At 70.3% G+C, this 57,671-nt stretch carries 46 protein-coding genes and 1 pseudogene (1 of these 47 running past the window's edge); 26 read left to right on the plus strand and 21 right to left on the minus strand.

Translation table 11 applies throughout. The annotated features are described in order from the left end of the window. Positions 1–248 precede the first annotated feature (248 nt). Positions 249–1,031, minus strand: coding sequence for a hypothetical protein (locus TU31_RS22560; protein WP_042157689.1), 783 nt, complete (start codon positions 1,029–1,031; stop codon positions 249–251). Positions 1,032–1,120: 89 nt separating this feature from the next. Here TU31_RS22560 and TU31_RS22565 point away from each other — a divergent pair, with 89 nt between their 5' ends. Next, positions 1,121–1,567 (plus strand): hypothetical protein, encoded by a 447-nt coding sequence (locus tag TU31_RS22565; protein WP_245698634.1) that lies wholly within the window; start codon positions 1,121–1,123, stop codon positions 1,565–1,567. Positions 1,568–1,669: 102 nt separating this feature from the next. Next, a complete protein-coding gene (locus TU31_RS22570; RefSeq protein WP_042157693.1) occupies positions 1,670–2,563 on the plus strand; it encodes an oxygenase MpaB family protein in 894 nt (297 codons plus the stop codon). A 24-nt stretch (positions 2,564–2,587) separates the two neighbouring features. Here the strand turns inward: TU31_RS22570 and TU31_RS22575 are convergent, their stop codons facing one another. Beyond that, a complete protein-coding gene (locus TU31_RS22575; RefSeq protein WP_042157694.1) occupies positions 2,588–3,199 on the minus strand; it encodes a class I SAM-dependent methyltransferase in 612 nt (203 codons plus the stop codon). 428 nt (positions 3,200–3,627) lie between these two features. Here TU31_RS22575 and TU31_RS22580 point away from each other — a divergent pair, with 428 nt between their 5' ends. Beyond that, on the plus strand, positions 3,628–4,242 hold the full coding sequence (locus TU31_RS22580) for a GTP-binding protein (protein WP_042157696.1): 615 nt from the start codon (positions 3,628–3,630) through the stop codon (positions 4,240–4,242). Positions 4,243–4,290: 48 nt separating this feature from the next. On the opposite strand, the gene TU31_RS22585 is transcribed toward TU31_RS22580, so the two are convergent. Next, entirely contained in the window at positions 4,291–4,719 is a 429-nt protein-coding gene (locus TU31_RS22585) for a PPOX class F420-dependent oxidoreductase (RefSeq protein ID WP_042158817.1), read from the minus strand. 169 nt (positions 4,720–4,888) lie between these two features. On the opposite strand from TU31_RS22585, the gene TU31_RS22590 reads away from it, so the two are divergent. Both TU31_RS22590 and TU31_RS22595 read left to right on the plus strand, forming a co-directional pair. Further along, positions 4,889–5,296, plus strand: coding sequence for a roadblock/LC7 domain-containing protein (locus TU31_RS22590; RefSeq protein ID WP_042157698.1), 408 nt, complete (start codon positions 4,889–4,891; stop codon positions 5,294–5,296). A 79-nt stretch (positions 5,297–5,375) separates the two neighbouring features. Then, the gene (locus tag TU31_RS22595) at positions 5,376–6,272 is read left to right on the plus strand and encodes a DUF6397 family protein (RefSeq protein ID WP_245698635.1); all 897 of its coding nucleotides are present in this window, start codon (positions 5,376–5,378) and stop codon (positions 6,270–6,272) included. Here TU31_RS22595 and TU31_RS22600 read toward each other — a convergent pair. Both TU31_RS22600 and TU31_RS22605 read right to left on the minus strand, forming a co-directional pair. Beyond that, positions 6,203–7,072 (minus strand): acyl-CoA thioesterase, encoded by an 870-nt coding sequence (locus tag TU31_RS22600; protein ID WP_042157702.1) that lies wholly within the window; start codon positions 7,070–7,072, stop codon positions 6,203–6,205. The two genes, TU31_RS22595 and TU31_RS22600, sit on opposite strands and share 70 nt — an antisense overlap. 52 nt (positions 7,073–7,124) lie before the next feature. Continuing rightward, a complete protein-coding gene (locus TU31_RS22605) occupies positions 7,125–9,638 on the minus strand; it encodes a DEAD/DEAH box helicase (RefSeq protein ID WP_042158818.1) in 2,514 nt (837 codons plus the stop codon). 1,546 nt (positions 9,639–11,184) lie between these two features. Here TU31_RS22605 and TU31_RS22610 point away from each other — a divergent pair. From TU31_RS22610 to TU31_RS38740, 4 genes are all read left to right on the plus strand, one after another. Next, positions 11,185–11,976, plus strand: a complete 792-nt coding sequence (locus TU31_RS22610; RefSeq protein ID WP_042157704.1) for a metal-dependent hydrolase — start codon at positions 11,185–11,187, stop codon at positions 11,974–11,976. Positions 11,977–12,406: 430 nt separating this feature from the next. Continuing rightward, positions 12,407–13,639, plus strand: coding sequence for a GNAT family N-acetyltransferase (locus TU31_RS22615; RefSeq protein WP_042157706.1), 1,233 nt, complete (start codon positions 12,407–12,409; stop codon positions 13,637–13,639). Between the two features lie 753 nt (positions 13,640–14,392). Beyond that, entirely contained in the window at positions 14,393–16,543 is a 2,151-nt protein-coding gene (gene helR, locus TU31_RS22620) for an RNA polymerase recycling motor ATPase HelR (RefSeq protein WP_042157708.1), read from the plus strand. A 139-nt stretch (positions 16,544–16,682) separates the two neighbouring features. Beyond that, positions 16,683–17,564, plus strand: coding sequence for a hypothetical protein (locus TU31_RS38740; RefSeq protein ID WP_042157711.1), 882 nt, complete (start codon positions 16,683–16,685; stop codon positions 17,562–17,564). A 99-nt stretch (positions 17,565–17,663) separates the two neighbouring features. On the opposite strand, the gene TU31_RS22630 is transcribed toward TU31_RS38740, so the two are convergent. Together TU31_RS22630 and TU31_RS22635 are read right to left on the minus strand one after the other, a co-directional pair. Beyond that, positions 17,664–19,445 (minus strand): ABC transporter ATP-binding protein, encoded by a 1,782-nt coding sequence (locus tag TU31_RS22630; protein WP_042157713.1) that lies wholly within the window; start codon positions 19,443–19,445, stop codon positions 17,664–17,666. Next, positions 19,442–21,241: an ABC transporter transmembrane domain-containing protein gene (locus TU31_RS22635; protein WP_042157716.1), complete on the minus strand. Its 1,800-nt coding sequence runs from the start codon at positions 21,239–21,241 to the stop codon at positions 19,442–19,444. Before TU31_RS22635 ends, TU31_RS22630 begins: the two co-directional genes overlap by 4 nt. Before the next feature lie 262 nt (positions 21,242–21,503). On the opposite strand from TU31_RS22635, the gene TU31_RS22640 reads away from it, so the two are divergent. Next, positions 21,504–22,259 (plus strand): lipoprotein, encoded by a 756-nt coding sequence (locus tag TU31_RS22640; protein ID WP_042157719.1) that lies wholly within the window; start codon positions 21,504–21,506, stop codon positions 22,257–22,259. Between the two features lie 126 nt (positions 22,260–22,385). Here the strand turns inward: TU31_RS22640 and TU31_RS22645 are convergent, their stop codons facing one another. Then, a complete protein-coding gene (locus TU31_RS22645; protein ID WP_042157721.1) occupies positions 22,386–23,804 on the minus strand; it encodes a Gfo/Idh/MocA family protein in 1,419 nt (472 codons plus the stop codon). 331 nt (positions 23,805–24,135) lie between these two features. On the opposite strand from TU31_RS22645, the gene TU31_RS22650 reads away from it, so the two are divergent. After that, the gene (locus tag TU31_RS22650; protein WP_042157723.1) at positions 24,136–25,506 is read left to right on the plus strand and encodes an alpha-amylase; all 1,371 of its coding nucleotides are present in this window, start codon (positions 24,136–24,138) and stop codon (positions 25,504–25,506) included. Positions 25,507–25,578: 72 nt separating this feature from the next. Here the strand turns inward: TU31_RS22650 and TU31_RS22655 are convergent, their stop codons facing one another. Both TU31_RS22655 and TU31_RS22660 read right to left on the minus strand, forming a co-directional pair. Then, on the minus strand, positions 25,579–28,509 hold the full coding sequence (locus TU31_RS22655) for an FAD-binding and (Fe-S)-binding domain-containing protein (RefSeq protein ID WP_042157725.1): 2,931 nt from the start codon (positions 28,507–28,509) through the stop codon (positions 25,579–25,581). 70 nt (positions 28,510–28,579) lie between these two features. Next, positions 28,580–29,038 carry a MarR family winged helix-turn-helix transcriptional regulator gene (locus TU31_RS22660; protein WP_042157728.1) on the minus strand — a complete coding sequence of 153 codons (459 nt, stop codon included), beginning with the start codon at positions 29,036–29,038 and terminating at the stop codon, positions 28,580–28,582. A gap of 124 nt (positions 29,039–29,162) precedes the next feature. On the opposite strand from TU31_RS22660, the gene TU31_RS22665 reads away from it, so the two are divergent. Next, entirely contained in the window at positions 29,163–30,980 is a 1,818-nt protein-coding gene (locus TU31_RS22665; RefSeq protein WP_042157730.1) for an ABC transporter ATP-binding protein, read from the plus strand. A 183-nt stretch (positions 30,981–31,163) separates the two neighbouring features. Here the strand turns inward: TU31_RS22665 and TU31_RS22670 are convergent, their stop codons facing one another. Then, positions 31,164–31,742 carry a winged helix-turn-helix domain-containing protein gene (locus TU31_RS22670; RefSeq protein WP_042157733.1) on the minus strand — a complete coding sequence of 193 codons (579 nt, stop codon included), beginning with the start codon at positions 31,740–31,742 and terminating at the stop codon, positions 31,164–31,166. A gap of 113 nt (positions 31,743–31,855) precedes the next feature. On the opposite strand from TU31_RS22670, the gene def reads away from it, so the two are divergent. Together def and TU31_RS22680 are read left to right on the plus strand one after the other, a co-directional pair. After that, positions 31,856–32,518, plus strand: coding sequence for a peptide deformylase (gene def, locus TU31_RS22675; RefSeq protein WP_042157735.1), 663 nt, complete (start codon positions 31,856–31,858; stop codon positions 32,516–32,518). A 23-nt stretch (positions 32,519–32,541) separates the two neighbouring features. Then, a pseudogene (locus TU31_RS22680) lies at positions 32,542–33,015 on the plus strand (aldehyde dehydrogenase family protein); the annotation flags it as partial. 13 nt (positions 33,016–33,028) lie between these two features. On the opposite strand, the gene TU31_RS22685 reads toward TU31_RS22680, so the two are convergent. Further along, on the minus strand, positions 33,029–33,856 hold the full coding sequence (locus tag TU31_RS22685) for an SDR family NAD(P)-dependent oxidoreductase (protein WP_042157738.1): 828 nt from the start codon (positions 33,854–33,856) through the stop codon (positions 33,029–33,031). A gap of 113 nt (positions 33,857–33,969) precedes the next feature. On the opposite strand from TU31_RS22685, the gene TU31_RS22690 reads away from it, so the two are divergent. Beyond that, positions 33,970–34,671: a bleomycin resistance protein gene (locus TU31_RS22690; RefSeq protein WP_042157740.1), complete on the plus strand. Its 702-nt coding sequence runs from the start codon at positions 33,970–33,972 to the stop codon at positions 34,669–34,671. Between the two features lie 156 nt (positions 34,672–34,827). Beyond that, positions 34,828–35,412: an NUDIX hydrolase gene (locus tag TU31_RS37015; RefSeq protein WP_042157742.1), complete on the plus strand. Its 585-nt coding sequence runs from the start codon at positions 34,828–34,830 to the stop codon at positions 35,410–35,412. Here TU31_RS37015 and TU31_RS22700 read toward each other — a convergent pair. Further along, entirely contained in the window at positions 35,306–36,136 is an 831-nt protein-coding gene (locus TU31_RS22700; protein WP_052719012.1) for a hypothetical protein, read from the minus strand. The genes TU31_RS37015 and TU31_RS22700 overlap by 107 nt on opposite strands. 89 nt (positions 36,137–36,225) lie before the next feature. Continuing rightward, positions 36,226–37,674, minus strand: coding sequence for a hypothetical protein (locus TU31_RS39200; protein ID WP_245698636.1), 1,449 nt, complete (start codon positions 37,672–37,674; stop codon positions 36,226–36,228). A gap of 337 nt (positions 37,675–38,011) precedes the next feature. On the opposite strand from TU31_RS39200, the gene TU31_RS22710 reads away from it, so the two are divergent. From TU31_RS22710 to TU31_RS22735, 6 genes are all read left to right on the plus strand, one after another. Then, positions 38,012–39,352, plus strand: coding sequence for an MFS transporter (locus TU31_RS22710; protein WP_042157744.1), 1,341 nt, complete (start codon positions 38,012–38,014; stop codon positions 39,350–39,352). Positions 39,353–40,029: 677 nt separating this feature from the next. Continuing rightward, positions 40,030–40,794 (plus strand): MHYT domain-containing protein, encoded by a 765-nt coding sequence (locus TU31_RS22715; protein ID WP_042157746.1) that lies wholly within the window; start codon positions 40,030–40,032, stop codon positions 40,792–40,794. A 168-nt stretch (positions 40,795–40,962) separates the two neighbouring features. After that, entirely contained in the window at positions 40,963–43,377 is a 2,415-nt protein-coding gene (locus TU31_RS22720; RefSeq protein ID WP_042157747.1) for a sensor histidine kinase, read from the plus strand. Further along, complete coding sequence (locus TU31_RS22725; RefSeq protein WP_042157750.1) at positions 43,374–43,781, plus strand: roadblock/LC7 domain-containing protein; 408 nt, start codon at positions 43,374–43,376, stop codon at positions 43,779–43,781. Before TU31_RS22720 ends, TU31_RS22725 begins: the two co-directional genes overlap by 4 nt. 10 nt (positions 43,782–43,791) lie before the next feature. Then, positions 43,792–44,166 carry a DUF742 domain-containing protein gene (locus TU31_RS22730; protein WP_042157753.1) on the plus strand — a complete coding sequence of 125 codons (375 nt, stop codon included), beginning with the start codon at positions 43,792–43,794 and terminating at the stop codon, positions 44,164–44,166. Beyond that, positions 44,147–44,749 carry a GTP-binding protein gene (locus TU31_RS22735; RefSeq protein ID WP_042157755.1) on the plus strand — a complete coding sequence of 201 codons (603 nt, stop codon included), beginning with the start codon at positions 44,147–44,149 and terminating at the stop codon, positions 44,747–44,749. Before TU31_RS22730 ends, TU31_RS22735 begins: the two co-directional genes overlap by 20 nt. Here the strand turns inward: TU31_RS22735 and TU31_RS22740 are convergent. The 6 genes from TU31_RS22740 to TU31_RS40635 form a co-directional block, all read right to left on the minus strand. Then, a complete protein-coding gene (locus TU31_RS22740; RefSeq protein WP_042157756.1) occupies positions 44,701–45,858 on the minus strand; it encodes an NAD(P)-binding domain-containing protein in 1,158 nt (385 codons plus the stop codon). The two genes, TU31_RS22735 and TU31_RS22740, sit on opposite strands and share 49 nt — an antisense overlap. Positions 45,859–46,094: 236 nt before the next feature. After that, positions 46,095–47,300 (minus strand): LLM class flavin-dependent oxidoreductase, encoded by a 1,206-nt coding sequence (locus TU31_RS22745; protein ID WP_042157758.1) that lies wholly within the window; start codon positions 47,298–47,300, stop codon positions 46,095–46,097. Between the two features lies 1 nt (position 47,301). Then, a complete protein-coding gene (locus tag TU31_RS22750; protein ID WP_042157760.1) occupies positions 47,302–48,345 on the minus strand; it encodes an ABC transporter substrate-binding protein in 1,044 nt (347 codons plus the stop codon). A gap of 91 nt (positions 48,346–48,436) precedes the next feature. Continuing rightward, positions 48,437–49,270: an ABC transporter ATP-binding protein gene (locus TU31_RS22755; protein WP_042157762.1), complete on the minus strand. Its 834-nt coding sequence runs from the start codon at positions 49,268–49,270 to the stop codon at positions 48,437–48,439. Next, the gene (locus tag TU31_RS22760) at positions 49,243–50,184 is read right to left on the minus strand and encodes an ABC transporter permease (RefSeq protein WP_245698638.1); all 942 of its coding nucleotides are present in this window, start codon (positions 50,182–50,184) and stop codon (positions 49,243–49,245) included. The genes TU31_RS22755 and TU31_RS22760 overlap by 28 nt, the downstream gene beginning before the upstream one ends. Before the next feature lie 372 nt (positions 50,185–50,556). After that, positions 50,557–50,655: a putative leader peptide gene (locus TU31_RS40635; RefSeq protein ID WP_370682753.1), complete on the minus strand. Its 99-nt coding sequence runs from the start codon at positions 50,653–50,655 to the stop codon at positions 50,557–50,559. A gap of 145 nt (positions 50,656–50,800) precedes the next feature. On the opposite strand from TU31_RS40635, the gene TU31_RS22765 reads away from it, so the two are divergent. Together TU31_RS22765 and TU31_RS22770 are read left to right on the plus strand one after the other, a co-directional pair. Continuing rightward, complete coding sequence (locus tag TU31_RS22765) at positions 50,801–51,223, plus strand: YjbQ family protein (protein ID WP_042157764.1); 423 nt, start codon at positions 50,801–50,803, stop codon at positions 51,221–51,223. Between the two features lie 132 nt (positions 51,224–51,355). Continuing rightward, positions 51,356–51,712: a hypothetical protein gene (locus TU31_RS22770; protein ID WP_042157766.1), complete on the plus strand. Its 357-nt coding sequence runs from the start codon at positions 51,356–51,358 to the stop codon at positions 51,710–51,712. A gap of 137 nt (positions 51,713–51,849) precedes the next feature. On the opposite strand, the gene TU31_RS22775 is transcribed toward TU31_RS22770, so the two are convergent. Then, on the minus strand, positions 51,850–54,486 hold the full coding sequence (locus TU31_RS22775) for an NACHT domain-containing protein (RefSeq protein WP_042157768.1): 2,637 nt from the start codon (positions 54,484–54,486) through the stop codon (positions 51,850–51,852). Between the two features lie 691 nt (positions 54,487–55,177). On the opposite strand from TU31_RS22775, the gene TU31_RS22780 reads away from it, so the two are divergent. After that, positions 55,178–57,247, plus strand: coding sequence for an FAD-dependent oxidoreductase (locus tag TU31_RS22780; RefSeq protein WP_042157770.1), 2,070 nt, complete (start codon positions 55,178–55,180; stop codon positions 57,245–57,247). Between the two features lie 338 nt (positions 57,248–57,585). After that, a protein-coding gene (locus TU31_RS22785; RefSeq protein ID WP_245698640.1) for a DUF6193 family natural product biosynthesis protein crosses the window boundary here: on the plus strand, positions 57,586–57,671 show its start. The gene runs 292 nt beyond the window's last position; 86 of the gene's 378 nt are visible here — the first part of the coding sequence; its start codon is at positions 57,586–57,588; the stop codon falls past the right edge of the window.

Consider the following 57,671-nt stretch of genomic DNA (forward strand, 5'->3'; position numbering starts at 1 on the left):
AAACACCGGGGTGCTCAATCCCACGTAGCCGCGTCGCCCGCGCCGAGGACGGGTCCCGGTGCGTCCCCTCCGACCCCCGCGGCAACCACAGACCCCGCAACGGCACCAGCCACAACACAGCCACACCGAACGACGTACGGCGCCCCCTCAGGGGCGCGGGGAACGGCGCGCCCAGCCACAACCCACCCGCAGACAAACAACGCCGCACCCGCACCCAAACATCGCCCCAAGCGGAGGGCACCGACTTTTCAAACAGGCCGCGCCGCCAACTCGTCAAGCGACGCCAACAGCCCCGGCAGCTCGGGCCCCCGCCCCACCGGATGCACCTCCCCCGGTTCGTCGTCCAGCAGCACGAACGCAATGTCATCGGTACGGGCAACCATGCTCCACCCAGGCCCGTCCACCCGCAGCGTCCGCGCCTCCCCCGCCGCGAACGACGACCGCACCCGCCCGGGCGGCGGCGGCTCGTTCACATAGCCGCGCGCCTCCTTCAACACCCGCCGCACTCCCTCGTGCGCCTCATCCCCCGGCTCGGCAAAGCTGACGTCGCCCTCCACCTGCTCACGCCACGCCGCCCATTGCATGGCGATCTCGTCCGCGCCGAGCCGCCGTTGCGCGGGCCCCCACTCCTCGGCGTCCGGAGGGGTGAGCGGCGCAGGGTCGCCCTCCTGCGGCTCGGGATCGTGCGGCTTCGGCACACCGGGTGCCGCCACGGCGAGCGCGAGCGGCCAGCCGGGCAGCGCCCCGACGATGCTGTTCTCGCCGGGCGAGAGGTCGTACTCCATGCCGCAGTCCCAGGCCGCGATCGCGCAGGCGACGAGTGACACATCCTCCGTCACCACGGTCCAGCGCCCGCCGTCACCGTCCTGACCGAGGACCAGTCCGTAGCCCTCCGCGTACGGTTCGAGCCCTAGGCCCGCGCACACCTCGGGGTAGTCGTCGCCGAGCACGCTCGGGAACTGCGCGGGCGTCAGCAGCACCGCCGTCAGCACGAACAACTGATCGTTGTCGGCGCTCTCGGTCGTGGGCACGCGGGCCTCCCCATCGGGTCCATTGCGGAGTACGTCGGCGCACCCTAATTGGCTTGGTACGGGCTTGTCACCAGCCGTACGCTGCGCGGATGTGTTTTTACAGCCGCCGGATGCACTTCGTGTGCCTGGTCTGCCGGGCCGCGTGGAAGAAGACGCCGGCCTCGGGGGGACCGGGCCGCTGCCCGCAGTGCCGTGGTGAGCTGATCAACGCGGGCGCGGACCTGGCGGTGCCCAAGCGGCGCGACATGGCCGGGTGGCGCGCGCTGGAGGCCGTGCTGCGCGCGGGGCTGACCTTTCATGGCGGGTGCTGCGGTACGGGACCGGGCTACCGACCGCGGACACCACGCGAGGTCAAGGACCGGCTGGCGCTCGCCGGCCGTACCGGTATGCCGGTCAGGGCGGCGCTGGCCGTAGTGGATGCCACGCTCACCGACCGCTACGGTGCCGACGCCCGTACCCCGGGGCGCGGCACCCGCAGCGCCCGGCGGCCGGCCGGTGTGCCGAAGCGCTCACGGGAGACCGCCCGGCGCGGCTGATTCCGGCCACCGTGGGGCGTGATCTGGCCCCCGGCCGCACCGTTCAAGTGCCGCCCACGCCCGTAAAATTGGCGCTTCGGCCAATGAAGGGACGGTTGTCAGGTGCGGCGCTACGACTGGTTGAGGGAGATCCGGCGGCTCGACCCGGAGCGCGACTTCCTGCGGATCTACCGCATCATCGCGACCCATGAATTCCCCTGGGACCTCACCCGGGCCCTGGAGCTGGCGCTCTACCGCACCTATGCCGTGCCGAGCATCGGCCGGCTGCTCGCCGAGACGGCGGAGCTGACGGACCGCACCCAGAAGCGCTATGACGACACCGCCCTCCTCCTGGACGCCGTCGTCGAGCACGGCTTCGACAGCGAGGACGGCCGGACGGCGATCCGGCGCATCAACCAGATGCACCGCAGCTATGACATCAGCAACGAGGACATGCGCTATGTCCTGTGCACCTTCGTGGTGGTGCCCAAGCGCTGGCTGGACGAGTACGGCTGGCGGCGGCTGACCGCACCCGAGCGGCATGCCATGGCCACCTACTACCGCACCCTCGGCCGCCACATGGGCATCACCGAACTCCCGCGGACCTACGAGGACTTCGAGCAGTGCCTCGACGCCTACGAGGAGGCGCACTTCGGCTGGGACGAAGGCGCGCGACGGGTCTCGGACGCGACCTTGGACCTGATGGCGGGGTGGTACGGCCCGCTCGCCCCGGTGGTGCGCGGTGCCAGCATGGCCCTCCTGGACGATTCACTTCTGGATGCCTTCCGGTACGAGCGGCCCAAGCCGGCGGTCCAGAAGGCGGTACGCACCGCCCTGAAGCTGCGCGCCAAGGCCGTACGACTGCTGCCGCCCCGCCGCACCCCGCACTACGCCCGCCAGAATCCCGAGATCAAGGGCTATCCCAACGGCTTCCGGGTGGCCGAGCTCGGCACCTTCCCCACCTCCCGCCCCACTGGCACCTGCCCGGTTCCGCACGGGGAGGGCCCGGCGTCCTGAGACACCGGTCCGGCCGGGCGGGCGTCAGCCCCGGCGGACCGCCAGCGCCAGGTAGCGGGAGTCCTCGTCCTCGTACCGGATGAGGTCCCAGCCGCAGCCGGCGAGGAGGGGCCGCAGATTCGGCTCGGCCCGCAGATCGTCGGGCGTGATCGGGCGGCCCTTGCGCGCGGCGAGGGCGGCCCGCCCGATGGGGTGGAAGAGGGCCAGCCGGCCACCGGGGCGTACGGTCCTGGCGAGTTCGGTGAGGCCGCCCGCCGAGTCCGGCAGATGCGACAGCAGCCCCGCGGCAAAGACGGCGTCCAGCGCGGCGTCGGGCAGCGGCAGCCGGGCCACGTCCGCGAGCAGCAGCCCCGCGTCCCGGTCGCGCCCGGCCCGTACGGCGGCCTCCAGCATCTCGGGCGTGAGATCGGCGCCCAGCACCGTTCCGCGCGGTCCCACGGCCGCCCGGAGTGCGGGCAGCGCACGTCCGGTACCGCAGCCGGCGTCCAGGACCCGTTCGCCTTCCTGGAGGCCCAGTTCGGCGACGCCGGCCGCATAGGCGGGGCCGTCGTCGGGGAACTTCGTGTCCCAGGTGGCGGCGCGGGACGCGAAGAACGCACGGACCTCCTGCGGACGGTCGGCGTGGTGGTCGGTCATCGGGCTCCTCCGGGAGTGCGATGGGCGGCGAGGACGGCGAGGGCGGCGCTGCCGTGGCACTCGACGGCACCCGGCGAGACGTGCGTCACGGGGCGGTGGTCCGCGCCGCTCCGGTGCCTGCTGCCGCCTCATGAGCTCATGATCCCGCACGGCCCGGCCGGTCACCGGGCGGACGCCGCTGCGGACGGACCGGACTCCGGCGGCGGATGCCGCTCCTCGGCTCAACTATCACGAATCCGGAGGTTGATGGGCTTCTTGATCGGATGACGTGACGGCTTTGGCAATTCCGAGAAAATCCCTGTCAGCGGGCGGTACGGTCCTCGCCATGGATTTCCGGCGGCCCTCTGCCGCCGAAGGCTCCCCCCGTCGAGCCATGGATCCGCACACCCCGTGACACGCAGGACCCTGCATCCTGGAGGAGACGGCCGATGAACGCCGCACAAGGGGTCCCGGAGGGCGCAGCCCCGGGCCTCGACGCCGAGTTGACCCTGAAGATCTTAGTCGCGGGCGGCTTCGGCGTGGGCAAGACAACACTGGTGGGCTCGGTCAGTGAGATCCACCCGCTGCGTACGGAGGAACGGCTCAGCGAGGCGGGTGAGACGGTCGACGACACCGGGGGAGTGGACCTCAAGGGCACCACCACCGTGGCGATGGACTTCGGCCGCATCACCATTCGGCAGGGCCTGTCGCTCTATCTCTTCGGCACCCCGGGGCAGGACCGCTTCTGGTTCCTGTGGGACGACCTGTCGGAGGGCGCCCTGGGCGCCGTCGTCCTGGCCGACACCCGGCGGCTCCAGGACTGCTTCCCGGCGGTCGACTACTTCGAGCGTCGCGCGATCCCGTTCCTGGTAGCCGTCAACTGCTTTGCGGAGTCCCGGTCCTACGGCGCCGACGAGGTGGCCCGCGCGCTGGATCTGGACCGTGGCACCCCCGTCGTGCTCTGCGACGCGAGGGACCGCGACTCTGGCAAGGAGGTGCTGGTACGGCTCGTCGAGCACGCGGGGCGGCGGCACTCCGGCAGGGTGCTGGATTCGGTGGGATGACCGCGGCGGCAGGTGGCGCGGCGCGGACGGGCCACGCCACCTGCGCCCTCAGTCCGCCACGGCAGCCAGGGCGATGACCTTGTCGATCCTGACCCGCACCACCAGCTCGCCCGGCACGCCGTTGCGGGCGCCGTACTCTTCCGCCCGCTCCTCGCCCATGTAGCGGGCCGCGATCCTGGCCGCCCAGTGACGGACCTCCGCCAGATCGCTGCTGATCTCCGCCGTCCCATGCACCACCACGAAGGAAAACGGTGGCCGGTCGTCGTCGACGCACAGTGCCATCCTGCCGTCGCGGGCGAGGTTGCGGCCCTTGACCGTCTCCTCCCCGGTGTTGAACACCAGCTCGTCACCGTCCATGAGGAACCACACCGGCGCGATGTGCGGGCCGCCGTCGTCCCGTACGGTCGCCAGCTTGCCGGTCCGGGTCCCCTCGGAAAGGAACCTCTGCCACTCGTCCTTCGTCATCTTGTGTGCCATGCCGACATCCTCGGCCATGCGGCACGAACCGGTCTCCCCTGGCACGCCGGCCCGAGGGGCGGCTTGCCGAGACGGCCGAGGTGGGACAGGCTGGCACGACGGCCTTCGAACGGACCACGGGCCGCGGTCCGGCCACGAGTGCGGGCACAGACACGGGGAGGAAGCAGCAATGGCATTGAGCAGCGGACTCGACTGGCTGCTGGACGACCTGACCAAACGGGTGGAGAAGGTACGGCATGTGCTGGTGCTCTCCAACGACGGCTTGGTGACCGGGGCCAGTGAAGGACTCCAGCGCGACGACGCCGAGCATCTCGCGGCGGTCGCCTCGGGGCTGCACAGCCTCGCGAAAGGTTCTGCGCTCCACTTCGGCATCGGGCGGGTGCGCCAGACCATGGTTGAGTTCGACGACGGCTTGCTGTTCGTGACGGCGGCGGGCGACGGCAGCTGCCTGTGCGTGCTGGCCGGGGCCGACGCCGATTTGGGCCAGGTCGCCTACGAAATGACGCTGCTGGTCAATCGTGTCGGCGAGCATCTGGGCGTCGCGGCCCGCCAGCCGGAAAGTTATCCACAGGTCTGAGGCGGGGGTTGACCCGCTGTCATCGCCTGCGGCTACAGTCGTCACTGTCAGTGATCGACCGAGTTGCGGGGGAAACGACATGACAGTGATGTGCGACGGGCAGCAGACGCTCACGATGGGACGAGCGGCCCGTGAACTGGAGCTGAGGAACGGCGAGTTCGAGCTCGCCACCCAGCTCGGAAAGGTGCGGACGGTCCCGGCCGGGCCCGACGGCCGGCCGGGAGCCACCGGATCGCTCGGCCGCCGCCGGGTCCCGGCGGAGGAAATCACCCGCCTCCAGGCCGAGCCCGGCTTCCCGGACGCGCTCCGCGAACGGATCCGCACGGTCAGCACGAACGAGGCCGCCGCGCTGATGGGCATCGGCCCCGGACGGGTCCTGCGGCTGACCCGGGCCGGCTGCTTCGGCCCCGTCAGGTTCTATGTGAACCGCTTCGGCGCGGTGGTCTGGCTCTATCTCGCGGCCGAGGTCTCCGACTTCGCCGACCGCGAACCCGACCTGATGCGGGGCAACACCCCTGCGGCGATGCGGGTGATGCTCGACAGCGGACAGGACTGGCGGGCCCGCCAGTGGCGCAGCCGACGGGTCGCCCAGCTCATGGGCCAGACCGATGACCCCTGGGAAGCGGCCGCGGTGATCGCCGCCGTGCTGCCCCCGGAGGAACTCGCCTCGGTGGCCGAGGACCCGCGGGAGCGGGCCCTGCTGCGCCGGCTCAGGCCCGTTCTGGCATCCGTGATCACGGTGACCCCGGCCGCCCGGGAGTCCTACGAGCGCGTGCTGACGGCGGACGACTTCGACGAGGTGATGTGGTACCGCGTCAACCTCTCCCGAGAACTCGAAACGGCCCGCAGGGAAGCCCCGGGACACCTGCGGACACCCGCCGCCGCGACCTCCGCCGCCCGCCCCGGTCAGCCGCCGAGTTTCCTGAACAACCCCTCTTGGACGACCGATACCAACAGCCTGCCCTCCCGGTCGTAGATCCGCCCGCGGGCCAGGCCCCGGCCGCCGGTGGCGATCGGCGACTCCTGGTCGTAGAGGAACCACTCGTCCGCGCGGAACGGACGGTGAAACCACATCGCGTGGTCGAGCGAGGCCATGTCGAACCCCCGCGGTCCCCAGAGCGGTTCGATGGGGATGCGGACCGCGTCCAGCAGCGTCATATCGCTGGCGTAGGTCAGCGCGCAGGTGTGGACGAGCGGATCGTCGCCCAGCGGCCCGACCGCACGCATCCACACCGCGCTGCGTGCTTCCGCACCCTCGATCTCGTCCGGCGTCCAGCGCAGCCGGTCGACATACCGGATCTCGAACGGCATCCGGCGCGCCATCCGCTCCAGCCCCTCGGGCAGATCGCGCAGGCGCTCGCGGACCTCGTCCGCGACCGTCGGCAGTTCCTCCGGGTCGGGCACCGCCCGACGCATCGGCAACTGATGATCGAAGCCGGGCTCCGGCTTGTGAAAGGAGGCGGTCAGATTGAAGATCGTGCGTCCCTGCTGGACGGCGACGACCCGTCGGGTGGTGAAGGACCGCCCGTCCCGGACCCGCTCGACCTGGTACACGATCGGCACCCCTGGCCGGCCGGGCCGCAGAAAGTACGCATGGAGGGAGTGCACCGGGCGGTCCCCTTCCGTGGTCCGCCCGGCCGCCACCAACGCCTGGCCCGCGACCTGTCCGCCGAAGACCCGCTGTAGCGATTCCTGGGGACTGCGGCCCCGGAAGATGTTCACCTCGATCTGCTCGAGATCCAGCAGATCGACCAGCCTGTCGGCAGGATTGGTCATGACCGGTGGCCCTCCGTCATATCCTCCGGTGGCTTCGGCCGAAGCCACCGCATCACAACTGACCCACGTCCGTGACCCGCACGACCGCGCGCCCCTCCTCGTCGGAGGCGGCCAGATCCACCTCCGCGGAGATGCCCCAGTCGTGATCACCATTCGGGTCGGCGAAAGTCTGCCGCACCTTCCACAGCCCGTGCGCGGCATCCTCTTCAATCTGAAGCAGCTTCGGGCCGCGCGCATCCGGGCCGGTGCCCAGCTCGTCGTATTCATCCCAGTAGGCGTCCATCGCCTCGCCCCAGGCGTCCACGTCCCAGCCGGAATCGGCATCCATCTCGCCGAGCTCCTCGACCTTGTCCAGCGCCGCCAGCTCAACCCGCCGGAACATCGCATTGCGCACCAGCACACGGAATGCCCGCGCGTTGGACGTGACCGGTCGGACCTGATCCGCCCGCTCCGCGGCCTGCTCCGCCGTCTCCACCTCCGGATTGGCGAGCTGCTCCCACTCGTCCAGCAGACTGGAGTCGACCTGCCGCACCATCTCGCCCAGCCAGGCGATGATGTCCTCGAAGTCCTCGGACTTCAGATCGTCCGGCACGGTGTGATCCAGCGCCTTGTACGCACTCGCCAGGTAGCGCAGCACGATCCCCTCGGTGCGCGCCAGCTCGTAGAAGGACGTGAACTCCGTGAAGGTCATGGCGCGTTCGTACATATCGCGGATGACCGACTTCGGCGACAGCGGGTGGTCGCCGACCCACGGGTGACTCTTGCGGTAGAGGCCGTAGGCGTGGAAGAGCAGCTCTTCCAGCGGCTTGGGGTACTCGACGTCCATGAGCCGTTCCATGCGCTCTTCGTACTCGACGCCATCGGCCTTCATCTGGGCGACCGCCTCGCCCCGGGCCTTGTTCTGCTGCGCGGCCAGGATCTGCCGCGGATCGTCCAGCGTGGACTCCACCACGGAGACCATGTCCAGTGCGTACGACGGCGACTCGGGGTCCAGCAGGTCGAACGCGGCCAGGGCGAACGTCGACAGCGGCTGGTTGAGGGCGAAGTCCTGCTGAAGGTCCACGGTCAGCCGGACGATCCGGCCCTCCGCGTCCGGCTCCGCCAGCCGTTCCACGATCCCGCCGTCCACCAGCGAGCGGTAGATTGCGATGGCCCGCCGGATATGCCGGAGCTGGTTCCTGCGCGGCTCATGGTTGTCCTCGAGGAGCTTGCGCATCGCTTCGAAGGCATTGCCCGGCCGGGCGATCACGGACAGCAGCATCGTGTGCGTCACCCGGAAACGGGAGTTCAGCGGCTCGGGGTCGGAAGCAATCAACTTCTCGAAGGTGTTCTCACCCCAGTTGACGAAGCCCTCCGGCGCCTTCTTGCGCACCACCTTCCGGCGCTTCTTGGGGTCGTCGCCGGCCTTCGCCAGCGCCTTCTCGTTCTCCACGACATGCTCGGGAGCCTGCCCGACCACAAAGCCCGCGGTGTCGAAGCCCGCCCGGCCGGCGCGGCCGGCGATCTGATGGAACTCCCGCGCCCGCAGCGTCCGCACCCGCGAGCCGTCGTACTTCGTCAGCGCGGTGAACAACACCGTACGGATCGGCACATTGACGCCCACGCCGAGCGTGTCCGTACCGCAGATGACCTTCAGCAGACCCGCCTGCGCCAGCTTCTCGACGAGCCGGCGGTACTTCGGCAGCATGCCGGCGTGGTGCACGCCGATGCCATGGCGGACATACCGCGACAGGTTCCGGCCGAACTTCGTGGTGAACCGGAAGTTCCCGATGAGCTGAGCGATCTCGTCCTTCTCGGCACGCGTACACATATTGATGCTCATCAGGGCCTGCGCCCGCTCCACGGCGGCGGCCTGAGTGAAGTGCACGATGTAGACGGGAGACTGGCGAGTCTCCAGCAGTTCGGTCAGCGTCTCCGTCAGCGCCGTCGTGCGGTACTCGTACGACAGCGGCACCGGCCGCGTGGCCGAGCGCACCACCGACGTCGGCTTCCCCGTGCGCCGGGTCAGATCCTCCTCGAAGCGCGACATGTCGCCGAGCGTCGCCGACATCAGGATGAACTGCGCCTGCGGCAGTTCGAGCAGCGGAATCTGCCAGGCCCAGCCGCGGTCCGGCTCGGCATAGAAGTGGAACTCGTCCATCACGACCTGGCCGATGTCGGCGTCCTTGCCGTCCCGCAGCGCTATCGAGGCGAGCACCTCGGCGGTGCAGCAGATGACCGGTGCGTCGGCGTTGACCGATGCGTCACCGGTGAGCATGCCGACGTTCTCGGTGCCGAACAGCTTGCACAGATCGAAGAACTTCTCCGAGACCAGCGCCTTGATGGGCGCGGTGTAGAAGGTGACCTGATCATTGGCGAGAGCGGTGAAGTGTGCGCCGGCCGCCACCAGACTCTTACCGGAGCCGGTGGGGGTGGACAGGATGAGGTTCGCTCCGGAGACCACCTCGATCAGCGCCTCCTCCTGGGCAGGGTAGAGCGAGATGCCCTGCTGCTCGGCCCAGCCCGAAAAGGCTTCGAAGAGGGCATCGGGGTCGGCGTCGTTCGGCAGATGATCGATGAGGGTCACGCCCCCATACTGCCTGTCTTCGGCCCAGATCAGGGAACCGGCGGCCAAAGGGGAGCCCAGCCAAAGATCGACAACGCCGCACATGGGACGCCCTGCGGCCCGGCCCTTCCCTCGAAGGCCGCAGACGCAGCCCTGAGAGCTACCACGATATCTGGTCTGACCTGCGGAAACGTGGGCCGCCGCGCCCCGGGGCGGTCTCCCCTCGCCGGGGTGAGCGAACCTGCGGCGCCGAGTGAAGCAAGGACGCGACGACCTCTTGATGCTCCGAGTGGACTCGGCATCGAGGGAGGCTTCCATGCAAGGTCTTTACAACCCGTACACGACTACGAACGCACTGTCGCGGCCAAGGCGCCCTGGCGCACCAGCGCGCTCGGCGCGTGTCGGAGATCACCCGAGGTCGGCGGTGCAGAGGCGGGGGGCCCGTTCCGTGGCGGGGGTGCGGGGGTGGGTGTGGCGCGATCGGGGTGGCGCGGGAGCGGGGCATCGTGGGGGCGGGGCGTCGGGAGGCCGCGCGAATAGGAGGTGTGCGCGAATAGGAGGTGTGCGCGATAGGAGGGGCGCGCGACAGGAGGTGCCCGCGATCGGGAGGTCGTGGGGCGGGGAGGTCGTGGGGCCGGGGCGTCGTAGATCGAGGTGGCGCGGGAGCGGGGCGTCGTGGGATGGGGGCGTTGCCTGGTCGTGAGCGTGAGCGTGAAGCTAGCTGGGGCGGTGGTGGTGGCGGGAGGGGGAGGGGGGAAGCCCCCAGGAGAGCCCGCCCTCATCCCGCCTCACCCACCCCCTGTCCCAGGCCCCACGGTCGTCCTGTCGCCGGCTGCGCACCCTCCACGCCGCACCCCCGAATCCCGCCCCTCCCAACCCCGCTCCCCAATCCCGCCTACACCTCAACCCTCATCCCCCGCCGTCCATCGCCCTCTCTTCCTGCCGTCCTTCGCCCTCCCTCCCCGGCGCGCGCTCGCCCACTTGGTTCTGCGGCCTTGCTCGCCCTTCTTGGGCACTCGCCAACGTCCGCTCGTCCCCGTCGTACCCGCCTTTGCTCGACCCTCTCGGCCCACCCTCCCTACCTTCACCTCCACATCCACCTCCGCTCGCCCCTTCAGCCAGGGGCCTTGCTCGCTCCTCTCGGCTCAGGCGCCTCGGTCTGCCTCGGCCCCGCCCTTGCTCGCCCGCGCGGCTCGGCCCCACCTCACCTCCACCCCACCCCGTTGCTCCCCTGCTCGCCTCTTCGCCCCCCACTTCGGCTCCGCTCCCCTTATTCCTCGTCCTCGCCCCAGCAACGCGCTGTAGCCATCCCCCATGCACGGGAACTGACGTGGCGTTAGGACTGCGTCATCGATAACCAGTGCTCCCCAGGCACTCCACGCCTCTGCCCAACAGCAGCGGGTTGGCCCGGCCTGGCAGGAAGGAGTTGGCTTACCCGCTCCTCGGGCGGAGATCATCTGGCGCTACGCTGAGTCGCCGACCGGGCGTCAGTGGCGCGGCTCAGCAGTGTGGGAGCGACGTGCCGCGCAGGTGGACATGCGCGAGAGAACAAGGGGTGGGAGTAACCATGATGGGACCGGCGCACTCGCTGTCCGGGGCCGCGGCCTGGCTGGGGGTGGGAGCGGCGGCGGCTGCCGCAGGACATCCGATGCCCTGGCCGGTGCTCGTGTGTGGGGCTCTGATCTGTGCCGGAGCGGCGCTTGCCCCCGACCTCGACCACAAATCCGCGACCATCTCCCGGGCTTTCGGGCCGCTGTCGCGGATGTTGTGCGAGGTGGTCGACGCCATCTCGCACGCTGTCTACAAGGCGACAAAGATGCGCGGCGACTCGAACCGCAATGGCGGTCACCGCACGCTCACACACACCTGGGTGTGGGCCGTGCTGGTCGGCGGCGGGATGTCGCTGCTGGCGATGCAGGGCGGACGCTGGGCGGTACTGGGCATCCTGTTCGTCCATATGGTGCTCGCCATCGAGGGGTTGCTGTGGCGGGCGGCACGGGTCTCCAGCGACGTACTGGTGTGGCTGCTGGGTGCGGCCTCGGCGTGGATCCTGGCCGGCGTTCTCGACCAGCCGGGCAATGGTGCGAGCTGGCTGTTCACCGAGCCGGGGCAGCAGTACCTCTGGCTGGGTCTGCCGGTCGTCCTCGGTGCGCTGGTCCATGACATCGGCGATGCCCTGACCGTTTCCGGCTGCCCCATCCTGTGGCCCATCCCGATAGGCCGTAAGCGCTGGTACCCCGTCGGCCCGCCCAAGGGCATGCGCTTCAAGGCCGGCAGCTGGGTGGAGTTGAAGGTGCTGATGCCGCTGTTCATGGTGCTCGGCGGCCTCGGTGGTCTGGGCGCGCTCGGCTATATCTGACCCGTCGTGCTCGGCCCGCTGTGTTGCCATCTGCTGAGTATCAGATGCCCCGGCGGGCCGCCGCCCTCCTCCGACGTACGCAGGGCAGCGGCACGTCACCGATGCGGTGGTGTCGCTCAGGGCGGCTGGCGTGATGAACGTGGACCGGTTCGATGGCCGTGTCCAGGACGGAGCCTGGGGCGGTAGTTGACCACTGCCAGTCACAGCCTGACGCCTTCGCTCCCGCGCGGGGAGCACCGCCGCCGAGCCCACCGCCGCCGAGCCCGACCATCGCAACCCCCCCCGGGGCCGGGCCGGGACTGGACTGGGCCGTCCTGCGACCGGCCGCGGGCCCGGCCGTAATTCGCTTGCCCCGGCCACGCATCAACGCTGCACTGTGGCGGGGCACCACGAGTCGTGGTGCCGGTATCCCGGGGAGGCAGCGGCAGCAATGGAGATCCGTTCCACGACCGACGAGGATCTCGACGTCTTCGTTGACACACTCCATGCCGCGTTCGGGCGCTTCCCGGAAACCCCGGCCGAGGGCGGCGGCGGGGTCTGGTGGTCGGCGCTCGAAATGGACCGCAACCTGCTCTCCATGACGGCGGACGGGCGGCCCGTCGGCACCGCCGGTGCCTACTCCTTCACGCTCACCCTGCCCGGTGAGACCCTTGTCCCGGCCGCCGGGGTGACCGCCGTCGGCGTCCTGCCCACGCACCGACGCCAAGGCGTGCTCAGCGCGATGATGCGGCATCAGCTCGCCGAGCTGAGGGCCCGCGGGGAGTTCCTCTCCGTACTGCTGGCCTCCGAGGCCCCGATCTACGGCAGGTTCGGCTACGGACCGGCGACCTACACGCAGCGGCTGACGGTGCCGCGCCACCAGGCCGCTTTCGCCCTCCCCAGAGCGCACGGAACGGCCGGTGCTCCAGCGAGCGGATCGGACACGGGCTCGGTCGAGCTGCTGCGGCGTGCCGAGTGCGGCGAGATCCTGGAAGAGGTCTACGACCGGTACCGCCGCACACAGCCCGGCGCGCTGTCCCGGCCGCACCGCTGGTGGGCCTTGGGCGCGGGGCAGCCCCCGCTCTCTCCGGCGCCGCGCTATATCGCCGTCCACCGAGATGCCGACGGCGTCCCGGACGGGTACGCCAGCTACTCGGTCGAGTCCGGCACCCTGACGGTCGACGAGACCATCACCACCGACGACGCCGTCTTCACGGCCCTGGCCCGGTTCGTGCTCGAACACGACCTGGTCACTCAGGTCGTGTTCAAGCATTTCCCGCCCGAGCACCCGCTGCGCTGGCAGCTCGCGGACTTCCGCGCCGGCGAGGTGAGCGACGACACCGACTGGCTCTGGGTGCGGCTGCTGGACGTCCCGCGTGCGCTGACCGCACGAGGCTGGTTCATGGACGGCGAGCTCGTCCTGGACGTCGACGACCCATTCCTTGGCGAACACGGCCGCTACCTGCTGACCGTCCGGGACGGCAAGGCCGACTGCGTCCCGACGGACGGGGAGCCCGACCTGTCCCTGGACGTGAGCGACCTGGGCGCGGTCTACCTCGGCGGCACCGCCCCGAGCACGCTCATACGCGCCGGACACATCCGGGCCCACCGCCCGGGCACGGCCACCCTCGCCGATGCCCTCTTCCGCGCCGACCGTTCCCCGCACTGCCTGCACTGGTTCTGACCGCGCGCTCGCCGACCTGTACAACTCTCGTGATGTTGCCTTTCGGGAGCGCCTTGTTGTCGAGGCGCTCCCGGCTACACCTACGTCAATCGCCCGGCCGTGACGGGAAGGGGGAGCACCCACATCGATACAGCGTTCATGGGTCTCACCTCCTCGGGCGGTGTCACGGTCAACTGCGAGCTACCAGCCCGGCCTTCATCCCTCCGACGCTTTTCCCGCCCCGGATCACCCTGATCACAAGGCCTGATAGGCCGGGAGAAGGAGAGCACGGAGGAGGAAAAAGAAAAGGAAAGGAGATCCCCGCTCCTTTCCACTCTCAAGATATAGCGCACTGGGGGGCTTGCGGCAAGGCCCCCGTTGTGCCGCAGAATCACCGGCCTGAACCGGAATGCAGGAAAATGGGGGATGCGAAATGCATGTGGTGCGTGTGGTGTTCTCCACGTATGGGTCGCGCGGGGACGTTGAACCGTTGGCGGGGAGACCCTGGCGACCTGAATCGCTAGCCCCAGCGGGCTGAACCGACAACGCCACGGGCTGAACCGACAACGCCACGGGCCGAAGCGTGCCCGGCCCACCCCCACCCCCGCCGACAACGACCCCGGGCCCAACCAACAACGCCACGGCCTGAATCCACAAAGCCCCCGGCCCGATGCCCGCCGAAGCGTAGCCCGTCACGCCCGCCAGTTTCCGCACCCCATTCCAAACGCCTTGCCGCGCGCCATGGCCGCGCGCCCTCAGATCGGAGCACATGCCGTGAGCCCGCTGACCACCAGCGTGTTTGACCTTCCCGACCGCCTTTCCCTCAAGGCCGACCCGGCGCTGATCGGCGGCGACGAGCAGCACTTCGCGGCTCTCGCGGAGAGCCTGGAGCAGTCGATCGCCGAACTGTCCGACCGTCTCGATGCCGAGCGCAGGGCGCCCGGCGGTGTGGGCCGGCAGGCGATGGACCGGGACGCGGAGATCCATCGGCTGACCGCGCGCCTGCGCGCACTGCGTCGCTTCGGACTGGACCTGTGCCTCGGGCACATGGTGAGCGCGGACGACCCCGAGCCGGTGTACGTCGGACGGCTTGGTCTTACGGACAGCGCGGGGCGCCGGCTGCTGCTCGACTGGCGTTCTCCCGCGGCCGAGCCGTTCTTCGGCGCCACCCACGCCAACCCCATGGGTCTGGCAAGCCGCCGCAGATATCGCTGGACCCGCGGCCGGATCAGCGACTACTGGGACGAGGTGTTCACCTCGGACGGGTTTGCCGGGCATGCCGCGCTCGACGACCAGTCCGCCTTCATCGCGAGCCTGGGTGGCAACAGGTCGGCACGGATGCGCGATGTGCTCGGCACCCTCCAGGCCGACCAGGACGCCATCATCCGTGCGGGCTCCCGCGGCGCTCTCGTCGTTGACGGCGGTCCGGGTACGGGGAAGACCGTCGTCGCGCTGCACCGTTCCGCCTACCTCCTCTACTCCGACCCCCGTCTCGGTCACCGTCGGGGCGGTGTGCTGTTCGTCGGTCCGCACCGTCCCTACCTGGCCTACGTCGCCGACGTCCTGCCCAGCCTCGGAGAGGAGGGCGTGCAGACCTGCACCCTGCGGGACCTTGTCGCCGAGGGAGCCACCGCGGCGATCGAGGCCGACCCGGAGGTGGCGCGCCTGAAGTCGTCCGCGAAGCTGGTGCAGGCGATCGAGGCGGCCGTCAGGCTCTACGAGGAGCCGCCCGCCGAGGGGATGACGGTCACGACCGACTGGGCCGACATCTGGCTGAGCGCCGACGACTGGGCCGAGGCGTTCGACGCACCGGAACCAGGCACGCCGCACAACGAGGCGCGCGAGCAGATCTGGGAGGAGCTGCTCACGATCCTGCGGGACAAGTACGACGGTGATGTCTCGCCCGACGTCTTCCGCAGGTCGCTGCTGCGCGACGAAGAACTGGTGACCGCCCTCCACCGCGCCTGGCCGCTGCTGGAAGCGGCCGATCTCGTCGGAGACCTGTGGTCGGTACCCGCCTACCTGCGGATGTGCGCTCCGTGGCTCAGCCCAGACGAGGTACGGAAGTTGCAGCGCAAGGACGCTCCCCACGCCTGGACGGTGTCCGACCTGCCGCTCCTGGACGCGGCACGGCAGCGGCTCGGTGACCCGGAGACGGCACGGCGGCAGCGCCGGCACAAGGCCGCGGTCGCCGCCGAACGCGAGCGTATGGCCGATGTCATCGACAATGTGCTCGCGGCCGATGACGACGGCGAGGGCGCGGTGACGATGCTGCGCGGCCAGGACCTGCGGGACACCCTGGTCGATGAGTCCGCTCTGCCCGGCGTCAAACCGGACCTGCTCGCCGGCCCGTTCGCGCATATCGTCGTGGACGAGGCGCAAGAACTGACCGACGCGGAGTGGCAGATGCTGCTGCTCCGCTGCCCGTCCCGGAGCTTCACCATCGTCGGGGACCGCGCTCAGGCCAGGCACGGATTCACGGAGTCGTGGCAGGAACGGCTTGAGCGGGTCGGTCTCGACCGGGTCGGCCTGGCCTCCCTGAGCATCAACTACCGGACACCGGAAGAAGTCATGACGGAAGCCGAGCCGGTCATCCGGGCCGTGCTCCCGGACGCCAATGTGCCGAGCTCCATCCGCCGCAGCGGCATCCCCGTCGTTCACGGCTCCACCTCGGATCTGGACTCGATCCTCGACACCTGGCTCGCCGTGCAGAGCGACGGGACCGCCTGTGTCATCGGCGACCCCACCGTCCGGACGACCTCCCGCGTCCGGTCGCTGACCCCGGAGCTGTCGAAGGGGCTGGAGTTCGATCTGGTCGTCCTCATCGATCCGGAGGAGTTCGGCCAGGGCATCGAAGGAACGGTCGACCGTTATGTCGCGATGACCCGGGCGACTCAGCGACTCGTCATCCTCACGAGCGGCTGACGCCGGCTGGACGCATGTCCGCCACCGGGCGAGTGGGTGGCTGCCCGGTTGTTCCGCACCAGCCCCTGACGTTGGCGGCTTCGAGCGATGCGGAAGGATGTCCGGGCTCCTGCAACCGATGACGAGGGAACCGACAACTGTGACCCACCAGCCGCCGCAGACACCACCATCCGGATATGGCGCCCCGCTGCCGTCCTACCCCGGCGCACCGGTTGCGCCGCAGAACGGCCAGACGCCGCCGGCCGGACTGCCGGGCCAGGGTGGGGGCCCGGGCTTCGCGCCGCAGCCTCCGCCGCCTCCCCGGCGCCGCACCGGACTGATCCTCACCCTCGTCCTGGTCGCCGTCGTGCTGCTCGCCGGGGGCGGCTACCTGGCGTGGTCGCAGCTCGGTGGCGGGGACGACACGGAGGCGCGTAAGGGGCAGGAGCAGAGTCAGGGCGGGGAGCAGAACCAGGAACGGGGACAGAGCCAGGGCCAGGGCCAGGGGCAGAGCCAGGGACAGGGCGACGGGGAGAAGCCCAAGGGGCTGACCACCCCCAAGGTGGTGAAGTCGGGTTCGGCGGAACTCCGCTATGACGCGAAGACCACCGCGCAGATGTACCCGCCGGAGAAGCGGAAGCCCGAGCTGTACCCGGAGATGAAGGGCCTGACCCAGACCGACGCGGTCTACCGCCCGCAGGACAAGCCCTCGGTCACCCTCGGCGTCCACACCGGTACGGGTACGGTGTCCGACCCCGCGCAGCGGGTGAAGGCGGCCTTCGGCCCGAACTCGATGGCCGTCGCGCCGAAGGACTTCGCTCTCCAGGACCCCGACGCCAAGGGAGCCGTTCTGCGCTGCGGGGTCGCCCAGGGCGGGGGCAACTACGTCCCCCTGTGCGTCTGGGCCGACAGCACCTCGGTCGGTGACGTGGTCGGCGTGGGCACGGCGTCCACGCCTTCCCTCAAAAAGATCGACCTGAAGACGCTGGCGCAGCAGACGAGTGATCTGCGCAAGGCCATGCGCGGCGGCTCCGCCGGCTGACTCGTCATCCCGCACACCGGAACGGCGGCGCGGACTTCAAGGTCTGCGCCGCCGTTCCGTACCGTCCGCCCCGTACGGAGGCAACGGCCGGGCCCCACATCAGCCGTGCCAGGACCGCCAGAGTGCCGCGTACGCACCGTCGGCGGCGACCAGTTCGTCGTGGCTGCCCAGTTCGCTGATCCGGCCCTCCTCGACGACCGCGATCACATCGGCGTCATGTGCGGTGTGCAGGCGGTGCGCAATGGCCACTACGGTGCGGCCGTCCAGCACTCTTCCCAGTGAGCGCTCCAGATGGCGGGCCGCCCGTGGGTCGAGCAGGGAGGTCGCCTCGTCCAGCACCAGGGTGTGCGGATCGGCCAGTACCAGCCGGGCCAGCGCGATCTGTTGGGCCTGGGCGGGAGTCAGGGCGTGTCCGCCCGAGCCGACCTCGGTGTCCAGCCCCTGGTCCAGGGTCCGTGCCCAGTCGTCGGCGTCCACCGCGCCGAGCGCGGCCCACAGTTCGGCATCGGCCGCTCCGGTGCGTGCCAGCAGGAGGTTGTCTCGGAGCGAGCCGACGAAGACATGGTGCTCCTGGTTGACCAGCGCCACCTGCTCGCGGAGCCGCTCGGCCGGCATCCTGGAGAGCTCGGCGCCGCCCAGGGTGACACTGCCGACGCGGGGCCCGTAGATACCGGCCAGCAGCCGGCCCAGCGTCGATTTGCCGGCGCCGGACGGACCGACCAGCGCCAGCCGGCTCCCCGGGCGGACCCGCAGCGAGACCTCGCGCAGCACATCGACGTCCGCACGGTAGCCGAAGCTCACCCCGTCGGCGTGGACCTCCCGGCCGTCCGGGTGCCGGTCCGCGTCGGTGGCCTCCGGGGCGATCTCCCGGACGCCGACGAGGCGCGCGATGGACACCTGGGCCTCCTGGAGCTCGTCGTACCAGCGCACGATGATGCCGACCGGATCGATCATCATCTGCGCCAGCAGCGCCCCCGTCGTCAGCTGCCCGGGACTGATCCAGCCCTCCAGGACGAACGCGCCGCCGAGCAGCAACACCGAGGCCAGGAGCAGCACATGCGCCAGATCGATGACGGGGAAGAGCACCGAGCGCAGATAGAGCGTGTAGCGCTCCCACTGGGTCCATTCCCAGATGCGGCGCTCCGACAGCGCGATCCGGCGGGCGCCCAGCCGGTGGGCCTCGACCGTACGCCCCGCGTCCACGGACTCGGTGAGCACGGCGGACACCGCGGCGTACCCGGCGGCCTCCGAACGGTAGGCGCCCGGCGCCCGCTTGTAGTACCAGCGGCAGCCGACGGTCAGCAGCGGCAGCGCGATCAGTACGGACAGGGCCAGCGGCGGTGCGGTCACGGTCAGCCCGCCGATCAGCAGCGCCACCCACACCACGCCGATGGCCAGCTGCGGTACGGCCTCGCGCATCGCGCTGGAGAGCCGGTCGATGTCCGTGGTGATCCGCGACAGCAGATCGCCGGTGCCGGCCCGCTCCAGTACGCCCGGCGGCAGCGCCACCGACCGTACGAGGAAGTCCTCCCGCAGATCCGCCAGCATCCGCTCGCCGAGCATCGCCCCGCGCAGCCGGACCATACGGACGAACACCGTCTGGGCGGCCAGCGCGACGGCGAACACCGCGACCGTGCGCCCCAGTGGGAGATCGCGGGCGCCCGCGGACAGGTCCTCGACGATGCCGCCGAGCAGATACGGGCCGGCCATGGAGGCGATCACCGCGGCCGCGTTGACGGCGATCAGCACCGTGAACGCCGTGCGGTGACGGCGGATCAGACCGCGGACGTAGCTGCGGACGGTGGCCGGTGAGCCGACGGGGAGGGTCGTGAGGGTCTGCGGGGCGTTCGGATCGTGTTCCGGGGGCGCCAGGCCGATCATGCGGTCTCCTCGATCTGGCCGGTCGACAGCGCCGGCTCGGGGTCCGTTTCGCGGGTGACGACCGCGCGGTAGGCGGGGTGGCTGCGCAGCAGTTCGCGGTGGCCGGCCGTGGCGACGGCCTTGCCCTCCTGGAGGAACACCACCTGTTCGGCCCGGTCCAGGAGGAGCGGGCTGGAGGTGAACACGACCGTCGTCCGGCCGGTCCTGATCGTCCGCAGACCGTCGGCGATCCGGGCCTCGGTGTGGGCGTCGACGGCGCTGGTCGGCTCGTCGAGCACCAGCACCTCCGGGTCGGTGACCAGCGACCGGGCCAGTGCCAGCCGCTGTCGCTGCCCGCCGGACAACGACCGCCCGCGCTCGGTGATATAGGTGCGCATCGGGTCGCCCGAGTCGTCGACCGAGGCCTGTGCCAGCGCGGTCAGCACATCGCCGCACTGGGCCGCGGCCAGCGCGTCCGCCGCGCCCACCCGTCCGGAGGCCGGGACGTCCAGCAGCTCGCCGAGGGTGCCGGAGAGCAGCATGGGGTCCTTGTCCTGGACGAGTACGGCCCGGCGGGCGGTGTCCCGTGGCAGGTCGTCCAGCGGGGTGCCGCCGAGGACGACGGACAGACCGGCGGCGTCCTCACCGTCCTCGCCGTCCTGCGGCGGGTGTCCGCCGAGGCGTTCGGCGAGCCGGCCCGCGGCGTCGGGGTCGCCACAGACCACCGCGGTCAGCCGGCCGGCCGGGGCGGTCAGACCGCTGACCGGGTCGTGCAGCGCGCCGGTGGGCGGCGTCCCGTGGTCCTCGGTCCGTCCGCCGGCCGGGCGGTGCTGGGACAGGACGCGGGCCGTGCGCTTCGCGGAGGGTTTGGCGAAGGAGTAGGCCTGGGCGATCTCTTCGAAGCGGCGCAGCGGGAAGAGCAGGAAGGTGACCGCGCTGTAGAGGGTGACGAGATCGCCGACCGCGATGGTGCCGTCGAGGGCGAGCCGGGCGCCGTACGAGACCACCGCGATGAGCAGCAGGCCCGGCAGCAGTACTTGGAGGGCCGAGATCAGGGCCCACATCCGGGCGCTGCGGACGGCGGCCTTGCGTACCTCTTGGGAGGCGCTGCGGTAGCGGCCGAGGAAGAGTTCCTCGCCGCCGATGCCGCGCAGCACGCGCAGCCCGGCGACGGTGTCGGAGGCCAGCTCGGTGGCCTGGCCGGCCTTCTCGCGCTGGGCATCGGCGCGCCGGGTGGCGGGCGGCAGCAGCGGCAGGACGGCCAGCGCGAGTACGGGTACCGCGACGGCCACCAGGATGCCCAGTTCCGGCTGGTAGAAGGCCAGGGCGACGGAGACACCGATGGTGGTCAGGGCCGCCGCGGCGAACCGGGAGAGGGCCTCGACGAACCAGCCGATCTTCTCCAGGTCGCCGGTGCTGACGGTGACGATCTCGCCGGCCGCCACCCGCCGGGTCATGACCGAGCCCAGTTCCGTGGTCTTGCGGGCGAGCAGTTGCTGCATCCGGGCCACGGCGGTGATCCAGTTGGTGACGGCCGCGCGGTGCAGCATGGTGTCGCCGGCCGCGATCAGCGCGCCCAGGACCAGGATCAGGCCGCCGGCCAGGAGGAGCCGCCCGCCGTCGCGGTCCACCACGGCCTGCACGGCGAGGCCCACCGGCAGCGGGGAAGCGGCGATGGCGCCGATGTTCACCAGCCCCCAGGCCAGGGCCTTGAGCTGGCCGCCGAGCTGTCGGCGGCAGAGCCACCGGAGGAAGGTGCCGCCCGTACGGACGTCCGGGACGCCCGGGTCGGGGTGCGGAAGGTCACGAAGGTGCATGGGGTCCCAGCCGGAGTCGTGGTGAAGGGGCGGCAGCTGGCCGTCCCGGCAGGCGAAATGCCCCTCCGCGCATGTCGCGTCGTCGGTGGAGGTTCTGGAAGATTGGCCCGCGGACTGGGCGGATTTCAAACGGTTTTTCCGCTGTGACCACATGATTCGGACAATCGTGCGGTGGCTGGTGGCTGGTGGCTGGTGGCTGGTGTGCGGCGGGCGGCGGGCGAGCGCTGACCGGCCGTCGGATGCGGGGTGCGACCATGGGGCCATGCGGACAGCGGGCAGTGCGATACGGACGGCGGCGGTGGCCGCGGCGGGGCTGGTTCTTCTGGCGGGCTGCGGCGGTGCGGGCGGCGGCCGGGACGGTGGCGGCAAGGACGACGGTGCGGCGAAGGGGGAGCGCCCCGGCGGCCCGGCCCGCGGCGGGTCGTCCACCACGCACCTCAAGAACATCCCCGAGGCCGGTACGGCCCTGCGGTCCCGGATCCCGGCCGCCTCCCGGCAGGTGGTGGCGGTCTACGGCGCGGGCGTGAACTCCGCCGACGCCACCGTCGTCCTCTACGACAAGGGCGCCAATGGCTGGGACCGCAAGGCGAGTTGGGACGGGCACAACGGCCGGCGCGGCTGGACGGTGAATCATCACGAGGGGGACAAGCGCAGCCCCGTGGGCGTGTTCCCGCTGACCGATGCGGGCGGTGTGCTCCCGGACCCCGGCGCCAAGCTGCCCTACACCCACTCCTCGGCGTTCACCCCGCCGTCGTACTGGTCCAAGAACACCCGCCACGACTTCGACTACGTCGTCGCGATCAACTACAACCGCGTCAAGGGGACCTCCCCGCTGGACCCGACCCGGCCGGAGGGGCAGTCCAAGGGCGGCGGGGTCTGGCTGCATCTGGACCACGGCAGCGGCACATCCGCCTGCGTCAGCGTCCCGAAGGCCGGGATGCGGGCCTTGCTGCGCGCCCTCGACCCGGCGCGGCACCCCGTCATCGTCATGGGGGACAAGGCGCACCTCGCGGCCTGAGCGGTCTGAGCGGTCCTGAGCGGCGTATCGGGGCGCACGGGACGTACGAGGCGTACGAAGCTGGGGCGCGGGGCCGGGCCCGGCCGGCGTGCCACCACCGCCCGCCGGGCCCCGGAGCGCTCCCTCCTACTCCTCCGGCTTCTTCGAATCCATCCCCGGCCGGGCCTTCTTCCACAGCCCGCGGGTGAAGTCGGGAATCTCCTGTGGCGCGCCCTTGGCCTTGATCGACAGATCGCTCAACGGCACCGGAGCGGTCCAGGTCGCCGCGTCATAGACGTCGAAGTCCGGTACGAGGCCCAGCCGCATGCACTGCATCAGCCGGAAGACCAGCATGTAGTCCATGCCGCCGTGCCCGCCGGGCGGGTTGGCGTGCTCCTTCCACAGCCAGTGGTCCCACTCCGCGTACTTGCTGAAGTCGCCCCACTCGTCGTTGCTCTGGTCCGGCTCGATATAGATCCGCTCCGGATAGTCCTCGAAGACGCCCTTGGTGCCGCCGAGGCTGTTGATCCGGCTGTAGGGGTGCGGGGTGGAGACGTCGTGCTCCAGCCGGATCACCCGCCCCTTGGCGGTCTGGACGAGGCTGATCGTCCGGTCGCTCTCGATGTACGACTCCTTCCAGCTGGGGTCGTTCGCCGGCATGTGCTCCTTGCGGTAGGCGGCGAGACCGAGCGCGGGGGTGCCGAAGCTGGAGATGCGTACGGCGCGGTCGCCGCGATTGATGTCCATGTAGTTGGCGACCGGACCGAACCCGTGGTTGGGGTAGAGGTCACCGCGCAGCCGGGTGTGCCACAGCCGGCGCCAGGGCCCCTCGTAGTACTTGGGGTCGAACATCAGGCCGCGCAGATCGTGGTTGTACGCGCCGGCGCCGTGCAGCAGATCACCGAACAGGCCCGCATGGGCCATCCGCAGCACCCGCATCTCGTTCTTGCCGTAACAGCAGTTCTCCAGCTGCATACAGTGTCTGCGGGTGCGCTCGGAGAGATCGACCAGCTCCCACAGCTGGTCCAGCCGCAGTGCCAGGGGGCATTCCACGCCTACGTGTTTGCCGTTGAGCATCGCGGTCTTCGCCATGTCGAAGTGCCAGTCCCAGGGCGTGGCCGCGTAGACGAAGTCGATGTCGCCCCGCTTGCAGAGGTTCTCGAAGTCATGGTCGCCCTTGGTGTAGACGGCAGGCGCCGGCTGCCCCGCGTCGGTGACCTTCTTGGCGGCCTTGGCGGTCTTCTCCTTCACCGGGTCGCACAGGGCGACGACGCGGACGCCCGGCACCGCCAGGAAGAGGTCGATCATGCTGCCGCCCCGGTTGCCGAGGCCGATGATGCCGACGCGTACGGTGCTGCGCCGCTCGAAGGGCACTCCGATCATCGTCCTGCCGGTGGCGCGGGGGGCCGCGGCGGCGGCCGCGCCGGGTGCGGCCGCCGCGGCCGGTCCGGCCGACAGGCCGCCGAGCCCCAGTCCAGCGCCCGCCGCACCGGCGGTCCACAGGACCGAACGGCGGCTCGGCCCGGCCTCGTTGGGGTCGTGGTTCTGCGATGGTGCCTCGTTCATCGGTCCTCCAGGAGCGGTGGGGTGCCGGGGCATACGTGAACCTCGGTCAGGACCCTGTCGGCCGTCGGCCTGAGGCACAAGAGGGCCGATTGGACTCTTGTTACGGCACGCTTGGACTCTTTGCCGCAATAGCGGATCCATCACGGCAAGGCCGGACGCGCCGCCGCCACTACCTTTCGCAAGGCACTGAAAAGCCTTGCAGAAAGCCTTGACGTGTCCACAAGGCAAACGGCAGGCTCCGGTACGGAAACCCCCCCACGGCGGCCCGGCGCGTGGCTGCTCTCGTGGGCGCGGTGCGCGCTGCCGCGCCCCATGACCAAGGAGCCGCAAGATGCAGCAACGTTCCCGTGTGCTGGGCGGGGCGCTGGCCGGCGTGCTGGCCGCGGCCGGCCTCGCCACCTTCGCGCCGTGGTCCTCCCAGGCCACCCCGCCCGGCGAAAAGACCGTCACCGCCACGCTGTTCGAGTGGAAGTACGCGGACGTCGCCAAGGCCTGCACCGATGAACTCGGTCCGGCCGGCTACGGCTATGTCGAGGTCTCACCCGCCTCCGAGCACATCCAGGGCAACCAGTGGTGGACCTCCTACCAGCCCGTCAGCTACAGGATTGCCGGACGGCTGGGCAACCGGGCCGCGTTCGCCTCGATGGTCAGTGCCTGTCACGGCGCGGGCGTGAAGGTCGTCGCCGACGCCGTCATCAACCACATGGCGGCCGGCTCCGGTACGGGCACCGGCGGCACCAAGTACACCAAGTACGACTACCCCGGCACCTACCAGGACCAGGACTTCCACGGCTGCCGCAAGAGCATCTCCGACTACGGCGACCGCAATGACGTCCAGACCTGCGAACTGGTGGGCCTCGCCGACCTCGACACCGGCCGTGACTACGTCCGCACCACCATCGCCAAGTACCTCGACGACCTGCGGTCACTGGGCGTGGACGGCTTCCGGGTGGACGCCGCCAAGCACATCTCCGCCGCCGACCTCGCCGCCGTCAAGAGCAAGATGCGCGACCCGGGTTACTGGGTGCAGGAAGTCATCCACGGCGCCGGTGAGGCGGTGCAGCCCGAGGAGTACACGGGCAACGGCGACGTCGACGAGTTCCGTTACGGCCACCACCTCAAGAGCGCCTTCCAGGGTGGCAGCCTCGCCCAGCTCAAGTCCGTCGCGGACGGCAAGCTCGACAGCGACAAGGCCCGTACCTTCGTCGACAACTGGGACACCGAGCGCAACGGTTCGACGCTCACCTACAAGGACGGCGCGGCCTACACGCTCGCCAATGTGTTCATGCTCGCCTCGCCCTATGGGTCGCCGAACGTCTACTCCGGCTACGAGTGGTCCGACAAGGACGCCGGACCGCCCAGCGGCAACAACGGCTGGACCCGTCAGCACGCCAAGCGGGCGGTCACCGGGATGGTCGGTTTCCGCAACGCGGTGGGGTCGGCGAAGCTGACCGACTGGTGGGACAACGGCGGCAGCGCGATTGCCTTCGGCCGGGACGGCAAGGGGTTCGTCGCCCTCAACAACGGTGCCGGGGAGCTGAAGCAGACCTTCGCGACCTCGCTGCCCGCCGGTACCTACTGCAATGTCGTGGCGGCCGCACCGTCTTCGTGCGACGGCCACACGGTCACCGTGGGCGAGGACGGCAAGGCACGGCTCTCGGTCCCCGCCAGGGGAGCGGTGGCGCTGCACATCGCTCGCTGACCCCCACTCCCGCATCCGCCGGGCGGACCCGCCGCTCCGGCGGATGCGGGCCGGACGCCGCCCGGCGACACCTCAAGCGGGCCGGGTGGCCAGCTCCAGAGCCTGAAGGACCGAGTGATAGCCCCGGCCCGCCGTCGCATGGTCCATCCCGACCTCGCACATCCGGTTCGCCGACAGATGCGCGTCGAAGTGCCGGGCGGTCACCTCGGCCGCCTCCTTCGCGGTGGCCGACTCGGTCAGCTCCCGGTGCAGCATCCCGCGGTCCCCGGCGAACGCACAGCAGCCCACGTCGTCCGGCACCACGACCTCCCGCGCACAGGCCTCGGCGACCCGGCGCAGCTGTGACGCGTCGCCCAAGTGCTGCATGGCGCAGGTCGGATGGAGCACCGCCGACCCGACCGTGCGCACCGTCTCCAGACGGGGCAGCAGCTCCTCGGCGGCCCAGACGACCGAGTCGACGACGGTCAGCTCCTCGTGCAGCGCACGATTGCCGGGCGTCAGATACGGCACGACCTCATGGGCGAGGCCCAGGGTGCACGAGGAGGCGTCCACCACCAGCGGCAGCCGGCCGCCCGCGGTCCACCCCCAGGCCGCCTCGACGATGCGGTTGGCCATCACCTCGGTGCCGCGCCGGTACCCCTTGGAGTGCCAGATCGTGGCGCAGCAGGTCCCGGCCACGTCCGGCGGGATCCACACCGGCCGGCCCGCCCGCCGCGACACCGTCACCACCGCCTCGGGCAGCGACAGCCCGGGGAACCCGGCGGGCGGCCCGAAGATCCGGTTCACACACGCCGGGTAGTAGACCGCGACCGCGCCCGCCCGCCGGGTCACCGGACGCGTACGGGGCGCCGCACCGGGCATCCGCGGCAGCCACTCGGGCACCAGGTCGGGGCGTACGGCCTTACGGGCGGCGCCGGTCACCGGCCGCAGCAGCCGGCCGCCGATCCGGCCGGCGGCGGCCACCGCCAGCCGCGCCGCCTGCTCGACGGCCTTGAACCGCCGGGCGGACTGCGCGGCGATCCACTCCTCGCGCGGAGTGTGCCGCAGGTGCCGGAAGTCCTTCATCAGCGCGCCGGTGTCGATCCCCACCGGGCAGGCCAGTTGGCAGACCGAGTCGCCGGCGCAGGTGTCCACGGCGTCATAGCCGTAGGCGCCGAGCAGCGCGGTGGTGACGGGGGAGCCGGCCGGCTGGCGCAGCATCTCGCGGCGCAGCACGATCCGTTGGCGGGGTGTGGTGGTCAGGTCCCCGCTGGGGCAGGCCGGTTCGCAGAAACCGCATTCGATGCACGGGTCGGCGCGGGCCTCGATCCGGGGGAGGGTCTTCAGGCCGCGCAGATGCGCCCGCGGGTCGCGGTCGAGCAGGACGCGTGGCGCCAGGATGCCGTGCGGGTCCACGGTCTCCTTGATCCGCCACATCAACTCCGTTGCCCGGGGGCCCCATTCGAGTTCCAGGAACGGCGCGATGTTCCGGCCGGTGGCGTGCTCGGCCTTCAGCGATCCGTCGAAGCGCTCCACGGTCAGCCGGCAGAACTCATCCATGAAGGCGGCGTAGCGCGCCACCTCGGCCGCCTTCGAGGCGTCGAAGGCGAGCAGGAAGTGCAGATTGCCGTGTGCGGCGTGGCCCGCCACGGCCGCGTCGAAGCCGTGCCGGGACTGGAGTTCCAGCAGGGCCGTACCGGCCTCGGCGAGCCGGGCCGGCGGCACCGCGAAGTCCTCGGTGATCAGCGTCGTCCCGGGCGGCCGGGAGCCGCCCACCGCCGTCACGAACGCCTTGCGGGCCTTCCAGTAGCCGCCGATCGCCCCCGCGTCCCGGGTGAAGGCATTGGTGACGGACGGGACCGGCGCGACCAGCTCCAGTTCCGTCAGCACCCGCGCCGCGGCCCGTTCGTACGCCTCCTGGCCCGCCTCGTCGGGCGCCCGGAACTCCACCAGCAGTGCGGTGGTCTCCTTGGGCAGCGCCGCCCAGTCGGCGGGCACCCCGGCCACGCGCACCGAGGCGCGCAGCGTGTTGCCGTCCATCAGCTCCACGGCCCGTGCGCCCGCCGCGTTGAACCGCGGTACGGCCGCGGCCGCGGCACCGAGCGTCGGGAAGAACAGCAGCGCGCTGGAGGTGCACCGGTCCAGCGGCAGGGTGTCGAAGACGGTCTCGGCCAGGAAGCCGAGGGTGCCCTCGGAGCCGACGATCAGGCCGCGCAGGATCTCCACGGGTGTCGCGCCGTCGAGGAAGGCGTCCAGGCGGTAGCCGTTGGTGTTCTTGATCTCGTACTTGGCGCGGATCCTGGCCACCAGTTCCGGATCGGCCTCGATTTCCGCCTTCAGCGCCATCAGGCCCGCGCACAGCGCCGGTTCGGCGTGCGCCAGCTCCGCGTCGGCATCCGGTTCCGCGGTGTCGACGATGGTGCCCGAGGGCAGCACGAGGGTGGCCGAGGCCAGCGTCCGGTAGGAGTTGCGGGTGGTGCCGGCCGTCATCCCGGAGGCGTTGTTGGCGACCACGCCGCCCAGCGTGCAGGCCACGGCGCTGGCCGGATCGGGCCCGAGCAGCCGGCCGTAGCGGGCCAGCGTGGTGTTGGCGCGCAGCACGGTGGTGCCCGGCCGGATGCGGGCGCGGGCCCCGCCGTCGAGGACCTCGATGCCGGTCCAGTGGCGGCGTACGTCGACGAGGATGTCCTCGCCCTGCGCCTGCCCGTTGAGCGAGGTCCCGGCAGCCCGGAAGACGACCTTGCGGCCCTTGCCGTGCGCGTAGGAGAAGACCGCGGAGATGTCGTCGAGGTCCTCGGCCACCACCACGACCTGCGGTACGAAGCGGTACGGGCTGGCGTCGGAGGCATAGCGGACCAGGTCGGAGAGCGAGTGGAGCACCTTGTCCGCACCGAGCAGCGCGATCAGGTCACCGCGCAGCGGCTCGGGGGTGCCGGACGCCCGCGGGCCGGCCACCCGGTCAGGGGCCGGGCCGCCGGGGGCGGTGGGCCGCAGGGTCTGTGGGTCCGGCTCCAGCAGGGGCATGGCGGCACTCCTCCGGTTGACTGGGTGTCAGGGCCGGTCCGGCAGCGCGCACTACCGGACCGGCCCTGGCTCACTGCGCGGCCCCCGGCCCGTCGACCAGGGTGGACAGCAGTCCGCCGAGCACCTCGCGCTGCTCGGCGGTGAGCGGTGCCAGGATCTCCTCCGCCGCGGCCCGCCGGGCGCTGCGCAACACCCGGAGTGTGGACCGGCCGGTGTCGGTCAGCTCGATCCGGATCACCCGCCGGCTGGCCGGATCGGGTACCCGGCGCACCGCGCCACGGTCCTCCAGCGCGTCCACCAGCGTGGTCACCGCGCGGGGGACGACCTCCAGGCGCTCGGCGAGGTCGGCCATCCGTGGCGGGGTGTCGCCGTAGTGGCCGACGATCCGCAGCAGCCGGGACTGCGCAGGGGTGAAGGCGAGGTCCAGGTGCTCCAGATGGTGCTTCTGGGCGCGGTGCATCCGGCGGGTCAGCCGTACCAGCTGCTCGGCGAGGTTGGTGGTGCTGACCGTCGGCTCGGGGGAGGGCATACCGCGAGGATAGCGGACAGCAGGACCTTATTCATTGTGAGCTTAGGTAACAATGAGCTAAGCTCCACGATGCTTGTGCGCCCGTCCGCACCCACCTGTCTTCCGCACCCCCTCGAAGGAGCCCATGCGCAGCGACGAACCCCAGTGGACCCCACCGCCCAAGGACCCGGGAAAGCCGGTCCCGCTGCGGCGGATCCTCGCGCTCTTCCGTCCCTACCGCGCCCGGCTCGCCCTCGTCGGCCTGCTCGTCGGCGCCTCCTCCCTGGTCTCGGTCGCCTCCCCGTTCCTCCTCCGCGAGATCCTGGACGTGGCGATCCCCGGCCGGCGCACCGGACTGCTCACCCTGCTCGCCCTCGGCATGATCGTCACCGCCGTCACCACCAGCGTGTTCGGTGTGCTTCAGACCCTGCTGTCCACCACCGTCGGCCAGCGGGTGATGCACGATCTGCGCACCGCGGTCTACGCCAAGCTCCAGCGGATGCCGCTGGCCTTCTTCACCCGCACCCGCACCGGCGAGGTCCAGTCCCGGATCGCCAATGACATCGGCGGCATGCAGGCGACGGTCACCTCCACCGCCACCTCCCTGGTCTCCAACCTGACCTCCGTCCTCGCCACCGTCTGCGCCATGCTCGCCCTCGACTGGCGGCTGACCGTCGTCTCGCTGCTGCTGCTTCCGCTGTTCGTCTGGATCAGCCGCCGGGTCGGCAACGAACGCAAGAAGATCACCACCCAGCGGCAGAAGCAGATGGCCGCCATGTCCGCGATGGTCACCGAGTCCCTCTCGGTCAGCGGCATCCTGCTCGGCCGCACGATGGGCCGCGCCGACTCCCTCACCCGCACCTTCGCCGGCGAATCCGAGCGACTGGTCGACCTGGAGGTCCGCGCCAACATGGCCGGCCGCTGGCGGATGGCCACCATCGGGATCGTCATGGCGGCCATGCCCGCGCTGATCTACTGGGCGGCCGGTCTGGTCCTCCAGTTCGGCGGCCCGGTCTTCTCCCTCGGCACCCTGGTCGCCTTCGTCTCGCTCCAGCAGGGCCTGCTGCGTCCCACCGTCTCGCTGCTGTCCACCGGCGTGCAGATACAGACCTCACTCGCGCTCTTCCAGCGCATCTTCGAATACCTCGATCTGCCGGTCGCCATCACCGAGCCCGCCGAGCCGGTCCGTATCCCGGCCCCGCGGGGCGAAGTGCGCTTCGAGAACGTGACGTTCCGCTACGACCCCGAGGCCGCCGCCACCCTCGACGGCATCGATCTGACCGTGCCCGCCGGCGGCAGCCTCGCCATCGTCGGCCCGACCGGCAGCGGCAAGAGCACCTTGAGCTATCTCGTGCCACGGCTCTACGACGTGACCGGCGGCCGGGTCACCCTCGACGGCGCGGACGTCCGCGACCTCGACTTCGACACCCTCGCGCGCTCGGTCGGCGTGGTCTCCCAGGAGACCTACCTCTTCCACGCCTCGGTCGCCGACAACCTCCGCTTCGCCAAACCGGACGCCACCGACGAGGAGATCGAACGCGCCGCCAGGGCCGCCCAGATCCACGACCACATCGCCGCCCTCCCCGATGGCTACGACACCCTCGTCGGCGAGCGCGGCTACCGCTTCTCCGGCGGCGAGAAACAGCGCCTCGCGATCGCCCGCACCATCCTGCGCGACCCGCCGGTCCTCGTCCTGGACGAGGCGACCAGCGCCCTGGACACCCGCACCGAACACGCCGTACAGCAGGCCATCGACGAGCTGTCCGCGGGCCGCACCACCCTCACCATCGCGCACCGCCTGTCCACGGTCCGCGACGCCGACCAGATCGTCGTGCTGGACGCCGGCCGGATCGCCGAGCGCGGCACCCATGACGAGCTGCTCGCCGCGGACGGGCGCTATGCGGCGCTGGTACGGCGTGACGCATACCTCACCCCGGTCGCCGAGCAAGTGATGACCCCGTAAGTGACCCACGGGTAAGGTCGAAGGCGCGGCGGCCAGTTCATTGGTCGGGGTGGCCGCCGCACTCCATCGTCGGCGGGAAGCCGTGTCGGCTCCGGCTTCCCGCCGGCTCTTGCCGGTCGCCGCGTTCCCCTTCGGGCCCCGTGCGGACGGGCCGGTCGCCCCAGCGGGACGGTCGGCGACTCCTCAGTCCTGGTCCGCGCCGTCTTCCGGGTGGGGAAGCAGCGGGAACAGCCGCGTGATGAGGGCCACCGGTAGAGCGCCGTCGGGCCGGGCCAGGGGGCGCTGTTCGCGGTCCTGGTAGGGCGTGAGCGCCCGCCGGATCACGTCCGCGACCCGGCTCATCTCCTCGGGTGTCAGGTAGGTGACGGCGCTGAAGGCCTCGTCGTGGCGCCATGCGGGCGGCGCCTCCTCCCGCTGGGCCAGCCACCGCTGCCAGCTCTCGTCCTCCAGCCCCCGGGCCAGATCGCCGAACTGCTCCTGCATGGGGCCGTCGGCAGCGGGGGCGTGCTGCCGCAGGCGCCAGGGGCGTGCACGGCCCCCGCTGTGGGGGGCCTCCTCGACGTATCCGTGCCGTGCGAGCTGCCGCAGGTGAAAGGAGCAGAGACCGGAGCTGTAGCCCAGCCGGGAGGCGGCTTCGGTCGCCGTGACCGTGCCGACTTCGGCGAGCAGGTCCAAGAGGGCGGTGCGGACTTCGTGCTCGCGCAAGGCGCCGTCGGTACCGGCTGTCCGCTCGTCCGGGGCGTTGAGGTCATCTTCGGTCACTTTGCAAAGTCTGCTACTTTGCAAAGGAGTTGGCAAGCGGCAGCCCATGCTGCCGGTATTCCGTCGTGGTGACCTCCGCGGCATCTGTGGCGTGCGCAAAAGGGGAGACAGCCATGTCTGTTCGTCACGAGCGGTCCCGTCCCGTCGACCGGCGGGTGCGGTTGCACGGCCGGCCGGTTGACTCGTATCCGGCTCTGCCGGCGGAGGCGGAACGGGGATCGGTACGCCGGGTCACGGTGGTGGGGGAGGAGGTGCTGGGCCGTCGGTGCCGGGAGGTGACCGCGTTCGGAACCCCGGAGCTGTCGGCGTTGATCGACGACATGTTCCGCACCATGTATGTGGCCGACGGTGCGGGCCTGGCGGCCAATCAAGTCGGCGTCGATCTGCGGCTGTTCGTGTATGACTGCCCGGACGACACCGGGGTCCGGCACGTCGGCCACCTCATCAACCCGGTGCTGGAGCTGCCCGATCCAGGGAGCCGCCGGCTCATTGACGACTTCGAGGGCTGTCTGTCCGTGCCCGGTGCCACCATGGCGGTTCCGCGCACCGACCGTGCTGTCGTCCGCGGATTCGACAAGGACGGTCACCCTCTCGTCATCGAGGGGACGGGTTACTTCGCCCGGTGTCTCCAGCACGAAACGGATCACCTCATCGGTCATACCTACCTTGACCGGCTCTCCAAGAGGGACCGCAAAGACGCCTTGCGGCAGATGGAGGACCGCCGTGAGGACGTCTTCGCCCGGCGGGCGATCAAGGCCGCCGGTCTGGGCCGGTGAGGTGCGGCGACCGCGAACGACGCGGCGGCACGGACCGTCGCCCGCGACACGACCGCGCCGCCCGCTACATCGCCCCGACGGTGCTCGCCGATGTCGCGCCGGACGCCCCCGTCATGGCCGAGGAGATCTTCGGCCCCCTCCTGCCGACCCTGCGCATGCCCGAGCTGGACTCCGCGCTCACCTTCATCAACGCCCACGGCAAGCCACTCGCCCTCTACGCCTTCACCACCGACAGGCGGACCAGACGGCGGCTGCTCACCGAAACCTCCTCCGGTGCGGTGGGCTTCGGGCTGCCGCACGCCCATCTCACCGTCCCCGGGCTGCCCTTCGGCGGCGTCGGCGAGAGCGGCCTCGGCCGCTACCACGGACGGCACTCGGTCGAGACGTTCAGCAACGTCAGGGCCGTTCTCGACAAGCCGCTCTTCCCCGACACCGTGCGGGCCGTCTATCCGCCCTTCACCACGGCCAAGGAGCGGCTGCTGCGCCGGATCATATGAGGCACGGTGACGGCTATCCGGCGGCCGGCCGGTCAATGAGGGTGTGGGTCAGCTGCATCAGGCGCTCCCTGGCGTCGATGTCGTAGGCCTGAGCGTGTGCCCGGGTGTCGGTGAACTGGTCGAAGTAGCGGCCCGTGGTGGTGGCGAGATCCGGATCGAGCAGAAGTCGGACGGTCGGGCGCACCCCCTCCTCGATGCCGGTGACCGGAGTCAGCCCGTACGCGCGCACTCCGTCGGTGTCCATCAGATGGGCCGGATGCAGCGTGTTGACCGTGACGCCGGTCCCCGTCAGCTCGGCGGCCAGGTGAAAGGTCGCCATGATCAGCGCGAGCTTGCTCCGGCAGTAGGCGCGCAGCCCCTCGTAGTCCCGCTCCAGCATGAGGTTGTCGAAGTCGAGGGCTTCCTGCCCGATCGAGGCGACATTGACCACGCGGGCCGGCGCCGAGGCGGTCAGCAGCGGCAGCAGCGCGCGGGTGAGGGCGTACGGGGCGAGGTGGTTCACGGCGAACCGCAGCTCATGTCCCTGCCGACTCACCTCGCGCCGGAGCGGCTCGGTGCCGCCACCCGCGACGGCGTTGTTGATCACCCCGTCGAGCCGGGGCTCCGCCGCCCGGATCCGGTCGGCCATCGCATACACCTGGTCGAGGTCGGCCAGATCCGCGAGGTAGGTACGGACGGTGGAGCCGGGGGCGGCGGCGCGTACCTCGGCCGCCACCTTCCCGAGACGGGCAGGGTCACGGCCGTGCAGCAGAACGGTGCCCCCGCGGGCGGCGAGATCGAGTGCCAGGCCACGGCCCATTCCCTGGGTGGCGCCGGTGATCAAGGTGGTGCGTCGCGTCATGGCAACCAGCCTGCGGGCAGGGCGCGATGACCGACAGTGTGTGCTGAACCTGGTGTCTCCACCACCAGCAAATCCCTCGCCCCCACTACTCAACTTTGACTAGACTCCCGACCATGACCGAGAACACCATTCCGATGCTGCCGTGCCCGACCCTCCAGCCCGTTCTCGACTTCTACACCGTCCTCGGGTTCGAGGTGACCTTCCAGCAGAAGAGCCCCAATCCGTACGCCGTCGTGCAGCGCGGCGGCATCCAGCTCCACTTCTTCGGGATGAAGGGGTACGACCCGGCGGAGTCATACAGCACCTGCTACATCCGTACCGATGACATCGATGGGTTGCACGAGGACTTCCGGACCGGGCTCAAGGCGGCGTACGGAAGGATCCCGACCCGCGGGCTGCCGCGTATCGGGCCGCTGAAGGACACCTCGCACGGCATGCGGCAGTTCCTCGTGACCGATCCGGGCGGCAACTGCCTGCGCATCGGGCAGCAGACCAGCCAGGACCACCACCACCGGCCCGCGCCCAAGGAGACCTTTTCCCGGGCCCTGCACCACGCGTCCCTCCTCGCGGACTCGAAGGACGACCCCGCGGGCGCCGCGAAGATCATCGACCGAGTGCTGCACACGGCGGACGAGCGACCCACGCCCGTGCAGCTGCTCCGCCTCCTCGTACTCCGTGCGGATGTCGCCGGGCGCCTCGGTGACGACGGGACCGCGACATCCGTCCTCGCCGAGGCCGCCGCGGTCCATCTCACCGCAGAGGAGCGGGAGTCGGCGCACGACGACCTCGAACGTCTGGAGGAGTTGCGGGGGTAGCGGCTTGTGCCGCCGCTCCTCGGGAGCCCGGGAGTCCGGGAGTCCGGGACCCTGGGTGTCAGGTGCTCCGGAACCGGTCCGTCGGTGATTCATCGCCGGTACGGTGGACGTCCGCCACGGGCCTGAGGCCCGTCTCTTCGGATTGCGAGAAGTCCGATGAACCAGATTGCAGCCGACACTTATCTGGCCGCGGCGGTGGTGGTGCACCACGCCCGTGTGCTGATCGTGCGCCGTAGTTACCGCGAGCGATTTCTGCCCGGCGCCTGGGGGGTGCCGTGCGGGAAGCTCGATCGTGGGGAGTCCGCCGAGAGCGGTGCCCTGCGGGAGTTGAAGGAGGAGACCGGGCTGCTCGGCACCATCGTCGCGCACACCGGCTCGACCAGCTTCCTCAGCGACTACCGGGGCCGCCGCGTCCACAACCATCAGGAGAACTTCGTCGTCCGCCCGCTCACGCTGGATGTCGTCCTGCCCAGCCCGGACCAGGCCTACCGGTGGGTGCGGCCCGCCGAGCTGGCCGAGGCCGGGGTGGACGCATACAACCTCACGGTGATCCGGCAGGCGCTCGGCGGCCGGCTGGACGCCGCCGGGCTCCGCGCCATGACGGCCCGCTTCGGGCACCCGGGCCTGCCCCCTTTCAATAGCCCAAAGACGCTGCCAGAGCGTCGAGTTCAGCAAGGTAGACGGCCGGCGGCAGCGGAGTCTTGGGCGGTGGATCCGCGCGTTCGGCGGCGCCGGCCCTGACCGCACCGCCGGCCCTCGCCTCGCCGGTCCGGCCGGTGCCGGTGACCTGGCCGGTGCCGCCGGTCCGGCCCGGATCACCGCCGCTGTTCCTGACGGAGCCGCAGTCCCCGGCACGGCCGCGGCTCCTGACATAGACATCGGTCACCGATCGCTGTGGGGCGGTCTCCAGGAACAGCGTCACCGTCGGCTCCTCGCTCACCACCCGGTGCAGCGTACGGGCGGCCAGGCCATAGCTCCGTCCGGCGCCGTACTGCTCGGTGTGCAGCAGCCGCAGCCGTGCGTCGCCGACCCGCCGCAGGCGCCAGGCCCCGCCGGGGCCGTCGATGGTCTCCCGGTAGGCGACCGCGGGCACGCCGTCCGCGGCCGGCTCGTAGCACTCCATCCGCACCCGGCCGCGGACCACCGCCGAGGCGATCGCACAGCGGTGATTGTGGATGTCCTCGGAGACGGCGCCGGCCGCGCCGTGCCAGAAATGGATCCGCAGCATGAACCCGGGAGCACCGGGCAGCAGCAACAGCTTGTCGAAGCCCAGCACATGGCGGTACGACAGCCGGACGCACTCCGCGAGCTCCAGATCGCCGACGGATAATCGGCGCACCAGCGGACCGAGCGTGCCGGGGTGCGCCAGCTGGGCGGTCACCCGGCGCGCCGACTCGGGCGACGGCGGCTCCGGCCCCGCGCCCAGCCCTTCCACCAGCAGCCGCCGGGCCTCCTCGACCTGCATCTCCGCCTCCCCTTCGCCGACCTCCCGGCCCGCACCCGCCTCCCGAACCGACCCAGGACAGCACCCCATCCCTCGGCACCCGGGCCGCCTCACGGCCGGTAGACCATCAGGGCGTACCGCCGCAGCACCGACAGGCCCTGATACGCCATCCACACCGGATGGCCCATGGGCCCGTCGTCCCACCGCCACACCCCGCCCTGCTGCATACCGTGCACCCGCGCCACAGCGGCGGTCAGCTGCGCCTCCCACACCGGCAGTCCCACCTCCTCGGCCGCCACCTGCCGGGCACCGTCCGTCATCAGCGCGCGGGCCACCCACGCGGCCGCGAAGTGCCGTACGGACAGCAGCTCTTGATGCAGTGGATCCTCCTGCACCGGCCGCCGTACCTCCTCCTGGCAGTTCAGCAGATCGGACGCGCCGCCCCCTGGCGCCGCCGGGCCGGCAAGCAGCCAGCGCAGCCCCTCCTCGCGCACCGCACGCTGCCGTTCGTCCTCGCCCAGAACCCGTGCGGCCCGGTCCAGCGCCACCACCGCCCGCGCGGTGTGCACCGCGGACGGGGCCGGATTGCCGTGGCCGGTTGCCAGTGCCGCGCCCCAGCAGCGGTGGTGGCCGCGCGCCGGATCGGCCGTGGCGCCATTGACCAGCACCTCCCGTAGTCCGCCCAGCGCGGCGGCCCCGGGCGCCGCCCGCAGCAGCCCCCGCAGCACATTGGTGACCACATAGGTGTTCGCCAGCCCCGACGCGTCATGGTCGGGGTCCCACAGCACCTCGCAGGAGCGTATTTCGGCCTCCAGCAGCCGTGGATCGGCACCGGCCCGTGCCAGCGCACCCAGCACGATCGCGGACACCTCGGGGCGCGCCCCGCTGCCCTGGGAACGGGCGGCCCACCCGCCGCCGGGAAGCCGCAGCCGCCACAGTGTCTCGGCCACCTCACCGGCCCGTATTCGGCCGTCGCACGGCGCGATGTCCAGCAGCAGATGCAGCCCGTACGCCGTGCCGAACGCCGTCGGATGCACCGGCGGTTCGCTCTCCGCGAGGGAGTGCGGCCAGCCGGTGAGCGGTCCGCGGCCGGGCACCTCGATCACCGTGAGACCGCGCCGGAGCGCCTGGTAGGTGCCGTCCACCAGCTCCGGCAGCGAACCGGCGGGCACCGGCACGGGGGCGGGTGGTACGGCGGAGGCGGTCGCGGCGCGGGCCCGCAGCAGGGCCGCCGCCAGCCACACCACGGCGCCGACGCCGCCCCCGGCGGTCGCCGCCACGCAGTAGCGCGCCGCCTCGCCCGCGAGATTCTGCGGCAGGATCCCCAACAGCGCCTGAAACACGGCGAACGCGGCGGCCGGCACACCCAGCCGCCCCAGCCACGGCAGCAGCCGGGCCGGCGCCAGGGCCCGCGGGGCGGCGTCGGGCGGCGGGCCGGGGTCCGTCACGGGCGCGCGGTCGGCCGCACCGGAACGCTGTGGTGGTAAGTCCTGCCGCAGCACCATCTGCTGCTCCCTCCCCCCGGGCGCGCGCCCCCGCACCGCCTGTGCGAAGGGCATCCCGATCAGTGTAGGAATCCCCACTGACAGCGGGGTCGCACACCTGTCGCAGCCCTTCCCGGCCGGTATCCCCGGCCCGGCCTGCCGGCCGCGGCCCCCGAACCCGGTCAGCTCGCACGTCTTGGGCGCCGCGAGCGCCACCGCGTCGGCCGGCTCCCGTCCGCGCCCCTCGGCCACGCCTGCCCCGTCCGGGGAGCACGTCGTCGGGACAGGCGACGAACAGTGCTACGCGCACGTTGCCTTCTCCTTTCGGCCACACCAACCCCTGGCGGCCGACCGCTTACGCGGGACATGATCACCGCAGCAGGGCGAGGAGAAGAACCGGGAGCGGAGGACCATGTCGAACGCCGAACACATAGCCAAGGACCGGGCGCCCGGCGGCGTCCGCTCCCCGTCGCGGCTGCGGCAGCTGGCCGCCGCCTCCATCGGCAACGCCGTGGAGTGGTACGACTGGTACGCGTATTCCTTCCTCGCGGTCTACTTCGCCGAGCAGGTCTTCCCGAAGGGCGCCGGCAACTCCCTGGTTCCGCTGCTCTCGACGTTCGCGGTCTTCGCGGTCGGCTTCTTCATGCGGCCGGTCGGCGGACTGCTGATGGGTGCGATCGCCGACCGCCGCGGCCGGCGGACCGCACTGACCCTCACCATCCTGCTGATGGGCGGCGGCAGCCTGCTGGTCGCGCTCACCCCCACCTATGCGACGACCGGCGTCCTCGCCCCGTTCGTGCTGGTCCTCGCCCGCCTGGTCCAGGGCCTGTCGGTGGGCGGGGAGTTCGCCGCCTCCACGACCTTCCTCGTCGAATCGGCGGGGCCCGGCCGGCGCGGGCTGTTCTCCAGCTTCCAGTACGTGTCCACCACCGCCGGCCAGTTGCTGGCGTCCGGGACCGCGGCGCTGCTCGCGGCGCTGCTCACCGAGCAGCAGATGGGGCAGTGGGGCTGGCGGGTGGCCTTCCTGATCGGCGCACTGCTGAGCCTGCTGGGATTGTGGATCCGGCGCGGCGCCCAGGAGACCCTTCCCCAAGCTCTCGACTCCGTTCGAGCAGGGGAGACCCCGAACGAAGAGCGGGCGGCCGATCGCCCCGGCCTCTTCGAAGCGCTGCGCCGCCACCCTCGCCAGTCGCTGCTGATCTGCGGTATCACTGCGGGCGGCACCATCGCGTACTACACCTGGACCACCTACCTGCCCACCTACGCGCAGGTCAACGCGGGCTTCGACAAGGGCGAGGCGCTCACCGTCGGGACCCTCTCGCTCGTCTTCTTCGCGCTGCTCCAGCCGCTCGGCGGGCTGCTCTCGGACCGCATCGGCCGCAAACCGCTGCTGCTCGGCTTCTCCCTGGGCTTCGCTGTCCTGGCCGTTCCGCTGCTGCACCTGGTCACCGACACGTTCGTCTCGCTGCTGCTGGTGCAGTGCGCAGGCATGGTGCTGCTCACCGGATACACCTCGATCGCCGCGGCCGTGAACGCCGAGGTGTTCCCCGCGCGGGTACGCGCCGCCGGCATCGGTTTCCCGTACTCGCTCACCGTCGCTCTCTTCGGCGGCACGGCCCCCTATGTCGGCACCTGGTTCAAGCAGGCCGGCCACGCCGATCTCTTCCCCTGGTACGTGGCCGGGCTGTGCCTGGTGTCGTGCCTCGTCTATCTGACGCTGCCGGAGACGTCACGGCGGGAGCTGGAGAAGTAGCCGCGGACACGAAGGCGCCGCCCGTCCCGGGACAGGGACGGGCGGCGCCTTGGGGGTGAGGCCTGTCAGACGAGCCAACCCACGAGGTGCAGGACATGGGCAAGCAGATGAGTGAGGATGTCCATGGGGATTCTTCTCCTTGAAGTCGGGGACTCAACTCTCCGGACCAGCAGGGGATATCGACCGGAGGCGCGGTAACGGTCTGCGGCAGGTCGCTCGCGCCCCGTCATCATGGCTCGTCGCTGCGAGTCAATTGAAGGCCTCTCCTCTTCGATCATGCTTACCGGCGAACGCCCGCCCCCACGTTCGCGTGTTCGCATCGTGTGGAGACTTCGCAATGCCCCATATGACGCCTCTGCCGCCCTTTTAAGGGGGCATGGTGGAGCTCGTACGGGCATAGTGGTCGCGTGGTGCGTGACCTTTCTCATTGCCGATCTCGTTGCTGAAATGGGCCGGACGGCATTCACCCGGAATTGACGTGCAATCAGAAGTCCCGGGTGCCCGGGCAATGATGGACATATACCCGGAAGTGAGATCACTGAACTCGCCGGTAGCGAAACGGTGCGTCAGGAACTCCGTATTCCCACGAGAATCCCTCGGCGCCGGTGTCCGAGTTTCACAAGACGATCACGTGTTAGCGTCCGTCGCCGCGAACCGAATACGCGAAAGGAAACTCCGTGGGCCACCTGCACCACTTCAGCGCGGGCTGGATATCTCCGGTTCTCGCCTATGCCATGGCATGCGTGGGATCCGCCCTCGGGCTGCGCTGCACCGTGAGGGCGCGAGCGGCCGACGGCCGTTCACGCCGCAATTGGCTGCTGACCGCCTCCATCGCCATCGGCTCCGGCATCTGGACCATGCACTTCATCGCCATGCTCGGATTCGGGGTCACCGGCAGCCCGGTCCACTACGACGTCCCGCTGACCGTGCTCAGCCTGCTGATCGCCATGGTGGTCGTCGGCGCCGGTGTCTTCAGCGTCGGCTACGGTGCCCCCGGGCTGCGCTCGCTGCTGCTCGGCGGCCTGGGCACCGGCGTCGGCGTGGCCGCCATGCACTACCTGGGCATGGCGGCGATGCGGCTGCACGGGCACGTCGGCTTCGACCCGGGGCTGGTCGCGCTCTCGGTCGTCATCGCCGCCGGCGCCGCCACCGCCGCCCTGTGGGCCGCGCTCACCGTGCGGGGCACCATGGGTGCGGTCCTCGCCTCCCTCGTCATGGGGCTCGCGGTCAGCAGCATGCACTACACCGGAATGGCTGCCGTACATATCGAATTGACGCCCAGCCGGGCGCCGTTGACCGGTGTCACCGCAATGGAATTCGTCTTTCCGCTGGCCGTCGCCCTCGGTTCATTTCTCTTCCTCACAGCGGCCTTTGTCGCATTGTCCCCGACCGCCCGTGAGCGTGCCGCAGCCGCCTCCGTCGATTCGCTGCCCGAGCACTGAACTCCGCATCTCGTCAGACCTGTTGAGGAATTCATGCAGATACGACAGACCCCGGACCGATCCGGGCCCGCAGGGGAGGCCCAGCCGCCCGGGAACGGACGCCCTCGGCATGCGCTGCCCACGGTCGCCAAATCCTGTAAATTCGCCACGGATTACCGCGTTCGCCTGATGCCCCGCTCGGTGCGCGCGAAGATCGTCGCGCTGCTCATGGTCCCCGTGGTCTCCCTGATCGCCCTGTGGGCGTTCGCCACCGTCACCACCGCGCGGAATGTCTCCGACCTCCAGCGGCTCAAGGACGTCAACGCCACCCTCGTCGCCCCGGTCGGGGACTTCGTCTCCGCCGTGCAGGAAGAGCGCAGCGCCGCGGCCCGCGCCCTCGCTTCCCCCGATCCCGGACGTCAGCAGACGCTGCGGGAACGCCAGCGGGCCACCGACTCCGCCGCGGTCGCCCTCCGGGACGGCATCGACGCCGGCAGCGCGGACGCGGAGACCACCGACGCCCAGCTGCCCGGCCGTATCGACCGGCTGCTGCACGACGCCGACGGGCTGGCCGCGCTGCGCGGACGTGTCGACGGCAACAAGCCCGACCGGGACCGTCTGGTCGCCGACTACACCGGCGTCGTCGAGGACGGGTTCGCCACCGTCGGCGCGCTGACCGGCGTGGAGAAGACAGCGGTCTCCTCGGAGGCACGCGTCGTCCTGGAACTCTCCCGGGCCCGCGAGGCGCTCGCCCATGAGGACGCGGTCCTCGGTGCCGCCCAGCTCTCCGGCCGGATGTCGCCGGGGCAGTTCGATGCGTTCACCGGCGCGGTGCACACCCAGCGCGCACTGTTCACCGCCGCGGTCGACGATCTGCGGCCCCGGGACGCCGCGGCCTACCACCGGATCCTGGACGGCGCGGCATACCGCGAACTGCGCGCCGCCGAGGACGCCGTACGGGACGCCGGAGCGGGCACCCCGGCCGCCACCGCCGTCCCCGCCGTGCGCTGGACCGATGTCAGCGACACCGTCCTGCACGACCTGCGCGCCGCACAGCGGGCCGCGAGCACCGGGGTGGCCCGGGACGCCGACCCGCTGTCCGCCGGCACCCTCGGCGGACCCGGCATCGCCGTCGTCCTGGGTCTGGCCGGTGTCCTTCTCTCGCTGCTCATCTCGGTCAAGATCGGCCGTCGGCTGGTCGTCGAGCTGGAGCAGCTGCGCAACTCCGCGCTGCGGGTCGCCCGCCGGGATCTCCCTGCCTCCATGCGTCTGCTGCACGCGGGCAAGAAGGTGGACATCGATGCCGTCGCGCCGCTCGGCGACCGCGGCACCGGCCGCGACGAGGTGGGGCAGGTCGGCGAGGCCCTGGTGGCGGTGCACCGTGCCGCGCTCCAGGCGGCGGCGGGCCGAGCCGAGGCGCTCAGCGGTATCTCCGGTGTCTATGTGAGCCTCGCGCGGCGCAGCCAGCTGCTGCTGCACCGCCAGCTCGCCCTGCTGGACACCATGGAACGCCGCACCGAGGACCCGGTGGAACTGGAGGACCTCTTCCGGCTCGACCACCTCACCACCCGGATGCGGCGGCACGCCGAGAGCCTGATCATCCTCTCCGGCGCCGCGCCCGGGCGGGGCTGGCGCCATCCCGTACCCCTGCTCGACGTGGTACGCGCGGCGGTCGCCGAGGTGGAGGACTTCCCGCGGGTCGAGGTGCACTCCGTCGTCGACGCCCGGCTGGCCGGTGGCGCGGTGGCCGACCTCACCCATCTGCTGGCCGAACTCGTCGAGAACGCGGTGATGTTCTCGCCCCCGCAGACCAAGGTGCAGGTACGCGCCGAACGGGTCGGCGCCGGTATCGCCGTGGAGATCCACGACCGCGGCCTCGGAATGGGCAAGGAGGCGCTCGACGAGGCCAACCGCCGGATCCAGGACGCCGAAGAGATCGACCTGCTGGACACCGAACAGCTCGGCCTCTTCGTCGTCAACCGGCTCGCCCACCGCCGGCACGTCAAGGTGGCCCTCCAGCCGTCGGTGTACGGCGGCATCACCGCCGTGGTGCTGGTGCCCGATGCCCTGTTCGCCGCAGGAACGGAGGAGGAGCCGTCGGACGCGCGGAGCACCGAGCCGTCCGAGGCGGGTGCCTCGCTCTTCCACCGGCGTCGGACGGCCGCACATCGGATGCCGGTGGCCGCGGCGCCCCGCCGGCACGCGCTCCCGCCCGCCGAGGCCGGCACCGCGGCGGAACCGCCCGCGGCCGAGCACCGCGCACCCGCCGCCTCCGCCCAGCCGTCCGAAGCGGCGGCGGACCCGGACACCGCACTGCCGCGCCGGGTGCGCCAGGCCCACCTCGCGCCGGAGCTGCGGACGAGTCCCGACCAGCGGCCCGAGTGGGTGCCCCGCACCGAGGGCACGCCCGCACCGCGGCGTTCCCCGGAACAGGCCCGCGCCACCATGGCGTCGCTGCGCGCCGGCTGGGCGCGCGGCCGTGGGGCCACCCCTCCGCCGCAGCCGGCGCCGCGGCACGAGCCACCCGAGCAGCCGCACCCGCAGGACCCGCGGCAACCGAACGGGGCGAACGACAATCCCTCACGAGGAGAAGAAACACCATGACCGGCGACCAGCAGCTTTCCGGCGAACTCAACTGGCTTCTCGACGACTTGGTCTCCCGTGTGCCGGCGATCCGCTCCGCCGTGGTGCTCTCCGGCGACGGGCTGGCCGTCGGTACCTCCAGCGGGCTCACCCGTGACGACAGCGAGCGCTTCGCGGCGATCGCCTCCGGCTTCCACAGCCTCGCCAAGGGAGCGGGCCGGCACTTCGCGGCCGGCCAGGTCATCCAGACCATGGTCGAGCTGGAGGGCGGCTTCCTCTTCGTGGTGGCGGCCGGCGACGGTTCGTGTCTGTCGGTGTTCGGCGACGCCGAGGCCGATATCGGCCTGGTCGCCTACGAGATGGCCCGGCTCGTCAAGCGGGTCGGCGCCCACCTCGGTACCCCCGTGCGCGCCGGATCGGAGTGACCGGCCGCCCATGACCGACTCCACCCCGCGCTGGTACGACGACGAAGCGGGGCCGATGGTCCGGCTCTATGCGATGACCGCCGGGCGGGCCCGGCCGAGCAGTGCGGCCTTCGAGCTGATGGCCGTCGTGCAGGCCGAGCCCCGGCCGGACGAGGACCCCACGCTGTCGCCCGAGCAGCACGCGATTTACCGGCTGTGCGACGAGCGCCCCCGCCCGGTCGCCGAGGTCGCCTCCGACTCCGGGCTTCCCCTGGGGGTGGTCCGGGTGCTGCTGAGCGATCTCCTGGCCGAGGGACTGATCCGCGTCAACCGTCCCGTGCCGCCTGCCCAGTTGCCCGACGCGCACATACTCAGGGAAGTGATCGATGGACTCCGCGCGCTCTGACTCCTTCATGGCCCTCAAGATCCTGGTGGCCGGCGGGTTCGGCGTGGGCAAGACGACCCTCGTCGGCTCCGTCAGCGAGATCCGCCCGCTCAACACGGAGGAACGGCTGACCGAGGCCGGGCGCCCCGTCGACCGGCTCGACGGGGTCCGGCAGAAAACCACGACGACCGTGGCCATGGACTTCGGACGGATCACCATCCACGACGACCTGGCGCTGTACCTGTTCGGCACCCCGGGGCAGAACCGGTTCTGGTTCCTGTGGGACGAGCTGGCGCAGGGCGCGCTCGGCGCGGTGGTGCTCGCCGACACCCGGCGGCTCGCCGACAGCTTCGCGGCCATCGACTACTTCGAGCACCGCAGCATCCCGTTCGTCGTCGCCGTCAACTGCTTCGACGGCGTCCGCGCCCACCGGGCCGAGGAGGTGGCACGCGCCCTGGACCTCGATCCGGCGACCCCGGTGCTGCTGTGCGACGCCCGGGAGCGTGCGTCCTGCAAGGAGGTACTGATCGGTCTGGTCGAGCACGCGGCCTCGGCCTACGAGGCCAGGATGCCCGCCAACTCCCTTTCTCCCTCAGCTGGTTGAGGATCCTCCGTCAGCAGTCGGTGGATGCCGACGGCCGCGGCCCGGCCCGCGCGGTTGGCGCCGATGGTGCTCGCCGACGGCCCGTAACCGACGAGATGGACCCGCGCGTCACGGAGCGTGCGGGTGCCGTCCATCCGGATGCCGCCGCCCGGCTCGCGCAGCCGCAGCGGGGCGAGATGGTCGAGGGCGGGGCGGAAGCCCGTCGCGTAGAGGATCGCGTCGGCTTCCACCGTGCGCCCGTCGCCCCAGACCACACCGGTGGGTGTGAGGCGTTCGAAGAGCGGAAGCCGCTCCAGCACGCCGCTCTCCCGGCCCCGCCGGACCGCCTCGGTCATCGGCAGGCCGGTCACGCTCACCACGCTCCGGGGCGGCAGCCCCTGCCGGACCCGGTCCGCCACCAGTGCGACCGCGGCCCGGCCCTGCTCCTCGCCGAACGGCCCCGCGCGGAACACCGGCGGTCGGCGGGTCACCCAGGTCGTGGCGGCCGCGACCGGTGCGATCTCCAGCAGCTGCTGCACGGCCGAGGTCCCGCCGCCGACCACCACCACACGCGCCGCACGGAAATCCTCCGGGCCCCGGTACTGCGCACTGTGCAGCTGACGCCCGCCGAAGATCTCCTGCCCGGGGAACCGCGGCCAGAACGGCCGGTCCCAGGTCCCGGTCGCGTTGATCAGCGCCCGCGCCGCATAGTTCCCCTCTGACGTCTCGACCAGCAGCCGCCCTCGACCCAGGGGCCCGGCGGACTCCGCCCAGGAAGGATCCGCACCGCCCTCGCGCACCGACAGCACGCTCACCGGCCGGTGCACCCGCAGCCCGAAGGTCCGCTCGTAGCTGTCGAAGTACCCGCCGATCACCTCGGACGACGGCCGCCGCGGATCCGCGCCGGTCAGCTCCATGCCCGGCAGCGCATGCATCCCGTGCACCTTGTCGTACGTCAGCGTGGGCCACCGGAACTGCCAGGCACCGCCCGGGCGTGGCGAGTGATCGAGCAGCACGAAGTCCCGGTCGGGCCGATAGCCGATCCGCCGCAGATGAAAGGCGGCGGCCAGACCGGCCTGCCCGGCACCGACCACCACGACCTCGACCGCACGCACCCCGGTGTTGTTCATGCTTCTACTAACCGGGGGAGGGGGCCAGGTCTTCCCGCCGGGCCAGCGGTTCTTTGCTCCCTGCCCACCGGACCTTCCTTCCTGCCCACCGGCTCTTCGCTCCTGCCGCCGGCCGCCCGTGCCGACCGGACCGTCTGCGGGGAAGCCCGGTGAGCGAGTCGCGCCGTACGCCAGACGGCCGGGCTGCTGAGGCAGCACTGTGCCCCAGCGGCCCAGCCACCCCGCCCGACCGGCGTTCAGCGGCCGCCGGCGATCAGCAACGGTGCTCCACCCGGCGCCGAGGCCGGCCGGCCATTGGCCGCGGGTACGCCGGCCAGCGGAGCGGGACCCGCCTCCAGCAGCCCCCGGGCGGCCAGCTCCGGCCGTACGCCCTCCCCGAACCAGTACGCCTCCTCCAGATGCGGATAACCGGAGAGCACAAAGTGCTCGATGCCCAGGGAGTGGTACTCCTCGATCCGGTCGGCCACCTCCGCATGGCTTCCGACCAGCGCGGTCCCCGCACCACCCCGCACCAGACCGACCCCCGCCCACAGATTGGGCGATATCTCCAGCTTGTCGCGCGAGCCGCCGTGCAGCGCCAGCATCCGCTGCTGTCCCACCGACTCACTCTTGCCCAGCGCCTGCTGCGCGGCCGCCACCGTCGCTGGATCGAGGTCGTCCAGCAGCCGGCCGGCGGTCGCCCAGGCCTCCTTCGAGGAGTCCCGCGAGATGGTGTGCAGACGGATGCCGAACCGGACCGTACGCCCCTCCTTCTCCGCCAGCCCGCGAATCCAGTCGATCTTCTGCTTGACCTCCGCGGGCGGCTCGCCCCAGGTGAGGTACACATCCACATTCCGGGCGGCGACCGGCCCCGCGGCCGCCGACGAGCCGCCGAAGAAGATCTGCGGCAGCGGGTCCGGCGGCAGTGCCGTCAGCCCGCCCTCGACCTGGTAGTGCTCGCCCTGGAAGTCGAACGGCCGGCCACCCCACACGCCCCGTACGATCCGCAGGAACTCATCGGTACGGGCATACCGCCGGTCATGGCCGAGATGATCGCCGAACCGCCGCTGCTCGGTCGAGTCGCCCCCGGTCACCACATTCAGCAGCAGCCGCCCACGCGAGATCCGCTGATAGGTCGCGGCCATCTGCGCCGCCAGCACCGGCGAGATCACCCCGGGCCGGAACGCGACCAGGAACTTCAGCCGCTCGGTGACCTGGGTGAGCGCCACCGTCGTCAGCCAGGCGTCCTCGCACCACGTGCCGGTCGGCGTGAGCACCGCCTCGAACCCCAACTGCTCGGCGGCCTTGGCGATTTGGGCCAGATACTCGATGTCCGGGGCCCGTACCCCGCTCACCGGGGTGATGCGGTCACGCCGGATCCCGCCGTCGGTGTAGGCATGCCGGTCGACGAGGGTCCGGCCGTCGCCGCCGGTCGGCAGAAACCAGTGCAGGTGTACGGACATCTCAGTGGCCCTTTCCATAGGTACGCGGCGCCGTGCCCGAGGGCGGCAGGTCACCGTTGAAACGGCGGTCGACGAACTTCCCGAAGTCGTAGGAACGGGGGATCAGCTTCAGCGCCGCGAACTCGTCGACGATCCGCTGCTCGGAGGCGACGGCCGCCTTGTCCACGGCCACCGCCACCGCCGTCCCCCGGGTGCGTTTGACGGCGTCCAGCGCCACCTTTTCCGGCAGCCCGGTCTCCTTCGCCCAGGCCCCGGCCCAGGCGTCCGGGTGCTTGAACACCCAGTTCTGCGCCCGCCGCAGCCGGTCGGTGTAGTCCTTGAGCGCCGCCGACTTCTTCTTGTCGTCCAGCGCGGCCGGCGCGGCAACCTGGAAGCTGAGTCCGTTGACGACACCCTGCCCGGTGGTCAGCACCCGCGCATCCGCCTGATCCAGGGCCTGCGAGGTGTACGGGTCCCACACCGCCCAGGCAGCCACCTTCCCCCGGGTGAACGTGGCGAGGGCATCGGCCGGCTGAAGGTAGTTGAGCGTGACGTCCTTCGGCGTCAGCCCGGCCTTCTTCAGCGAGGCGATGAGCTGGTAGTGCGCGGAACTGCCCTGGGCCACGGCGATCGACTTGCCCTTGAGCTGCGCCGGCCGCTTGAGCGGGGAGCCCTTCTTCACCAGGATCGTCTCGCCGTCCGACCTGCTGTGGGACCCGGCGATCACCTTGATCTTCGACTTCGCCGCGGCCGCGAACACGGGCGGGGTGTTGCCGACCGCACCGACATCCACCGCCCCGGCGTTGATCGCCTCCAGCAGCGGCGGCCCCGACGTGAACGTCGACCACTTGATCTTGTACGGAAGATCGTCCAGCTCACCGGCGGCCCGCAGCAACGCCTCCGAACCACCCTTCTGGTCCCCGACGTTGAGTGTCAGCGACCCCTTGCCGTCGGTCCCGCTCCCGGTCCCGCCGCCCCCCTCGGCCCGCGACGAACCACCGCAGGCGGCCAGCAGCAGGGCGAACGGAAGCAGCAGGGCGGCTGGGGTGAGGTGGCGTGCTCTCATGGGGTATCCGTTTCGTTCTCGGTGTGGTGGGTCGATCGGTGTTGGGTGTGTCGGGAGGAAGAAATAGGGCGGCGGGCCGGTTCCGGTCTGATCAGGCAGCAGCGACGGAGCCGTCGGCATCCGGGGCCTCCGCGTCGTCCGGCCCGCCCGCTACGTCCTCCGCGGCGCCCTCCACGCCGAGCCGGTCGAGCAAGCGGGCGCGCAGCGCACCGAACCGCGGATCGGAGATATCGCGCGGCCGCGGCAGATCCACCGTGGTCTCGTACGCGATCCGGCCGCCCTCCATCACCAGCGCCCGGTCGGCGAGCAGCAGTGCCTCCTCCACGTCATGGGTGACCAGCAGCACCGCGCAGCCCCGCTCCCGCCACAGCTCGGCCACCAGGCGCTGAGCCTTGATCCGGGTCAGCGCGTCGAGAGCGCCGAACGGCTCGTCGAGCAGCAGCAGATCGGGTTCACGTACCAGCGCACGGGCGAGCGACGCCCGCTGTGCCTCACCCCCGGAGAGCGTCTTGGGCCAGGCATCCGCACGGTGACCGAGCCCGACCTCCGCCAACGCCCGTTCCGCGGCCTCCCGTTCGGGGCGGCCCGGCAGCCCCAGCAGCACATTGCGCCAGACCCGCTTCCAGGGCATCAGCCGCGGTGCCTGGAACGCCACGGCCTTACGGCGCGGCACCAGCACCTCACCCTCGATCTCCCGGTCGAGCCCGGCCAGCACCCGCAGCAGGGTCGACTTACCGCAGCCACTCCGCCCGAGCAATGCCACGAACTCGCCCGGCTGCACGCTCAGTTGGAGGTCATCAATGACGGCACGGCCACCGAAGGCCCGCACCAGCCCCGCCACCTGAACGGCGGCACCGGGAGACCCGGCGTGTGGGCCCGCCTCGCGCGGGGTGTCGCTCACTGACCCGTGAACGTCGGTCGCCATTGCAGCAGCAGCCTTTCGAGGGTACGGACGAGGAAGTCGGCGATGAGCCCGAGGATCGCGTAGACCACCAGGCACACCACGATCACGTCGGTGCGGAAGAATTCCCTGGCCTGATTCATCAGGAAGCCGAGGCCGTCATCGGCGTTGACCTGTTCACCGAAGACCAGCGCCAGCCAGGCGGTGGCCAACGAGTAGCGCAGCCCGGTCATGGCGCCCGGCAGCGCACCCGGCAGCACCACATGCCGGATCAGCCCCCACCGGCTCAGCCCGAGCGAGGTTCCGGCCTCCACCAACTGCGCATCCACGCCACGGATACCGGCATAGACATTCAGATACAGATGGAAGGCCACACCCAGCGAGATCAACGCGATCTTGGGCGCCTCGCCGATGCCCAGCCAGATGATGAACAGCGGAATCACGCCCACCCACGGGATGGAGCGCAGCATCTGCACCGTGGCGTCGACGAGATCCTCCCCGAGCCGCGAAAGCCCCGAGGCGAGCGCCAGCACGACACCGGTCACACCACCCAACAGCAGCCCGACCGCGACCCGTTGGAGCGACACCAGCATCGCCGACGGCAGCGTCCCGTCCGAGACCAGGTCCCCCGCGGTGGCCGCGATGGTCCCCGGCGACGCCAGAATGTCCTCCTCCAGCGCACCACTCGCGCTGAACACCTGCCACAACACCAGCAGCGCGACGGGCCCCACCGTACGGCGCAACCACCGCGGCACCGCCCGCCGCCGCCCCGAGACCGGAACGACCCGCTCCAGCTCCGGCCCGTCACCACAGGAGCCGTCCACCTCCCGGAAGGCATCCACCGCCCCCGCCTCCCCACCCTTGGCGAGCGAAGGCCGGTCTGCTGGAACGGACGGATCGGGCGGGGCATGGCCGTACACGGCCTGATCGACACTCATGGATGCTCCACGGGACGGTGAACGACAAACGAGGGAGAGGGAGAGGAGAAGAGGCGCTAAACGAGGGAGAGGGAGGGGAGAAGAGGCGCACCGCAACGGCCAAACACGGAACCGACACAGCACGCCCAGGAGCCGGCGAAGACACCGGCAAACAACCGGGAACGAATCAACAGACAAGACCCGCGGCAACCCAAAAGGGAGCACATACGGGATGCCGCAAAGCCCTATGGGCGGACGAACACCGCCGAATCCTCGGGCATCAGTGCGTCGGCCACGGGCTCAACGCCAGCAACGTCAGCAACGCCTCAACGCCGGCAATGCCTCAACGCCGCAACGCCTCAACGCCAGCAATGCCTCAACGCCGGCAATGCATCAGCGGCAGCAACGGCCGCCCCCGCGGCGACACGCGGCCGAGGCCACCCGCAGCAGGTCGATGTGACCGCGCGTGGTGAGCAGCGCTGATGTAGACATGTCGCTGAACGTAGCGGCGCGCTCCGAGAGGGGTCAAACACCATCTCGGCTGGTGGACCTTCGTTTCCGGACCATTGCAGCCGCATTGCCGACGACACCCGTGGGGATGCGGACGAGGGCGCACCGTCCATACGAAAATGAACGCATGAGCACCGCATTCACCACCCGCACCCTGGACGTCACCACCGGCTCCACGGAAACCGTTGCCGACCTCACCGCTGACTGCGCCGCCTTCCTCCGCGAGGCAGCCGACGGCCGCGACGGCCTGCTGAACATCTTCGTGCCACACGCCACCGCCGGCATCGCCGTCCTGGAAACCGGCGCCGGCAGCGACGAAGACCTCCTGGCCGCCCTGCACGACCTCCTGCCCGCCGACAACCGCTGGCGCCACCGCCACGGCACCCCCGGCCACGGCCGCGACCACGTCCTCCCCGCCCTCATCCCACCCCACGCCACCCTCCCCGTAGTGGCGGGCCACATGGCACTGGGCACCTGGCAGTCCGTCTGCCTGGTCGACACCAACGTCGACAACCCGAACCGCCAGGTGCGGTTGAGCTTCCTGGGGTGACCAAGATCGTCCTGGAGGTGGCCGTGAATTCTCCGTACCCTGCGTGCAATGCGGCGCGCAGGAAGCGCCAGCCGTACTGCTCCGGCATGGAGGGGTCCTGTCCCGTCCTCGAACATCTGCTGGATCTGCCGGGTGAAGCACCACAAGGCCTGGACGGTCAGCTCGCAGGTGACCAGCTCGTCCCTGCTCCAGCAGGCCATCACATGGCGCGAACTGGACACCGCCGCCAACGTCACCGACGTCCTCGTCTGGCGACTACGACGGCTGGGAAACCTGCCCACGACCGCCGCCCCGACCCTCGCAACGGACAGCGCACGAACGCCCCATCATGAGCGCCGGGCTTCGAAGCGGCAGGCGCCCGAACTGACTCGCGCGGACTACATGGAGATGATCGGCGAGGGAATCAGCCAGGACTACCCGAGCCTGGAGGTCGCGGCCCGGGCTGTGGGCTACGACGGCACGCTCGGTGGCGCCTACCTGCACTCATGAGCGGAATCGCATTCAACGCAGCTTCCACAAGCCGCATATCCCCGAGGGGGCGGCACAGAGCCGCCGGCACAGTGAAGAGGGAGGCCCGGAGGCCCGTGCACGCCATCGGTGGGCATCCGCGGTGCGGACGAAGTCCATCAGGTCGTGGTCAGGCACGCTCGCACAATTTTCGTGGACGGCGGAAGCGCCTCGGATCCCACGAACACGGATTCCTCGGAGAGCCGAATGGTGCGCAGGGACCTGACCTTCTTGAGACTGCTCACGTCGATACTGGCTAGCGGGCTATCGAAGGTGATGGTGCTGAGGTTCGGGAAGTACGCCAGCCACTCCCAGGTGGCGCCCGACTCAGCCTCCACCCACAAATGAGTGAGGCGGGACCGGTCGCAGGAAGTTTGGAACTCCTCAGGTGTGATCGTGCCTGTTATCCGGATGCGCGAACGGCCACCGAACCGTCGGAGCGCATGCAATTCCTGTGCAGTCGAGACGCAGAAGTAGAGATCTTCCTCTCCGAGGTGAGCAATGACTTCCTCGGCGAATCGATCGCACTCGAAGCGACTCCAGACCCTGGCCAGTTCGGAACGCACACGGAGGTCTGAGAGGTCGCGGTATTGGGCCAGTACGGAGATCGCGGCGTCGGTGGCAAGACGGGTCGCGGACAGTACCGTGAAGTAGGCCTCGTCTTCGGAGAGTCCCTGCGGACCGGGAAGCAGATCCAGAACGACTGGTCCCACATCAGCCAGAGCGCGCGCCTGATCCGCCGATCGGGGCGGAATAAGTGCCGCGGCCCGCTGCTCCACCTCCGTCCGCACATCCGGATTCAGTTCTGTCGCATGTTCCAAACAGGCCGCTGCCAGCAGATGGAGACGCCTGCTGTCCTTCTCGGATGTGTCACCTCGTTCTATGAGACCGGTCAACAGCCGGGTTCGCTCCATGGTCCGAGCGTGGGCAACGGACATCCGGATGACGTCTTCCCATTGATCGAGATGCGCGTGCGCGATGAGGAAATCGAAGTCAAGCCCTTCCACAGCAGCCTTGGCACCCAGGTAGTCCTGAAAAGTGCGGTGAATGAAATCCATCGAACCTGCACTTGGTTCGCGCAGGAGACCACTTCGGATCAGTAGGTGGTGATAGATCTCCTCAGCCGTTCCCTGATCGGCGATTTTCGGCATGGCGGGTAGTGCATGCTCCAGCAGCTCGATGGCGTCGGCCCGGTCCATCTCGGAACGACCGTTTCGGATCATCCAGTAGGCCAGCTTCTGGATCAACTGGATGTGGTGTTCCTCGCCGATGCGGATGGTGCCCGGCTTGTAGATTCCTCGCTCACGGTCGCGCCGGGACAGCAGCATGGAAAGGGCGGCGTCGTAGACCTCCTTCCGGCCATCCGGGAGGTAGCCACGACGGTCCTGGTGAAGGGCGCAGATCAGTGCGCACATCAGGGGGTTGGTGGCGAGCCGGCCCAGGTCTTGCTTGTCTCGTACCGACTGCAGGAGATCTGTGGCATAGCGGTCACCAATGCCCGCGGCCTTGTGCCACCGCTTGATGAACTCGGCGACGTTCTCCCGGCTCATCGGAGCGAGGTCGAGTTCTGCGAAGTCGTCACCGACCAACCAGTCCTGGCGTACGGCCGAAGGCCGAGAGGTCACCAGCCACCGGTTGTTCGGGTAGGCACTGACCAGCTCCTGTAGCCAACGGCGAGCCTCTTGGCGTTCGCTTTCCGGAATTTCGTCGATCCCGTCGATCAGGATCAACCCACGTTTTGACCTCAACACCCTGTCGAACCACCCCGTGGGCTGGAGGTTGGCGATGGGGCAGTCAACGGCGGCCAGGAATCCGTCGGGTGTGGGGAGTTTGGCGCCGCCTCGGGTCAGCGTGCGCAGCGGCAGTACAAACGGCACCAGGCCGTAGAGATACAGCAGACGTTCGTCGAGAGCCTTCCGCGCCGTGGATACCGCCAGCCACTGCACGAGGGTAGTTTTCCCTGACCCTGCCACGCCCCGGAGCAATACTCGATCACGGCCGGCCAAGATGTGATCGGCGGGGAGGAGGGTGGGGAGGTCATGCGTTCTGCCGCCCGCTGCGTCCAAGCTCAGATAGGCGGCGTCGAGCGGCCAATTCTCGGGCGCTTCGGACAGATCGAGGCCAAAAATGGTCAATTTGCCGTGCTTGGAGGCGATGTACTCGGCGTAGCGCTCCTCGAAAGGCCCGTCGGCTGGCGACGGAGTGCGGGCGATCAGGGAGTCGATCTTGAGCGATAACTCTTCGATCCGGCGGCTGTGTTCGATCAGCGTACGGGCCACAAAAGTTGATCTCTGGGTGAAGAACTGCAGGATGTGCAGGCACGCGGTGTCGAGCACGCTCGCATGAAGTGTCACCGCGTCGCTGGATAAACCGAGGGTGGCCGAGGGGCTCTGCGACCGCAGATGCCGGGAGAGCGCAAGGTGCCCGAGCTGCACGGCTTGCACGTCGTCCATGTCGATGTAGCCGAGCGATCTCAGTGAGTCCGCTACGGCATGTGCCACAGCACGCTGTTCGTATGCCGGCAGACGTTCCTTGACGCCGGTGGACTGCGCGGCGCGGTTCACCAGTTCCTCGGCGATCTTGTGTAGGTCTTCGTCCGACAGGGCTCGTTTCTCGCCCTTGAACGAAACGAGCTTCGAGACGCGCAGCGGCTTGTCGACCAAACCGGCACCCGGGCCGTCAGCTACGAAGAGTCTCTTGATCAGCGGCGCTACAACGCTTGAGGCGAGGCGAGCACCAATGGCAGCGGCTTCCATTTACTCCCCGGTTGGTGTGAGGACGGCAGCCAACCGTCGGCCCGGCAGCAGCTTAGGAGATGGAGTGATGGGTTGCCCGGAAAACAGTCCAAGTGCGGTGGCGCGCCGCCAATCCCTGCCATGATGCTTGATTCCCAGACCTGACGACCGGTCTCCAAGACTGCGGCCGGGGCCTGGAGACCGATATGAGTGTGGGCGCCAGACGGTCGTGGCCGGGTGCGGTATTCCATACGACGCGGATCGTCTCGGCGGGTCGTGGAGGGACGAAGCGCAAGAGGGCGCCACGTACAGACACGGGCATGGGGCGGGGGACCAGGTCGCTGAGTGCCAGGTACGGGGCGGGGCCGGTTGCTTGCGCCGTGAGGAGCGCCTTCACCGAGTTGGACGGTAAACGCCCCGCCATTTGGCAGCTCGCCACCGCCCTGCGCAACCAGGAGATCCTCTTCAAGGTGCGCGCGCCTCGCACTCGGCCGATGTCACGGACGTCCAGCTGGCGAACCTGCGCCTGGCTTCCCAGCTGGGGGCGGCCCTGTTCCGCATTGCCTTCGGCGAGGGACGAGGGAGCGAGCGTCCGGTTCTCGTGTGGACGTTGACAGGGGAGCCGCGTCATGTAGCGGTTCGAGTGGTTTACCGTCCTCGTCCGTGTGAATGCACTGGCTCTGCGTCGCTCGTATGCCAAGTGTGATGGCCGATGAGTACACAAGATATGAGCACTCCAGGCCTGAGCATTCCGAGCACGAAGAACATGGACGCGGCGAGCGAGGAGCGACTCGCGTCGGATGCTTCACGCGCCTCGCATCCCTCGCCTCGGTCGCACGGCGCGCAGCCCTCACGGCGCTCCGTGGTCACCGCGACCGGTGCCTCGGCGCTCGCTGCCGGGCTCACCGCCGCCTCCGTCGCGCCCGCGACCGCGTTGAGCCCTGCCACCGCACCCTCGACGGTGCCGGCCGCGGTGCCGCCCGGCCTCGATCCCAAGGCGTACACCACGGTCGCCCGCGCCATCGCCGTCTACGACGAGCACGACAAACCCCTCGTCCCGGCCTACGTGAAGGTCATCGAGAACGGCTTGCCCGCCCGCCGGGCGAAAGCAACGAAGCGGGTCCTGATCGTCGGGGCCGGACCGGCCGGTCTGCTCGCCGCCAACCTGCTCAACCGGGCAGGCCACGATGTCGTCGTGATCGAGGCCAACGGCAACCGCGTCGGCGGCCGAATCAAGACGTTCCGCAAGGGCGGCCACGAGAAGGGGGAGCAGCCCTTCGCCGACCCCAAGCAGTACGCCGAAGCCGGGGCCATGCGGCTGCCCGACAGCCACCCGCTCCTTATGGCACTGATCAAGAAGCTCGACCTCGCGCTCCAGGAGTTTTACCTGGTGGATGTGGAGGTCGACAATCCGACGAAGAAGGCCAACCGCACCTGGATTCACGTCAATGGCATCCACATGCGCCGTGCCGACTACGAGAAGAACCCCGAAAAGATCAACGACACCTTCGGTGTCACGGGCCCCAACCGTACGAAGACCGCCTCTGCCATCCTCGCGCAGGCCCTCGAACCTGCACACCAGCTCATCCGGGGTAAGGAGGGGACGGCCCTCGTCAACGGATGGGTCGAGGTTCTCAAGAGGTACGGCCACTGGTCCATGTACCGGTATCTCACCGAAGTCGCCAAACTCGACACCAGGACCATCGACCTCATTGGCACCATCCAGAACCTGACCTCCCGGCTGCACCTCTCCTTCACGCACAGCTTCCTGTCCGCCGCGCTGATCGACCCCAAGACCAAGTTCTGGGAGATCAAGGGCGGCACCGCGCTGCTCGCCGACGCGCTGTACGCGCCTGTGAAGGGAAAGGTAAGGCTCGACAGGCGCGCCTTACGCATCGAACGCAACGGCGGCAAGGTCAGGGTGCACACCGTTTCCGAGGGCTGCCAGACCGGCAAGGGGGGTGTCACGGAGGTCTTCGAGGGCGACGAGGCGATCATCACCGTCCCCTTCTCCGGACTGCGCCACGTGGCCTTCGACCCTCCGCTCACCTACGGCAAGCGCCGGGCCGTCACGGAACTGCACTACGACGCCGCGACCAAGGTGCTGCTGGAGTTCTCCCGCCGTTGGTGGGAGTTCACCGAGGCGCAGTGGAAGGAGGCGCTGAACTCCATCGAGGACAAGCTCTACGAAAAGTACAAGGCGGGCGGGGTCAAACACGGCAAGTACCTCGGCGCGCACAAGTCCGTGAAGGACCTGGGGGTGACGATCCCCGACGAACTCAAGAAGTGCTTCGCCGTCTTCCGGCCCGTCATGAGCGGCGAACCGGAGGCCGCTCATGTCCGTGGCGGCGGCACCGTGAGCGACAACGCCAACCGCTTCATGTACTTCGAGCACGCGCACCCTCTGGAGGGCAGCGACGGAGGCATCATGCTCGCCTCCTACAGCTGGTCCGACGACGCCCTCAAATGGGACGCCTTCGCCGACGAGGAGCGGTATCTGCGCGCGCTCGCCGGAGTGCAGGCTGTCTTCGGCCGCCGCTGCGAGGTCTTCTTCACCAACAAGTGCAAGACCCAGTCGTGGATGCGCGACCACTACGCCTATGGTGAGGCTTCTGTGCTCTTCCCCGGCCAGCACACGGAACTTTTCCCCGACGTCCCCGCGTCCGAAGGGCCGCTGCATTTCGCGGGGGACCACACGTCCATCAAGCCCGCCTGGATCGAAGGCGCCCTCGAATCCGCCGTCCGGACGGCATTGAAGGTCCACACGGGCCGGCAGGGGTGATGGGACGCCCCGGTCCGGCGCCCACTCGCCGGGACACCGGACCGGGGCCCCGTCCGCTCAGCGCCCCCCGTTTTGTTTTTTCGCGGTCCTGCAAGAGGGCCGCTTGCCTCCGGGCCCGACCTGACTGTGTCCCCCTGCCGAGGGGATGACCTGGGGGGTGGTGTCACCGGGCCCGAGGGGTGCCGTTGGAGACGCCGATGAGGGGTCCGACTACGCCCGGCCCGCACGGGACGACGCGAAACGTTTGCCCTCTGGAGGTGCGGCGTGCCCCGGGGCGGGGCCAAGAGTTATCACCGTGAGCTGGCCGAAATCTTTCGGTGTCGAGCAGAATGCGGGGCATGACGGAGGACGCACCCGAGGAAGACATCATCGAAGCCGCATGGCAGAAGCTGCTCACTGCCCATCGCGTGGACGGCCGGTTGCT

The organism is Streptomyces lydicamycinicus, from assembly GCF_000829715.2.
GTDB lineage: Bacteria > Actinomycetota > Actinomycetes > Streptomycetales > Streptomycetaceae > Streptomyces > Streptomyces lydicamycinicus.

Coding starts and splice junctions, on each gene's coding strand:
- TU31_RS22725 (WP_042157750.1), top strand. CDS start 43,374: ATGACCGGCGACCAGCAGCTTTCCGGCGAACTCAACTGGCTTCTCGAC.
- TU31_RS22565 (WP_245698634.1), top strand. CDS start 1,121: ATGTGTTTTTACAGCCGCCGGATGCACTTCGTGTGCCTGGTCTGCCGG.
- TU31_RS22630 (WP_042157713.1), bottom strand. CDS start 19,445: ATGATCGGCCTGGCGCCCCCGGAACACGATCCGAACGCCCCGCAGACC.
- TU31_RS22645 (WP_042157721.1), bottom strand. CDS start 23,804: ATGAACGAGGCACCATCGCAGAACCACGACCCCAACGAGGCCGGGCCG.
- TU31_RS22690 (WP_042157740.1), top strand. CDS start 33,970: ATGACCGAGAACACCATTCCGATGCTGCCGTGCCCGACCCTCCAGCCC.
- TU31_RS22710 (WP_042157744.1), top strand. CDS start 38,012: ATGTCGAACGCCGAACACATAGCCAAGGACCGGGCGCCCGGCGGCGTC.
- TU31_RS22575 (WP_042157694.1), bottom strand. CDS start 3,199: ATGACCGACCACCACGCCGACCGTCCGCAGGAGGTCCGTGCGTTCTTC.
- TU31_RS22600 (WP_042157702.1), bottom strand. CDS start 7,072: ATGACCAATCCTGCCGACAGGCTGGTCGATCTGCTGGATCTCGAGCAG.
- TU31_RS22650 (WP_042157723.1), top strand. CDS start 24,136: ATGCAGCAACGTTCCCGTGTGCTGGGCGGGGCGCTGGCCGGCGTGCTG.
- TU31_RS22760 (WP_245698638.1), bottom strand. CDS start 50,184: ATGAGTGTCGATCAGGCCGTGTACGGCCATGCCCCGCCCGATCCGTCC.
- TU31_RS22615 (WP_042157706.1), top strand. CDS start 12,407: ATGGAGATCCGTTCCACGACCGACGAGGATCTCGACGTCTTCGTTGAC.
- TU31_RS22755 (WP_042157762.1), bottom strand. CDS start 49,270: ATGGCGACCGACGTTCACGGGTCAGTGAGCGACACCCCGCGCGAGGCG.
- TU31_RS22780 (WP_042157770.1), top strand. CDS start 55,178: ATGAGTACACAAGATATGAGCACTCCAGGCCTGAGCATTCCGAGCACG.
- TU31_RS22745 (WP_042157758.1), bottom strand. CDS start 47,300: ATGTCCGTACACCTGCACTGGTTTCTGCCGACCGGCGGCGACGGCCGG.
- TU31_RS22660 (WP_042157728.1), bottom strand. CDS start 29,038: ATGCCCTCCCCCGAGCCGACGGTCAGCACCACCAACCTCGCCGAGCAG.
- TU31_RS22765 (WP_042157764.1), top strand. CDS start 50,801: ATGAGCACCGCATTCACCACCCGCACCCTGGACGTCACCACCGGCTCC.
- TU31_RS22640 (WP_042157719.1), top strand. CDS start 21,504: ATGCGGACAGCGGGCAGTGCGATACGGACGGCGGCGGTGGCCGCGGCG.
- TU31_RS22655 (WP_042157725.1), bottom strand. CDS start 28,509: ATGCCCCTGCTGGAGCCGGACCCACAGACCCTGCGGCCCACCGCCCCC.
- TU31_RS22665 (WP_042157730.1), top strand. CDS start 29,163: ATGCGCAGCGACGAACCCCAGTGGACCCCACCGCCCAAGGACCCGGGA.
- TU31_RS22720 (WP_042157747.1), top strand. CDS start 40,963: ATGCCCCGCTCGGTGCGCGCGAAGATCGTCGCGCTGCTCATGGTCCCC.
- TU31_RS22685 (WP_042157738.1), bottom strand. CDS start 33,856: ATGACGCGACGCACCACCTTGATCACCGGCGCCACCCAGGGAATGGGC.
- TU31_RS39200 (WP_245698636.1), bottom strand. CDS start 37,674: ATGCCCTTCGCACAGGCGGTGCGGGGGCGCGCGCCCGGGGGGAGGGAG.
- TU31_RS22730 (WP_042157753.1), top strand. CDS start 43,792: ATGACCGACTCCACCCCGCGCTGGTACGACGACGAAGCGGGGCCGATG.
- TU31_RS22735 (WP_042157755.1), top strand. CDS start 44,147: ATGGACTCCGCGCGCTCTGACTCCTTCATGGCCCTCAAGATCCTGGTG.
- TU31_RS22740 (WP_042157756.1), bottom strand. CDS start 45,858: ATGAACAACACCGGGGTGCGTGCGGTCGAGGTCGTGGTGGTCGGTGCC.
- def (WP_042157735.1), top strand. CDS start 31,856: ATGTCTGTTCGTCACGAGCGGTCCCGTCCCGTCGACCGGCGGGTGCGG.
- TU31_RS22595 (WP_245698635.1), top strand. CDS start 5,376: ATGACAGTGATGTGCGACGGGCAGCAGACGCTCACGATGGGACGAGCG.
- TU31_RS40635 (WP_370682753.1), bottom strand. CDS start 50,655: ATGTCTACATCAGCGCTGCTCACCACGCGCGGTCACATCGACCTGCTG.
- TU31_RS37015 (WP_042157742.1), top strand. CDS start 34,828: ATGAACCAGATTGCAGCCGACACTTATCTGGCCGCGGCGGTGGTGGTG.
- TU31_RS22775 (WP_042157768.1), bottom strand. CDS start 54,486: ATGGAAGCCGCTGCCATTGGTGCTCGCCTCGCCTCAAGCGTTGTAGCG.
- TU31_RS22700 (WP_052719012.1), bottom strand. CDS start 36,136: ATGCAGGTCGAGGAGGCCCGGCGGCTGCTGGTGGAAGGGCTGGGCGCG.
- TU31_RS22590 (WP_042157698.1), top strand. CDS start 4,889: ATGGCATTGAGCAGCGGACTCGACTGGCTGCTGGACGACCTGACCAAA.
- TU31_RS22585 (WP_042158817.1), bottom strand. CDS start 4,719: ATGGCACACAAGATGACGAAGGACGAGTGGCAGAGGTTCCTTTCCGAG.
- TU31_RS22580 (WP_042157696.1), top strand. CDS start 3,628: ATGAACGCCGCACAAGGGGTCCCGGAGGGCGCAGCCCCGGGCCTCGAC.
- TU31_RS22750 (WP_042157760.1), bottom strand. CDS start 48,345: ATGAGAGCACGCCACCTCACCCCAGCCGCCCTGCTGCTTCCGTTCGCC.
- TU31_RS22610 (WP_042157704.1), top strand. CDS start 11,185: ATGATGGGACCGGCGCACTCGCTGTCCGGGGCCGCGGCCTGGCTGGGG.
- TU31_RS22635 (WP_042157716.1), bottom strand. CDS start 21,241: ATGCACCTTCGTGACCTTCCGCACCCCGACCCGGGCGTCCCGGACGTC.